The organism is Rhizobium sp. 42MFCr.1 (assembly GCF_000377185.1).
GTDB classification, from domain to species: domain Bacteria; phylum Pseudomonadota; class Alphaproteobacteria; order Rhizobiales; family Rhizobiaceae; genus Rhizobium; species Rhizobium altiplani.
Map to the genome: position 1 here is coordinate 57,672 of NZ_KB897834.1, position 56,463 is coordinate 114,134.

General features: G+C 58.7%; 52 protein-coding genes and 7 pseudogenes (2 of these 59 running past the window's edge). 34 read left to right on the forward strand and 25 right to left on the reverse strand.

The genetic code is table 11. The annotated features are described in order from the left end of the window. The 4 genes from C934_RS0117370 to C934_RS0117385 form a co-directional block, all read left to right on the forward strand. Positions 1–542: the 3' portion of a LacI family DNA-binding transcriptional regulator gene (locus C934_RS0117370; protein ID WP_018857927.1), read on the forward strand. The gene continues 496 nt to the left of window position 1, outside the view; only the last 542 of its 1,038 coding nucleotides appear in the window; its start codon lies beyond the left edge, outside the window; it ends in the stop codon at positions 540–542. Positions 543–571: 29 nt separating this feature from the next. Continuing rightward, positions 572–2,509: a DUF5054 domain-containing protein gene (locus C934_RS0117375; RefSeq protein ID WP_018857928.1), complete on the forward strand. Its 1,938-nt coding sequence runs from the start codon at positions 572–574 to the stop codon at positions 2,507–2,509. A 539-nt stretch (positions 2,510–3,048) separates the two neighbouring features. Further along, positions 3,049–3,303, forward strand: coding sequence for a type II toxin-antitoxin system Phd/YefM family antitoxin (locus tag C934_RS0117380; RefSeq protein ID WP_026371868.1), 255 nt, complete (start codon positions 3,049–3,051; stop codon positions 3,301–3,303). Continuing rightward, complete coding sequence (locus tag C934_RS0117385; protein ID WP_018857931.1) at positions 3,300–3,722, forward strand: type II toxin-antitoxin system VapC family toxin; 423 nt, start codon at positions 3,300–3,302, stop codon at positions 3,720–3,722. Before C934_RS0117380 ends, C934_RS0117385 begins: the two co-directional genes overlap by 4 nt. Positions 3,723–3,767: 45 nt before the next feature. Here the strand turns inward: C934_RS0117385 and C934_RS0117390 are convergent, their stop codons facing one another. Both C934_RS0117390 and C934_RS0117395 read right to left on the reverse strand, forming a co-directional pair. Further along, positions 3,768–3,923, reverse strand: a complete 156-nt coding sequence (locus C934_RS0117390) for a hypothetical protein (RefSeq protein WP_245267963.1) — start codon at positions 3,921–3,923, stop codon at positions 3,768–3,770. A gap of 427 nt (positions 3,924–4,350) precedes the next feature. Further along, positions 4,351–5,037 carry a FadR/GntR family transcriptional regulator gene (locus C934_RS0117395; protein ID WP_018857933.1) on the reverse strand — a complete coding sequence of 229 codons (687 nt, stop codon included), beginning with the start codon at positions 5,035–5,037 and terminating at the stop codon, positions 4,351–4,353. A 163-nt stretch (positions 5,038–5,200) separates the two neighbouring features. Here C934_RS0117395 and C934_RS0117400 point away from each other — a divergent pair, with 163 nt between their 5' ends. From C934_RS0117400 to C934_RS0117425, 7 genes are all read left to right on the forward strand, one after another. Continuing rightward, positions 5,201–5,995: a transporter substrate-binding domain-containing protein gene (locus C934_RS0117400; RefSeq protein WP_018116614.1), complete on the forward strand. Its 795-nt coding sequence runs from the start codon at positions 5,201–5,203 to the stop codon at positions 5,993–5,995. Between the two features lie 70 nt (positions 5,996–6,065). Then, the gene (locus C934_RS0117405) at positions 6,066–6,740 is read left to right on the forward strand and encodes an amino acid ABC transporter permease (RefSeq protein ID WP_018116615.1); all 675 of its coding nucleotides are present in this window, start codon (positions 6,066–6,068) and stop codon (positions 6,738–6,740) included. After that, positions 6,737–7,474: an amino acid ABC transporter ATP-binding protein gene (locus C934_RS0117410; RefSeq protein ID WP_018857934.1), complete on the forward strand. Its 738-nt coding sequence runs from the start codon at positions 6,737–6,739 to the stop codon at positions 7,472–7,474. The genes C934_RS0117405 and C934_RS0117410 overlap by 4 nt, the downstream gene beginning before the upstream one ends. Before the next feature lie 28 nt (positions 7,475–7,502). Beyond that, positions 7,503–8,774: a cysteine desulfurase-like protein gene (locus tag C934_RS0117415; protein WP_018857935.1), complete on the forward strand. Its 1,272-nt coding sequence runs from the start codon at positions 7,503–7,505 to the stop codon at positions 8,772–8,774. Then, a complete protein-coding gene (gene hydA / locus C934_RS0117420) occupies positions 8,774–10,186 on the forward strand; it encodes a dihydropyrimidinase (protein WP_018857936.1) in 1,413 nt (470 codons plus the stop codon). Before C934_RS0117415 ends, hydA begins: the two co-directional genes overlap by 1 nt. Positions 10,187–10,516: 330 nt before the next feature. After that, complete coding sequence (locus tag C934_RS33750; protein ID WP_083929867.1) at positions 10,517–10,942, forward strand: BA14K family protein; 426 nt, start codon at positions 10,517–10,519, stop codon at positions 10,940–10,942. Between the two features lie 331 nt (positions 10,943–11,273). Continuing rightward, positions 11,274–12,380, forward strand: a complete 1,107-nt coding sequence (locus tag C934_RS0117425) for a Fic family protein (RefSeq protein ID WP_018857937.1) — start codon at positions 11,274–11,276, stop codon at positions 12,378–12,380. Positions 12,381–13,208: 828 nt separating this feature from the next. Here the strand turns inward: C934_RS0117425 and C934_RS33755 are convergent. Next, positions 13,209–13,583, reverse strand: coding sequence for a DUF983 domain-containing protein (locus C934_RS33755; RefSeq protein WP_083929868.1), 375 nt, complete (start codon positions 13,581–13,583; stop codon positions 13,209–13,211). Positions 13,584–13,636: 53 nt separating this feature from the next. Then, positions 13,637–14,053, reverse strand: coding sequence for a DUF983 domain-containing protein (locus tag C934_RS0117435; RefSeq protein ID WP_018857939.1), 417 nt, complete (start codon positions 14,051–14,053; stop codon positions 13,637–13,639). Positions 14,054–14,365: 312 nt separating this feature from the next. On the opposite strand from C934_RS0117435, the gene C934_RS0117440 reads away from it, so the two are divergent. Then, positions 14,366–15,742 carry an aminotransferase-like domain-containing protein gene (locus tag C934_RS0117440; RefSeq protein WP_026371870.1) on the forward strand — a complete coding sequence of 459 codons (1,377 nt, stop codon included), beginning with the start codon at positions 14,366–14,368 and terminating at the stop codon, positions 15,740–15,742. A 24-nt stretch (positions 15,743–15,766) separates the two neighbouring features. On the opposite strand, the pseudogene C934_RS32055 reads toward C934_RS0117440, so the two are convergent. Then, positions 15,767–16,207 (reverse strand): annotated as a pseudogene (locus tag C934_RS32055) (type II toxin-antitoxin system HicB family antitoxin); the annotation flags it as partial. Between the two features lie 44 nt (positions 16,208–16,251). Here C934_RS32055 and C934_RS35670 point away from each other — a divergent pair. The 10 genes and pseudogenes from C934_RS35670 to C934_RS0117485 form a co-directional block, all read left to right on the forward strand. After that, positions 16,252–16,338, forward strand: a pseudogene (locus tag C934_RS35670) (transcriptional regulator); the annotation flags it as partial. Then, positions 16,331–16,456, forward strand: a pseudogene (locus C934_RS36320) (nucleotidyl transferase AbiEii/AbiGii toxin family protein); the annotation flags it as partial. The pseudogenes C934_RS35670 and C934_RS36320, both read left to right, overlap by 8 nt. A gap of 185 nt (positions 16,457–16,641) precedes the next feature. Then, positions 16,642–16,836: pseudogene (locus C934_RS0117450) on the forward strand (LysR substrate-binding domain-containing protein); the annotation flags it as partial. Between the two features lie 29 nt (positions 16,837–16,865). Continuing rightward, a complete protein-coding gene (locus C934_RS0117455; RefSeq protein ID WP_026371871.1) occupies positions 16,866–17,366 on the forward strand; it encodes a GNAT family N-acetyltransferase in 501 nt (166 codons plus the stop codon). Between the two features lie 122 nt (positions 17,367–17,488). After that, complete coding sequence (locus C934_RS0117460; RefSeq protein ID WP_026371872.1) at positions 17,489–18,490, forward strand: LacI family DNA-binding transcriptional regulator; 1,002 nt, start codon at positions 17,489–17,491, stop codon at positions 18,488–18,490. A 148-nt stretch (positions 18,491–18,638) separates the two neighbouring features. Then, the gene (locus C934_RS0117465; RefSeq protein ID WP_018857946.1) at positions 18,639–19,673 is read left to right on the forward strand and encodes a sterol desaturase family protein; all 1,035 of its coding nucleotides are present in this window, start codon (positions 18,639–18,641) and stop codon (positions 19,671–19,673) included. After that, positions 19,670–19,981, forward strand: a complete 312-nt coding sequence (locus C934_RS0117470; RefSeq protein ID WP_018857947.1) for a MocE family 2Fe-2S type ferredoxin — start codon at positions 19,670–19,672, stop codon at positions 19,979–19,981. Before C934_RS0117465 ends, C934_RS0117470 begins: the two co-directional genes overlap by 4 nt. A 74-nt stretch (positions 19,982–20,055) precedes the next feature. After that, entirely contained in the window at positions 20,056–21,000 is a 945-nt protein-coding gene (locus C934_RS0117475) for a substrate-binding domain-containing protein (RefSeq protein ID WP_018857948.1), read from the forward strand. 51 nt (positions 21,001–21,051) lie between these two features. Continuing rightward, entirely contained in the window at positions 21,052–22,257 is a 1,206-nt protein-coding gene (locus tag C934_RS0117480) for an NAD(P)/FAD-dependent oxidoreductase (protein ID WP_018857949.1), read from the forward strand. Next, positions 22,257–23,090: a sugar phosphate isomerase/epimerase family protein gene (locus C934_RS0117485; protein ID WP_018857950.1), complete on the forward strand. Its 834-nt coding sequence runs from the start codon at positions 22,257–22,259 to the stop codon at positions 23,088–23,090. The genes C934_RS0117480 and C934_RS0117485 overlap by 1 nt, the downstream gene beginning before the upstream one ends. A 321-nt stretch (positions 23,091–23,411) precedes the next feature. Here the strand turns inward: C934_RS0117485 and C934_RS0117490 are convergent, their stop codons facing one another. From C934_RS0117490 to C934_RS0117505, 4 genes are all read right to left on the reverse strand, one after another. After that, positions 23,412–23,633: a hypothetical protein gene (locus tag C934_RS0117490; RefSeq protein ID WP_018857951.1), complete on the reverse strand. Its 222-nt coding sequence runs from the start codon at positions 23,631–23,633 to the stop codon at positions 23,412–23,414. A gap of 294 nt (positions 23,634–23,927) precedes the next feature. Further along, positions 23,928–24,446, reverse strand: a complete 519-nt coding sequence (locus C934_RS0117495) for an RES family NAD+ phosphorylase (protein WP_026371874.1) — start codon at positions 24,444–24,446, stop codon at positions 23,928–23,930. Continuing rightward, positions 24,443–24,832: an antitoxin Xre/MbcA/ParS toxin-binding domain-containing protein gene (locus C934_RS0117500; protein WP_025662317.1), complete on the reverse strand. Its 390-nt coding sequence runs from the start codon at positions 24,830–24,832 to the stop codon at positions 24,443–24,445. The genes C934_RS0117495 and C934_RS0117500 overlap by 4 nt, the downstream gene beginning before the upstream one ends. A 251-nt stretch (positions 24,833–25,083) precedes the next feature. Further along, a complete protein-coding gene (locus tag C934_RS0117505; RefSeq protein WP_026371875.1) occupies positions 25,084–28,110 on the reverse strand; it encodes an alpha-mannosidase in 3,027 nt (1,008 codons plus the stop codon). A gap of 212 nt (positions 28,111–28,322) precedes the next feature. Between C934_RS0117505 and C934_RS0117510 the strand changes: the two genes are divergently transcribed. Then, positions 28,323–29,459: an ROK family transcriptional regulator gene (locus C934_RS0117510; protein WP_026371876.1), complete on the forward strand. Its 1,137-nt coding sequence runs from the start codon at positions 28,323–28,325 to the stop codon at positions 29,457–29,459. A 15-nt stretch (positions 29,460–29,474) separates the two neighbouring features. Here the strand turns inward: C934_RS0117510 and C934_RS0117515 are convergent, their stop codons facing one another. After that, positions 29,475–30,521 carry a Gfo/Idh/MocA family protein gene (locus C934_RS0117515; protein ID WP_018857956.1) on the reverse strand — a complete coding sequence of 349 codons (1,047 nt, stop codon included), beginning with the start codon at positions 30,519–30,521 and terminating at the stop codon, positions 29,475–29,477. Between the two features lie 269 nt (positions 30,522–30,790). On the opposite strand from C934_RS0117515, the gene C934_RS0117520 reads away from it, so the two are divergent. The 7 genes from C934_RS0117520 to C934_RS0117550 all read left to right on the forward strand — a co-directional run bounded on the left by C934_RS0117520 (position 30,791) and on the right by C934_RS0117550 (position 37,591). Further along, positions 30,791–32,089 carry an extracellular solute-binding protein gene (locus C934_RS0117520; RefSeq protein ID WP_018857957.1) on the forward strand — a complete coding sequence of 433 codons (1,299 nt, stop codon included), beginning with the start codon at positions 30,791–30,793 and terminating at the stop codon, positions 32,087–32,089. A 68-nt stretch (positions 32,090–32,157) separates the two neighbouring features. Next, positions 32,158–33,087 carry a carbohydrate ABC transporter permease gene (locus C934_RS0117525; protein WP_018116374.1) on the forward strand — a complete coding sequence of 310 codons (930 nt, stop codon included), beginning with the start codon at positions 32,158–32,160 and terminating at the stop codon, positions 33,085–33,087. Beyond that, the gene (locus tag C934_RS0117530; RefSeq protein ID WP_018116375.1) at positions 33,084–33,926 is read left to right on the forward strand and encodes a carbohydrate ABC transporter permease; all 843 of its coding nucleotides are present in this window, start codon (positions 33,084–33,086) and stop codon (positions 33,924–33,926) included. The genes C934_RS0117525 and C934_RS0117530 overlap by 4 nt, the downstream gene beginning before the upstream one ends. Before the next feature lie 41 nt (positions 33,927–33,967). Then, complete coding sequence (locus C934_RS0117535; RefSeq protein ID WP_018857958.1) at positions 33,968–35,206, forward strand: ROK family transcriptional regulator; 1,239 nt, start codon at positions 33,968–33,970, stop codon at positions 35,204–35,206. A gap of 31 nt (positions 35,207–35,237) precedes the next feature. After that, positions 35,238–36,092, forward strand: coding sequence for a sugar phosphate isomerase/epimerase family protein (locus tag C934_RS0117540; protein WP_018857959.1), 855 nt, complete (start codon positions 35,238–35,240; stop codon positions 36,090–36,092). Positions 36,093–36,114: 22 nt separating this feature from the next. Continuing rightward, positions 36,115–37,185 carry an ABC transporter ATP-binding protein gene (locus C934_RS0117545; protein ID WP_018857960.1) on the forward strand — a complete coding sequence of 357 codons (1,071 nt, stop codon included), beginning with the start codon at positions 36,115–36,117 and terminating at the stop codon, positions 37,183–37,185. A gap of 217 nt (positions 37,186–37,402) precedes the next feature. Beyond that, on the forward strand, positions 37,403–37,591 hold the full coding sequence (locus C934_RS0117550) for a hypothetical protein (RefSeq protein ID WP_018116379.1): 189 nt from the start codon (positions 37,403–37,405) through the stop codon (positions 37,589–37,591). A 942-nt stretch (positions 37,592–38,533) separates the two neighbouring features. Here the strand turns inward: C934_RS0117550 and C934_RS0117560 are convergent. Further along, positions 38,534–38,788, reverse strand: coding sequence for a helix-turn-helix domain-containing protein (locus tag C934_RS0117560; RefSeq protein ID WP_335327570.1), 255 nt, complete (start codon positions 38,786–38,788; stop codon positions 38,534–38,536). 114 nt (positions 38,789–38,902) lie between these two features. On the opposite strand from C934_RS0117560, the gene C934_RS0117565 reads away from it, so the two are divergent. Next, positions 38,903–39,790: a LysR family transcriptional regulator gene (locus C934_RS0117565; RefSeq protein WP_018857963.1), complete on the forward strand. Its 888-nt coding sequence runs from the start codon at positions 38,903–38,905 to the stop codon at positions 39,788–39,790. A gap of 504 nt (positions 39,791–40,294) precedes the next feature. Here the strand turns inward: C934_RS0117565 and C934_RS32070 are convergent. Together C934_RS32070 and C934_RS36175 are read right to left on the reverse strand one after the other, a co-directional pair. Further along, positions 40,295–41,967, reverse strand: a pseudogene (locus tag C934_RS32070) (IS66 family transposase). Between the two features lie 190 nt (positions 41,968–42,157). Beyond that, positions 42,158–42,880, reverse strand: a pseudogene (locus C934_RS36175) (IS66 family transposase); the annotation flags it as partial. On the opposite strand from C934_RS36175, the pseudogene C934_RS32075 reads away from it, so the two are divergent. Then, positions 42,875–43,344, forward strand: a pseudogene (locus C934_RS32075) (IS6 family transposase); the annotation flags it as partial. The pseudogenes C934_RS36175 and C934_RS32075 sit on opposite strands and share 6 nt — an antisense overlap. Positions 43,345–43,404: 60 nt before the next feature. Here the strand turns inward: C934_RS32075 and C934_RS0117585 are convergent. The 10 genes from C934_RS0117585 to C934_RS0117625 form a co-directional block, all read right to left on the reverse strand. Beyond that, positions 43,405–44,268, reverse strand: coding sequence for an AraC family transcriptional regulator (locus tag C934_RS0117585; protein WP_018857965.1), 864 nt, complete (start codon positions 44,266–44,268; stop codon positions 43,405–43,407). Positions 44,269–44,568: 300 nt separating this feature from the next. Beyond that, positions 44,569–46,026 (reverse strand): YncE family protein, encoded by a 1,458-nt coding sequence (locus tag C934_RS0117590; protein ID WP_018857966.1) that lies wholly within the window; start codon positions 46,024–46,026, stop codon positions 44,569–44,571. A 16-nt stretch (positions 46,027–46,042) separates the two neighbouring features. Continuing rightward, positions 46,043–46,534 carry a DUF305 domain-containing protein gene (locus C934_RS0117595; RefSeq protein WP_018857967.1) on the reverse strand — a complete coding sequence of 164 codons (492 nt, stop codon included), beginning with the start codon at positions 46,532–46,534 and terminating at the stop codon, positions 46,043–46,045. A gap of 124 nt (positions 46,535–46,658) precedes the next feature. After that, positions 46,659–47,942 carry an epoxide hydrolase family protein gene (locus C934_RS0117600; protein WP_156828762.1) on the reverse strand — a complete coding sequence of 428 codons (1,284 nt, stop codon included), beginning with the start codon at positions 47,940–47,942 and terminating at the stop codon, positions 46,659–46,661. A 145-nt stretch (positions 47,943–48,087) separates the two neighbouring features. After that, the gene (locus C934_RS0117605; RefSeq protein WP_018857969.1) at positions 48,088–48,531 is read right to left on the reverse strand and encodes a nuclear transport factor 2 family protein; all 444 of its coding nucleotides are present in this window, start codon (positions 48,529–48,531) and stop codon (positions 48,088–48,090) included. Between the two features lie 29 nt (positions 48,532–48,560). Next, on the reverse strand, positions 48,561–49,829 hold the full coding sequence (locus C934_RS0117610) for an epoxide hydrolase family protein (protein WP_026371878.1): 1,269 nt from the start codon (positions 49,827–49,829) through the stop codon (positions 48,561–48,563). A gap of 24 nt (positions 49,830–49,853) precedes the next feature. After that, positions 49,854–50,018 carry an alpha/beta hydrolase gene (locus C934_RS35200; protein ID WP_018857971.1) on the reverse strand — a complete coding sequence of 55 codons (165 nt, stop codon included), beginning with the start codon at positions 50,016–50,018 and terminating at the stop codon, positions 49,854–49,856. Continuing rightward, positions 49,976–50,851 (reverse strand): alpha/beta fold hydrolase, encoded by an 876-nt coding sequence (locus C934_RS32080; protein ID WP_198011815.1) that lies wholly within the window; start codon positions 50,849–50,851, stop codon positions 49,976–49,978. The genes C934_RS35200 and C934_RS32080 overlap by 43 nt, the downstream gene beginning before the upstream one ends. Position 50,852: 1 nt before the next feature. Then, positions 50,853–52,037, reverse strand: coding sequence for an MFS transporter (locus tag C934_RS32085; protein ID WP_018857972.1), 1,185 nt, complete (start codon positions 52,035–52,037; stop codon positions 50,853–50,855). A 183-nt stretch (positions 52,038–52,220) separates the two neighbouring features. Beyond that, positions 52,221–53,219, reverse strand: a complete 999-nt coding sequence (locus C934_RS0117625) for an alpha/beta fold hydrolase (RefSeq protein ID WP_018857973.1) — start codon at positions 53,217–53,219, stop codon at positions 52,221–52,223. A gap of 195 nt (positions 53,220–53,414) precedes the next feature. Between C934_RS0117625 and C934_RS0117630 the strand changes: the two genes are divergently transcribed. Both C934_RS0117630 and C934_RS0117635 read left to right on the forward strand, forming a co-directional pair. Then, positions 53,415–54,287 carry a helix-turn-helix domain-containing protein gene (locus tag C934_RS0117630; protein ID WP_018857974.1) on the forward strand — a complete coding sequence of 291 codons (873 nt, stop codon included), beginning with the start codon at positions 53,415–53,417 and terminating at the stop codon, positions 54,285–54,287. Beyond that, entirely contained in the window at positions 54,284–55,165 is an 882-nt protein-coding gene (locus C934_RS0117635) for a helix-turn-helix domain-containing protein (RefSeq protein WP_018857975.1), read from the forward strand. The genes C934_RS0117630 and C934_RS0117635 overlap by 4 nt, the downstream gene beginning before the upstream one ends. A 25-nt stretch (positions 55,166–55,190) precedes the next feature. Here the strand turns inward: C934_RS0117635 and C934_RS0117640 are convergent, their stop codons facing one another. Together C934_RS0117640 and C934_RS0117645 are read right to left on the reverse strand one after the other, a co-directional pair. After that, positions 55,191–55,547 carry a putative quinol monooxygenase gene (locus C934_RS0117640; RefSeq protein WP_018857976.1) on the reverse strand — a complete coding sequence of 119 codons (357 nt, stop codon included), beginning with the start codon at positions 55,545–55,547 and terminating at the stop codon, positions 55,191–55,193. Between the two features lie 165 nt (positions 55,548–55,712). Continuing rightward, positions 55,713–56,463, reverse strand: partial view of a zinc-binding dehydrogenase gene (locus C934_RS0117645; RefSeq protein WP_018857977.1) — the 3' portion only. It continues 251 nt past the right edge of the window; the window shows 751 of its 1,002 coding nt (coding positions 252–1,002); the start codon falls outside the window, past its right edge; it ends in the stop codon at positions 55,713–55,715.

Consider the following 56,463-nt stretch of genomic DNA (forward strand, 5'->3'; position numbering starts at 1 on the left):
CCAGCCTTTACGACCGGCTGCTGGTGCGCCAGCGGGACGGTATCGAGCAAGCCGTTGCGCTGCTGCAGGGGTACGGTGTGCGTCGCGTTGCCTATCTGGGCGGCAAGCGCCAGTCGCTCGCCAACCGAGAGCGCGAGCTGATGATCACCAGGATCCTCGTCGAGCGCGGTATGCAGCCGCCGACAGTCATCGATGGCGATTATACCTACGATACCGCTTATCGGGCCACGCTCGACCTTTTCCGGGTCGAGGACGGTGCGGACGCGATCTTTGCCGCCAACGACGTCGGCGCATTCGGGGCGATTGATGCCCTGCGCCATGATCTTGGACTTTCGGTGCCGGGAGACGTCAGCGTCATCGGATTCGACGACATTCCGCAGTCGCACTGGAAAGCTTACAATCTCACCACCGTCCGGATCGATCTCGAGGACCGCGTCCGCGCCCTCGTTCGCCTCATTCTCCGGCGTCTGAGGAATCCCGACGACGGTCCATTGACCGAAACGCTCGGCACCAGGCTCGTCGTGCGTGGCACAGTGGGTTGATAGAAATTGATCGGCTGATTGAAATGGAAATGACAGAAAAGCGCGTGCATCTGGTCTTCAAGACGCATCTCGACATCGGCTTCACCGATCACGCGGAAAAGGTCCGCAAACAGTATCACGACCGGTTCATTCCTCAGGCAATCGAGACGGGCGCGCACTTCTTCGCCGAGAACCCGGATGAGCCGCGCTTCGTCTGGACGACCGGCGCCTGGCTGATCTGGGATCATTTGAATTCCCGCTCGCCGACAGAGGTCAAGCGTCTGGAACAGGCGATTGAGCACGGTCTCATCCGCTGGCACGGCCTGCCCTACACGACGCATACGGAACTGATGTCGCCGGCGCTTTTCCGTGCCGGCCTCTCCTATTCGCAGGAACTCGACCGCCGTTTCGGCAAGAGGACGATCGCCGCCAAGATGACCGATGTGCCGGGTCATACGCGCGGGATGGTGCCGATGCTCGCCGAAGCCGGCATTCGTTTCTTGCATCTGGGCGTCAACACAGCCTCTCCACCACCGAACGTGCCGGATGTCTTCCGCTGGCGAGCCCCGGGAGGCGAGGAGATCGTCGTCATGTACCAACGTTCCTATGGCGAGACCTATTTTCCGGAAGGCATGAGCGATGCACTGAGTTTTGCCCATACCAGCGACAACATCGGCCCGCAGAGCGTGGCTCAGACTGTGGACGTCTATCGCGAGATGCGCCACAAGGCGCCAACTGCTGTCATACGCGCCGCGACACTCGAAGATTACGGCGCAATCCTCTGGGATGCCCGCGAACGGTTCCCGGTGCTCGATATCGAACTCGGCGACAGCTGGATCCACGGAAGCGCCACGGATCCCCAAAAGACCGCCCGGTTCCTCGCATTGCAACGCCAGTATGACCGTTTCGCTGACGACGGGCTGACACCGAGCCGGCTCGCATTCGGGCGCGGCCTGGCAATGGTCGCCGAACACACGTGTGGCGTTGACATCAAGACCTATCTCCGGGACGACAAGGCCTGGTCGCGGAAGGACTTCGAAGTTGCGCGGGCATCCGACTACCGGTTTGCCTATTCGGAAGCTTCCTGGGCCGAGCAACGGGCCTATATCGACAAGGCTGTCTCGATGCTGGGGTCTGACGACCGCGAGATTGCCGAAGCGGCCATTTCCAGGCTCGCCGCACCCGCCCTGCCAGCGATTTCGGCTCGGGCCGCAACGATCAGTGCCGGCCGATGGGAAGCTCAGATCGACCCGGTAACCGGAGATCTCACGGCCCTTGTCACGCCCGCCGGACGTAGGATTGAAGGCCAAACTGACGCAGAGGGACGACGTTCTCTGATCGCATACCGCTACGAGAGCTACGACGCCGCCGACATGGCGCGGCATATGGACACCTATCTCACGCATCGGCAAGAATGGGCGATCCTCGACCACGACAAGCCGGGTCTTGCCGCTTCTGGAGCCGGTCTCTCCAAGGCCTTCGTGCCGGTGCTGACGGCTGCAGAGGGATCCTCCGCCGTCCTCTCCATGCCCAAACAGGCAAACGGGCAGTATGGCGCGCCGCCGATCTTGTCGCTGCATCTGGAGGAGGGGGAGGGGTTGGTTCTAACGTTCGTGTTGCGCGGCAAGCCCGCGAACCGAATGCCGGAGGCAAGTTTCCTGTCTTTCACGCCGGCCGGCGCATCAGACTGGAGTTTCAACAAGATGGGCCTCTGGCACTCATCGGAGCGCATTGCCGAAAGTGGCGGGGCACAGCTTCAGGCGGTCGCTGCCGCGCGCGAGGCCTCCACTTTGACGATCGAGCCGCTGGATACGCCGCTAGTGGCGCCGCAGAGCTGGGACTTCATGACCTTCTGCAGGACGCGCCCGAGCTTTGCCGAAGGCATCCGCTTCAATCTGCACAACAATAAGTGGGGAACCAATTTCCCCATGTGGTGCGAGGGCGATATCGTCGCCCGCTTCCGGATCACGGAATCCACCGGATACTGAAGTCTACAAAGTGAGAAACTGGTCCGGGGCCGGTCGGAAAAGGGCCGCATGCCATTGAAACAGCCGCTCCGTCGTCAGTGGTTCCGAGCAATCGATTGTAGCATCGAGCGTGATATGGACGATGCCCTCATGGGTCATGTCTCAAGATAGGGTACAAATGCGGAGAATGGTACGCATAATCTCCGCATTTATGCGGAGATTGCTGTTGGTAGTCTCCGCATCTTACTACTGCACGTCATTTCGACCGACAGCGTCCGGCCTCACTCTGACAACGAATGTCTATGGCCCGGTGCGAGCAAAACGAACTCCAGCACCTTTGAGCGTCCGTCGGTCAGCGGAAACACTAGGCTTGGTAAATCTAGAACTTGGAAATCCGTGAGTCCCGTTACAGGTCATTGTCTAGCCTGGACAATTTGTTGTCAGAGGAAAACAAAACAAAGGGGTCATCGGTTCCAACCCGTTTAAGGCGGCTAACTTGGATATTGCTCCACATTCAACCGTATCCTATATGTAGGTATGTTCCTACATGGAGGAATTCTATGAGCATCACAAGTTTGTCTAGCCGAGAGTTGAACCACGACGTGAGTAGGGCAAAGAAGGCTGCAAAAAAAGGACCTGTAGTTATTACAGATCGCGGGAAGCCGTCACATGTGTTGATGACGTACAGCGATTTCGTGCGCCTGACCGGCAAGCGCCGCAATCTCGTCGATGCTCTTTCAATGCCTGGTTTGTCGACGATCGAATTGGATCCGCCGAGAGCCGAAATTGCACCTCGCGAGGTCGATCTGTCTTGAAGTACCTGCTGGATACAAACGTCGTCTCCGAGTTGCGAAAAGTTGGAGACGGTAAAGCAGACGCCAATGTGACAAAGTGGGTCGGGGCGCAAGATTCAAATGACTTGTTCATTTCCGCGATTACGATCCTGGAAATTGAGCGCGGGATATTAACCATCCAACGTCGCGACGCCGCCCAGGGCTCTCGCTTGCGAGGATGGATGGATAGTCGTGTTCGCCCTGAATTCGCCGAGCGAGTTCTGCCAATCGATGACGCGATAGCGACGCGTTGTGCCCACTTACATATTCCAGACCGCCGCAACGAGGCTGATGCTTTGATCGCCGCTACCGCGCTGGTTCACGGTTTAACTGTAGTCACGCGTAATGTTCAGGATTTCGATGATACGGGCGTGATCGTCGTTGACCCGTGGCAAGACTGAACTCGGCGCGGGCACCCGCTAGGGATGTCCTTTTAATTCCTTAGATCACCCCAGAGTTTTTTGTGATCGCCAGAGGCTGGATAGCCCCTCAGGCGCGATCCGGCCGATAGAACGCCAAGCACCTTTGAATTCGTCGAGTTCGGTGATCAGCGACAGGATTTCGGGCGTGATCCGCACGGTCGCCGTGTTTAGAAATTCCATATTCCCATCCAATTCTTGGGACACTGTCATGCACTATTTATCCATCCGTTTCCATCCAATTTCCACGAGATAGTTTGTCAGGTCTGTCAGTTGATCGCGAGCTAGATGACTGCCCAGACTTCACTCGAGCGGATTCAGATTTTTGCAGCGAGCGGACGACAGCTATCAGAAATTCGAGACAGTTCTCCTATGTCATTGGCAAGGCACTGGCGGCCGAGGACGAGGACTGGGATTTCTAAGCCTCTGACGTCTCTAAGAGTTCGGATGAGATCGACGCGAAACAACAGTGGGTCGTAGGTTCGACCCTGCTCTAGACCAGGCGAGTCGTGCCCGCGATATATGGCCGGCGTTGTTGACGCGGCTCGCGTTGCTTGTGGGGGGCACCTCTGCTCGATCGAAACCGTCATGATGACCGCGCCACTGAAGTTCACGGGTTCAGCCCCGCGCAGCGCGCCGTGTTGAGTACATGCGTTTCCATTTCAAGGCGGGCGCGTGCCGCATCATTGTCGCTTAGAGCCGCAATGATGCGGCGATGCTCGGCGATCGAGGCCTGCATGCGCGCGGGCTCTGTGATCGGAATCGGTTGGCGCTGCGTTTCCGTCAGCTGCTCGCGCACGACTTGGTAAAGCGCCCGCAGCATGGCATTGCTGCAGGCAGACGCAATGATGCCGTGGAATTCGAGATCGGCTTCGACATTGGCCAGCAGATCCTGTTTGGCCCAGCAATCCTCCATCTGCTTCGTTGCCGCTTCCATCGCCTGCAGCTGATTGCCGGTGAGGCGTCCGGCGGCGAGTGCGGCGATATTGCCCTCAAGCATGATGCGCGTCTGGAAGACGTCGAAGACCGAATAGGTGTCGGAGTAGCGCCAGGGTGCCATATTGCTTCCCGGGGCGCCAGGGTCGGCAACAAAGGTGCCTCGGCCGGCTTCGGTTTTGATCAAGCCCAGAGTTTCGAGAGTCAGCAGCGCTTCGCGTAGCGAGGCCCGGCTGATGCCGAGCTTCAGGGAAAAATCACGCTGCGACGGAATCTTCTGACCGGCGGCGAGTTCGCCGCTCTGGATCATGTCCTGTATCAGTCGGGCCGCCGATTGCGGCACCAAAGTCCTGTTAAGCATTCTTGCGCTTCTCCGACGTCTGATCGGCGCGTCTGGTTCGCCCCGTACATTTAAATCCATCACGCGCTTGCAAATGACAAGATACCATGATTGATTTGGCCTGACTGGTCAGACCGGTTAGACCATTAGCAAAAATACGCGCCATAAAACAAGGGGAACCTAGATGCGTCATTTTTCCTTTCTGAAGACTGCGGTGATTTCGGGCGTTCTCGCCTTCGCCAGCCATGCATCCCTTGCCGCCGATCTTTCCGTCGGCGCCAATATCGGCAATGTGCCATGGGAATTCCAGGATGAAACCGGCAAGACCGTCGGCTTTGAAGTCGATCTCATCACCGAAATTGCCAAGCGCCTCAACAAGTCCGTCGAATTCGTCAACATCCCGTTCAACGGCCTCTTTTCTGCCGTCCAGTCGGGCCGAATCAACATGGCCGTCTCGTCGATCACCATCACCGAGAAGCGCCTGGAATCGGTTAGCTTTGCCCAGCCCTACTATGACAGCGACCAGTCGCTTACTGTCATGGCTACCGCCGGCATCAAGGATCTCTCGGGCATGAGCGGCAAGGTGGTTGGCGTCGACACGGGTTCGACTGGCGACGTGTGGGCAACCACCAACACCGCCAAATACAGCCTCGGCGAAATCCGCCGCTTCGAAGGCCTGCAACCGGCCATGCTCGATCTCGCTGCCGGCCGCATCGACGGCTATATCAGCGATATTCCGGCGCTGCAGTATTACGTAAAGGACAAGCCGACAATCAAGGTCGTCGAGCGTATCCCGACCGGCGAAAAATACTCGATCATGTTCAACAAGGGCGACCCGTTGGCCAAGCAGGTCAACGACGTGATTACGACACTGAAGGGCGAGGGCTTCATCGCCAAGCTGCACGAAACCTGGTTCGGCGCGAAGGCCGAGGATACGACCTCTACAATCAAGGTCGCCGACATGCCTGCTGCTAAGTAAGGCCGGATGGTTCAGGCCACGGATGGCGGCTTGTCCGCCATCCGCCCCACAACGACCGACCGGTGCCTAAATGGATATCTTTACGACCTTTTTTAATCTGGCGGTGCTGGAGCGCTCTTTTCCGCTGCTCCTCTCCGGCCTCTGGATCACCCTCGAACTTGGCGTCGTCAGCATCGTTGGCGGCCTGGCGGGTGGGTTGATCCTCGCGCTCCTGCGCCTCTATGGCGCGACGTTTCTCCAAGCGCTTGCCAAGATCTATATCGACATCTTCCGCTCAATTCCGCTGCTTGTGCTGCTCATCGTGATCTACTATGCCTTGCCTTTCGTCGGCATCCGGCTCTCGCCGTTCCTTTCGGCCGCCGCTGCCTTGACGATCGTTTCGACGGCTTACACGGCGGAGATCTTTCGCGCCGGCATCGAAGCCATTCCGCGCGGCCAGTTCGAGGCCTCGGAAGCGCTCGGACTTTCCTATCGTCACATGATGGTGGAAATCATTCTGCCGCAGGCGATCAAGATCGTCATTCCGCCGCTGACGAACAACTGCATCAACGTGATGAAGGATACGGCGCTGGCGTCCGTTGTCGCCATGCCAGATTTGCTGAAGCAGGCAACGCAGGCGCAGGCATTGATGGCAAATCCCTCGCCGCTCATTGGCGCAGCCATCATCTACGTCGCGTTCCTGTGGCCGCTGGTCAGCATCGTTGCCCGTCTCGAAAAACGCTTCAGTGCCGGGAGGCGTCGATGAAAACCATTGTCAGTATCCACAACCTCAACAAGTCTTATGGCAATTTCCAGGTTCTTCACGGCATCGATCTGGCAATCGGCGAAGGCGAGGTCGTGTGCGTCATCGGCCCCTCGGGCTCCGGTAAATCGACGCTGATCCGCTGCATCAACCACCTGGAGAGCTTCGCAAATGACAGCCACGTCGAGGTCGATGGCATCAAGGTGGAGCGCGGGCGCAATCTGGCGCAAGTGCGCGCAGAAGTCGGAATGGTGTTCCAGTCCTTCAACCTCTTCCCGCATCTGACGGTCATGAAGAACATCATGATCGCGCCGATGCGGGTACGCGGCACACCGCCTGATGAGGCCGCCCGCAAGGCGCGCGAACTACTTGCCCGCGTCGGTATCACCGAGCAGGCGGAGAAGTATCCGGAACAGCTGTCCGGCGGCCAGCAGCAGCGAGTGGCGATCGCCCGCGCGTTGGCGATGGAGCCGCGCGTACTGCTCTTCGACGAGCCCACCTCGGCGCTCGACCCGGAGATGGTGGGCGAAGTGCTCGACGTCATGCGCACGCTCGCCGGCACCGGCGTCACCATGATCGTGGTTACGCATGAGATGGGCTTTGCCCGTCAGGTCGCCGACCGTGTCATTTTCATGGATGGCGGCCGGATAGTGGAAGCCGGCACACCCGCCGAGATATTCGACAATCCGCGGGAGGAGCGCACGAAGAGCTTCCTGCGCGCCGTTCTCAATCACTGACAATAAAGACAAGGTTCCGGAGGACCACATGGAGACGCAACGCCCACTCGACATCGACTTTGTCAGGAGCCAGTTCCCGGGGCTTCAGCATGGATGGACGTTTTTCGACAATGCCGGAGGCTCGCAGATCCTGAAGCGCGCGGTCGAGCGCATCAATACGTTCCTCTATGACAAGAACGTCCAGATCGGCGGCAGCTACGACGTGTCGCAGCAGGCGGCGAAGGCGCTGATGGAAAGCCGCGTCGCCGCCACACATCTGGTGAACGCGGCGCGACCGGAAGAAATCATCTTCGGGAGCTCGACCACGGTGCTGCTGCAGAATCTGGCGCGCGCCATGCGCAGCCAGCTTTCGGCCGGCGACGAGATCATAGTTACCATTTCGGACCACGAGTCCAATATCGGGCCTTGGGACGGGCTGCGCGACATGGGCGTCGTCGTCAAGTTCTGGCCGCTCGACACCAAGACCTATGAGCTCGACCTTGCCGATCTCGAACCACTGATGAGCGAGAAGACAAGGCTCGTCTGCGTCACCCATGTCTCCAATATTCTCGGCGCCATCAATCCGATCGCCGATATCGCGGCCATGGTGCATGCGCGCGGCGCGCGTATCTGTGTCGATGCCGTCGCCTATGCGCCGCATCGCGCCGTCGATGTCCGAGCGATGGATGTCGATTATTACGTCTTCAGCTTCTACAAGACCTACGGCCCGCACTACGCGATGATGTACGGCAAATATGATTATCTTCTGGAGCTCGATCCGCTTTATCACTTCTTCTATGGGCGCGACAAGGTTCCGGGAAAGCTGGAGCCGGGCAATCCGAACTACGAGCTCGCCTATTCGGTCACGGGGATCGTCGATTATCTCTGCGAACTCGGCGCAAAATCCGGCGCCTCGGGCTCGCCGCGTCAACTGATCCTTGCGGCCTTCGAGGCGATCACCATTCAGGAAAACGCGCTGACGGATCGGCTGCTAACCTATCTGCGCAGCCGCAACGATTGCCGCATCATCGGCGAGACGGCAAACCGCAATGGCCGGCGTATCCCGACGATCAGCTTCGTCTTCGAGGGGCGCAATTCGGAAGATATCTGCAAGGCCATGGACGCCTATAAGATCGCAATCCGTTTTGGCGATTTCCACGCGCGGCGGCTTGGCGACCATGTTGGCCTGCCGCAGTACAATGGCGCCGTGCGCGTTTCCATGGTGCATTACAACACGGTCGATGAGGTCGATGGACTGATTGCGGCGCTTGATGAAATCTTGGGGCGCGACAATGCGGGCCTGAACAAGGGGGCTGCCTGATGCATTTCGATACCATCATCAAGAACGGCACAGTCTTCACCGCGAGCGATACGTTTCGTAGCGATGTCGGGATTCGCGATGGAAAGATCGCTGCGCTGGCCGCTGGTCTTGATGATGCCGATGAGATCATCGATGCCACCGGCCTCTATGTCATGCCCGGCGGCATCGACAGCCATGTCCATATCGCCCAACCCTCGGGCGACGGGATCGTCATGGCCGACGATTTCGCGAGCGGTACCCTTTCGGCCGCCTTTGGCGGGAACACGACGATCCTGCCTTTCTGCCTGCAGGAAAAGGGCACGACGCTGCGTGAATCGCTGAAGGATTACCATGCCAAGGCCGATGGCCAGTGCCATATCGACGTATCGTTTCATCTGATCCTCAGCGATCCCACGGCCTATGTGCTCGGGCAGGAGCTTCCGGCGCTTGTCGAGGATGGCTATACCTCGCTCAAGGTCTTCATGACCTATGAGAACCTTCGCCTGCGCGACGACCAGATCCTCGATACATTGGACAGCGCCCGCCGTTCCGGCGCGCTCGTCATGGTCCATTGCGAGAATGAAGACGCAATCCGCTATCTGATCGGCAAACATGAGCGGAATGGCGATCTGGCGCCGAAATTCCACGCGCTGAGCAGGCCTGCCGCGGCCGAGCGCGAGGCGACGCATCGGGCGCTTTCGCTTGCCGAAATCGTCGATACGTCGATTGTCATCGTCCATGTCTCGAACCGCCAGGCGATGGAAGAAATCGAGCGGGCCCGCAAGCGCGGCGGCAAGGTCGCGGGCGAAACCTGCCCGCAATATCTGCTGTTGACGGCAGACGATCTCGATGCCGCCGAGCTTGAGGGCGCGAAATTCGTTTGCTCGCCGCCGCCGCGGGACAAGGAAAGCCAGATTGCCTGCTGGGAAGGCCTGCAGAATGGCACGTTCGAACTTTTCTCGTCCGATCATTGCCCCTTCCGTTACGAGGATGAGGGAGGCAAGCTCAACGAGAAGGGCAAGCGGAATTTCCGTTGGATTCCAAACGGCATTCCCGGCGTCGAGACGCGGTTGCCCATTCTGTTTTCGGAAGGGGTGAGCAAAGGCCGGATCGATATCAACCGCTTTGTGGCGCTGTCATCCACCAATCATGCCAAGCAATATGGCCTCTATCCGCAGAAGGGCACGATCGCGATCGGCTCGGATGCCGATATTGCCCTCTGGGATCCGTCGAAGAAGGTGACCATCACTAACGACATCCTGCATCACGGCGCCGATTACACACCCTATGAAGGTCTTGAGGTCCAGGGCTGGCCCGTGCGCGTCATCCTGCGTGGCGCGACGATCGTTGATGGAGAGGCGTTCACCGGCGCTGCGGGTCAGGGTGCCTATCTTCGCCGGGCGAAAGTTGGCGTCGTATCGCAAAATAGATAAATGCGAAAACGCTCTTTGGTTCTGCGCAGCTTGGCGAAGTATAGTGGTTGAAAGCTGGAGAAAGGGTGCTACCGCAGAACTATAGCCATTTCCCGTTCTCGGCGTTTTCGCATTTTGGTGGGGGGAAGCCGATACAGGTCTTTGCCTTGGCACGAAAGCGGCCATCGAAGGCGCAACTGTTGTAGAGAAGTCTGCCAAGGGGCATTTCATCATCGGCTGGTCGCGTGCAAGGTGGCCAAGGATCGCTTCGGGAGCACCTATTTGCTTGTAGCTACACGGAACGATTGTCGTCATACTACGCTCAACGTCGGTTGAGGAGCAGGGCAAACCATGGACAAGTTAGGCCCGGTAGCGTTTGGACTGATCATAAGCGTTCTCGGCATCACACCAGCTCAAGCGTTTCCGGCAATTAGTCCACCCGGGATCCAATTGCCGCAGCAAACAGAAACCGTGCAATGGCGTCACGGAGGCGGCGGCCCATACGGCGATTACGGTGTAATCGTCGGCGGCGCATTAACACGGCCTCACTACGGTCCCTACCGGGCTACATATTACGGCTCGTTCTACGGGTATCAGCGCCGGCCAGATAGCTCTTATTGGCCGTACCGCGGGTATGAACCGTCAGTCGCCTATGAGGGCGGCGGTCATGTGAGTTGGTGCTATGCGCGCTATCGTACGTACAGGGCATTCGACAATACGTTCCAGCCTTACTACGGCCCCCGTCGCGAATGTGTCGGACCATATCGATGGCGCTAATCGCCTATCTCCTACCGCCAGGTGCCCTAGTCTACGTTTCGAACGCCCTTCTGACGGATTCGAGCGTTATTGCGGCGATGCCGTTCGCCTCTCTGCGCCCTGTTCGATCCGGAATTCATTGCAGATCGCATTGAGGACTAAGCGTCATTTGCGTAGGTACATTGCTGCGCCCGCCGTCTCGGTGGGGGCCCGAAGCCGCTTTTCTCTAGTAGCCGCAAAACCTCGCGTGCCCTACCCAAACAGCGACGATCGGCAGGCTGAGCGATAGCCAAGCTTGCCATAGCTCATCAATACAGATAATCATGAGTTATAGAAGGGTGGTCTATAGCTCATGCAATGGAACTGGCAGAACGCAGATTGGCCGCGTTTCAGGTACGACACTGCAAGCTTGATCCCGTTGGAGCAGAAATTTCTGCAATCCGCCGGCGAGGTCATCGGTGCTGTTCGGCATTTCAATGAGGATGACAGTAGTCAGCTTCGTATTGAACTGCTGAGTGACGAGGCGATCAAAACCTCAGAGATCGAGGGAGAGTTTCTCGACCGGGCAAGCGTCCAATCATCACTCCGCCGACAGTTCGGGCTCAATACAGATGACCGACAGGTTCGCCCCCAAGAGCGGGGGATCGCCGAGATGATGGCGGATGTCTATCGAAACTGGCATCAGCCGCTGCATCATGAGGAGCTGTTCCATTGGCACTCAATGCTGATTGCAGGAAATCGATACATTGAAACGGTGGGCGCTTACCGCCAGCATGCCGACGCCATGCAGATCGTCTCAGGCAGACTGGACAAACCGACAGTACATTTTGAGGCTCCCCCATCTCGCCAAGTTGCCGCTGAGATGGAAGGCTTCACCGCATGGTTCAATCAATTCGGACCAAGCGGTCAAACACCACTTCAGGCTTTAACGCGCGCCTCGGTCGGCCATCTTTACTTTGAAAGCATACATCCATTTGAAGATGGCAACGGCCGCATTGGGCGCGCGCTCGCCGAGAAGTCGCTGGCTCAAAACATAGGGCAGCCCAGCCTGATCTCACTTGCCTTCACAATCGAGAAAAACCGAAAGGCCTATTATTCCGAACTTGAGCGCCACCAGCGCACACTCGATATCACTGGTTGGGTCCTCTTTTTCTCAGAAACGATCCTCGCCGCCCAACAGGCGACGCTTGAGCGCATAGATTTCTTCATTCAGAAAGCAAAATTTTACGATCGGTTTAGAGACCGCCTGAACGAGCGGCAAGAAAAGGTAATCGCGCGAATTTTCAAAGAGGGCATAGCGGGTTTTAAGGGAGGCCTAAGCGCGGAGAACTACATTTCGATTACAGCCACATCCCGCGCCACAGCCACACGCGATCTTCAGCAACTCGTAGAGATCGGTGCCCTTACGCGCACGGGCGAACGTCGGCATACCCGTTACGCGCTGCTGCTGCAGAACTAAATTCGCCGTGTGTGAGCTTCATCGAAGTCGGTATCCTGCCGAACGACGGTTCTATTCCGCTTAAGACCGCTAGGCTGAGGAAAATCAGCGTGATATTTCCTCAGCGACAATCTTGGCTCGCAGCTCAACGAGGGTTGCGTTTCTACACCGATGGTCATGAGATGGCCTGTCACACAAGTTGATGCCTCCTTCGACCGCATAGCGGTCAAGCGATCGCAGTTCTTCTTCGCTGAATTCAAGCTTCTCCAGCACCTTTGCATTTTCTACGACCTGATCGATCGAACTTGCCCAATGAGTGTCGACGTGACTCGCTCATCACGCAGTACCAAAGGCAGCGACAGTTGGGCCAAGGCTGACCGGCCTGCCGGCGATCGCGTTCAACGCAATCGGAAAATGTGGCACTCCGGGAACGTCTCTAAGCTTGGCACATTTGGTACCATTATGGGAAGCTCAAGTCCAAACCGAGCATCCTGCTAAAGGTGAAGGCGACTAGCCCTACGCCTATTAGTGCTAGCATGAAGACTGCAGCCATCTTGCCGCCGGTGCGTAGCATAGCTTGCGTTTCCCCCTTCTCCCCCTGATCGTAGTGCCACTTGATGGCGAAGAACATGGCGATGCCTAACGCCAGTAGCTTAAAAGTAACGAAGACTATAGGTACCCAATCCATAATGAAGGCTCTCATGTGCATCATGACGACCAATTGTGTAGCCGTATGCGCAAGCACCCCGGCTACCGGCTTGACACGTCAACGCGTTTTCAATTCGGTCTGCGATTGCTGGTGTCGATATCAACCGCGCTCGGTGTGCGATTGCGTGGCTCCCGTCGAACCTAGTCGGGGTCGATCATTCCCTCTGTTGCGTTGAAGCGGAACCGGCTGCTGATAAGCCGGCCTTTCAACGCCCGAAGGGGCAGAAGACAAGCGAGAAGCACGGGCGGAAAAGCGGCGAAGAGGTGGACCCAGACAGAAGGCGAATAAGCAACCTGGATCCGCCACGCCAGCGCAACACCTGTTACCCATATGAAGCAAATTACAAAGAACGCCAGTCTATCCGCCGGCGCGGCCAAAGAACGATCGGGGCCACAAACTTCGCATTTAGGCTTCACAGTTAGAAAGCCAACATAACGCTGGCTTTGCCCGCACTGGGGACACAGCCCTCGCAATTCAGTTTTGATTGACGACGGCGGAGGCCATTGGTTGGTCATTTTCGTGCGTTCCAAGAATTGATCGGATGTGTCTGTGCCCACAGGAGCCGACGTCAGTCGTGCTCGATTTGCGGCTCGGGTGCAGTAGGCCTCACGTAGTCGCGGTCGATTTTTCCTTCCTCTGCCTTGAAGAAGAACTGACTGTTGATCAGCCAGCCCTTCAATGGCCGGAGCGGCAAAAGACATGCCAGCAGTACCAGCGGGAGAGAGGTGAATAGGTGCACCCATATTGAGGGGGAATAGGCAACCTCAATCCAACATGCCACCGCGACGGCCGGCACGCATGTGAAGCAGATCACGAAAAACGCCGGCCCGTCTGCGGGATCGGCGAAGGAGTAGTCGAGGCCGCAAACTTCGCATTTGGGCTTCACAGTCAAAAAGCCGTCAAAAAGATGCCCTTGCCCGCACTGGGGACACAATCCGCGCAGTCCCGTTTGAATGGGTGGCAGTGGAGGCCATTCCATCGTCATCGCGTTACACTTCCAGAATTGATTGAATTAATGTATGCATACAATAATCCAATCAACTCCTACAGTTTACAATTTGTCGCAGCTGTCAGCGCGTACCTGAACGTGATTGACCGGTTCAGTTTTAGGCCTGAACACCGCCGCAACCTCGACGCATCTGGGAGCTGCCACGCGATCACTACTCCAGCAAAACATCATTTCTGTTATTATGGCTCCGAATTTCTGGGCCATTCATCCCGGCCCAAGCTCCTTGACAATCAGGAGAAATATATGGAGTTTATATGGATACAATGTGGTTCCATTGAATGGAAATCGATGACTGCGGCATCTTGGACACCTCACCTTGGCACCCGCGAGGGACCCATTTATCTATCGATTGCGGATGCCTTGGCCGAGGACATCGCAAGTGGTCGATTGGCCGAAGGGGTGCAACTTCCAACGCAGCGCAAACTCGCTGACGACCTCGGCATCGACTTCACCACAGTTAGCCGAGCCTACTCGGAGGCCCGCAGCCGTGGCCTGATTGAAGGCAAGGTGGGTCAAGGGACATACGTGCGATCAAAGCGTGGCGCGCGACCTTCACAGCAGCCCTCTGGCGTCGTCGACATGAGCATGAACCTGCCGCCGCGGTTTTTCGATCCCGTCCTGGAACAGAGAATGTGGGATGGGGCGAAAGAGCTTCAGGAACAGGGCTTGGACCTCCTGCTAAGGTATCAGGAACCCGGCGGCATCATGGAGGATCGTATCGTCGGCGCGTCTTGGCTTTCAAGGCGGCTTCCGGGGATATCGCCTGATCGTGTGGTAGTCGCCTCAGGCGCGCAGGGAGCGCTTCACGCCATTCTCAGCGTCCTGACAGAGCCCGGCGATGTCGTCTGCGCGGAAGAACTCACGTACCCCGGATTCCGCTCGATCGCATCCCATCTCAGGCTCAAATTGGCACCGGTTGCAATGGACGATCACGGGCTTATTCCGGACGCTTTTGCGCAGGTATGCAGGGAGGCAAAGCCGAAAGCGCTCTATTGTATGCCAACGCTTCACAATCCGACTACACGGACACTGCCCGTTCATCGAAGGCACGATCTCGTAAATGTTGCGCGGACATATGGCGTGCCGATTATCGAGGACGACGCGTATAGCGCCCTTGTCCCGGCCCCGCAACTGCCACTCGCAGCACTGCTGCCCGAGGCGGTCTATCATGTGGCGAGCTTATCCAAATGCCTGTCTCCCGCCCTTCGAGTCGCATATGTCGCCGTGCCGGAAGGTCGTACGCAGAGGGTGGCCAACGCGATCCGGGCGTCGGCGTCAATTGTTTCTCCGCTCACGAGTGCTCTCGCGTCTCAATGGATAGAGACGGGAGTAGCGGATGTTGTCAGAAGCGACATAGTCAAGGAAACAGTGAAGCGCCTGGATGCCGTCAAGGCGCTCCTTCCGTTCGATGTCGAATCCTCTCCGGGCGGCTTCCACGTGTGGCTTAAGGTTCCTGAACCTTGGACGCGAGGCGAACTGGTTTCCAGATTGCGTTCGATAGGGATCGGTATCGTCACCAGCGACGCCTTTGCAATTGCGTCCGCGCCCGAAGCCATACGACTTGCGCTTGGCGCTCCGGTGAACCTGGAGGAACTTACACGTGCCCTCCGGATTTTGGCAGACCTTCTAGCCCAGCAGCCCGCGTTCTCGACGATGGTGGTCTGACCGAAGAATCGCAAGGCCTCGACCATCCTCACCGTCGTCCGCTAAGGCCCCTAGCCGTTTCTCTGCGTAGTTATCGTCGTAGTCGTCGTTTGCGTGGCCGATCTCATGCTTGGCAGCTCGGACCAAGAAGCCTGATCGGCTCAACCCATGGGCTTCGGCGAACGCATCGATTGCCTTTAGGACATCTTCTGGCGGAGTGATATTTACGCGAACCGCTCTTTTGGCTTCCGTCTTGACGCCAACTAGAATTGCAACGCCGTCTTGGTTCTGCGCGTCTGCCATCGCCGCCTCCAGTGTGGAGGGTTAGGGAATTGCTTCGCCGTCTTCGGCTAGACCTTCGATGTGTAGGGCTAAGGCTTCTTCGGCCATAGCTCGCGCATCGTCGAGGTCAGTTCCAGCAGTGATCAGGCCAGGAAAATCGGGAAAGGACACGCCGTAATCACTGTCAGCGTCCAAGCGCAACATAATATGCCTCCCTATCCTCAATGAGTGAAGGATGAGGTTCTCGTCCTGGCGAAATCGCTGACCAAGCCGAGCGTGGTGGCGTTGGCACTGTAATCCGTCCGTACATCGAGGCACTGACCGCAAATAGCTAAGGAAATCAGAAACCTCAGCGTTTCGGTCCGCGCCCGCCTACTGCAACTCGGCAAGGCAAGCGGGCAGCGTTTTGATCTGGTTCTGACGCGTTTCGCCCTTGAACGGTTATTGTTTCGGTCGCTACCGCCGGCTGTGGAGCGATTGCAAGTCGATTGCGTCGACGAAGTGAATAACGGGGTCTTCGGTTCGTATCCGCTCAAGACCTTTAAGAATGTTGTGACAGACCTAAAGGTCGTTAGGATGAGCGCGTGGGGTCGCACCAATACGTCATCAACACGATAGTGGACTAGTGTCGGGGACGGAGCGTGGATGGCGTCGGCCTGGGCTTCGTCATGGAGGATAGTGTCGCCGACCATCTTGCGGGCGGCAGGCTGGTCCGGGTGCTCGACGACTGGTGCCCGACATTTCCGGGCTATCATCTATACTACCCGAGCAGGTGGCAAACTTCCGCCGCGTTTTCGGTGCTGGTCGAGGCGCTTCGCTACCGCGGTGAATGAGCCTGCAAAGCATGGAACTGGAAAGCAAAATGGAACCGGAAACCAGCGACGAGTGTGAGACGACCGTGAGGTCAGCAACAAAGGCAGACATCGATCTCCTTGGCATGTACGGAGCGGAGCTTGTCTCGATCCACCACGGCTGGGATGCGCGACGCTTTATCGCCGGAGGCCCTAGAACTCCGACGGCATATTCGAGCCACCTGAGAGGTCAACTCGACAAGCCGGACGTCCTGGTTCTCGTTGCGGAGATCCATGGAAAGGTTGTCGGATACGCTTATGCGGGTCTTGAGGGATCCGATTATATGGCACTGCGTGGGCCGGCTGGCGCTATCTATGACATCTTCGTCGAGGAGAGCCACCGTCGACGAGGAGCCGGTCGAGCTCTGCTGACGGCAGTGGTCGGCGAATTGGGAGGGCGAGGGGCGACACAGATCGTCTTGTCGACGGCGCATCGCAACGACGACGGCCAACGTCTCTTCGCCTCCATGGGTTTCGAGCCAACGATGGTGGAAATGACCCTCCAGCTTTGAACTGCGGCCTCGATTGGCAACCGCTTTTGGATCGCCTGATGGGCGCCACCAAGTTGGCGAACCTCGACAAGATTGCAAACCGGCGGTTCCCATTGGATAATTCCGCGACACGCGGGGGGAACATGAGCAAGGCGAATTACACGGACATTGCCCGCGAGGCAGGCGTGGGGACGGCCACCGTCGAGCGAGTGATGAATGGGCGAGGGGGCGTCAGGCCGGAACTGGTCGAGAAGGTCATTATTGCCGCGCGCAGTCTGGATTATCCGCGCGTGCTTCCCGATACCCATCGTGGCCTGCTGCGGGTTGACGTTTTGATGGTTCGTCCGGAAACCACGTTTTATCGGCGGCTCTCCAAGGCATTTGAGCAGATCGCCCATAGCATTGATCCGCTGGTCGTCGTCCACAGGCGCTTCGTCGAGGAAATGAACCCGCAGGAAATCGCTCGCGCGGTCACAGCGGCGGACTACCCGCGAGCTGGGCTTATTCTCGCCGTTCCCAACAGCCCGCTGGTCAAGGCGGCGGTGGAAGCTGTGGCAGCGCAGGGTATCCCCATCGTCCATGTGGTTACGCGCGCGTCTGAGGATCAGGTCGAATTTGTCGGAATAGACAACTATGCCGCCGGCCGCACGGCGGCGCATTTCATCTGCCGGATGGTTCGGTCGCAGGGACCGGTTGTCGCCCTTTGCCACCCTATCTACCAGGTGCATCGCGATCGGATCCGCGGCTTTTCCGAGTACTTCCGTGATCACCCCGGTTCGATCAACTTCGAGTGGCTCGGCTTTACCCGCGACGAGGAGCGGTTCGGTGCGGAGACCTTGATCATGGCGATGCAAAAATATCCAAACCTCGTCGGGCTCTATAATGCCGGTGGCGCGAATTCCGCCTTGATCGACGTTCTCCGCCGCAGCGACCGGGGCAGAGACATTCTTTTCGTCGGTCACGAACTGACCGACTACACCCGCACGGCGCTGCGGGACGGTATCATGGACGTGGTGCTGGATCAGGCGCCCGAAGCACAGGCGCAGCGCGCCCTCGACATCGTGCTGCACCGCGTCGGTCTTACGAAAATCGAGCCTGACCGTAACCCCATTCGCTTCATCACGATCACCGCCGAAAGCCTTTGATCTATTTTGATCAATGAAGTCTTCGCAGGTTTCAGTGTCTCCTGCTAGTTTCAAAAGCGGGAGGAGAGCCGGCGTTTCAAGGGAAACGACACGGATTCAGGCGCTTGGCCACTCCTTTCCGTAAAAGGATTTGCCGAAGGAGAGCGCCATGGACGACCTGAAATACGGGACGAGGAACAAGCGAGGCGACTGGGCGCCGAACAAGCCGGTCGAGACTGCGCCGCTGTTCGTCTTTCCCCCAAAGCTGTTGGCAATCGCAAAGTGGCTGCCGCACTATTTCTTCCCCTGGAACGTCATCTTCGCGGCTTCTGCCGTCGCCTATTGGGCTTTGATCATTCCGTCGGTCGAGACGCTGCAGACGTTGAGTGTTGGGTGGGCACTTTGGCTCTATGCGGTCAACGCAGCCTGCGTGTTCCTGTTCTACGGAGCCTTCGAGCTTCAGCTCTATGTGTTGAAGCGGCAGGAAAACCGCTTCAAGTACAATGGCAAATTCCCGGCTAATCAGAAGAACAACGTCTTCTGGTTTGATCGCCAGAACCTCGACAACATGTTGCGTACATTCCTGTCGGGCGTGACGATCTGGACGGGCATCGAGGTCGTGATGCTCTGGGCTCATGCCAATGGCTATGCGCCGTGGCTGAGCTTTTCGGAAAATCCGTGGACACTGGCGCTTGTCGCTCTCGTTGTTCCTATCGTCCATGAGTTCCACTTCTTCTGCATCCACAGGCTCATCCACACGCCGTTCCTCTACAAGTGGGTGCACTCGGTACACCACAATTCGGTGAATCCGTCGCCCTGGTCGTCGCTGTCGATGCATCCGGTGGAACATCTCCTTTATCTCGGGACCGCGTTTTATCACCTCATTCTGCCGTCAAACCCGATCCTGATGCTCTATCAGCTTCACTATGCGGGCTTCGGCGCAATCCCCGGTCATGTGGGCTTTGACAAGGTGGAAGTGGGTGAAGACAAGCTCGTCGACAGCCACGCCTATGCACATTACCTGCACCACAAGTATTTCGAGGTGAACTACGGCGATGCGCTGATCCCGCTCGATAAGTGGTTCGGGACCTGGCATGACGGCTCTGCCGACGGCGAGGCCCGCATGCAGGAACGCTATCGCAAGCGCAAGGAAAGGCTCTCCGCCCGCAAGGCTTCCTCCGAACTGCAGGGAGCCGCCAAATGAGCTGGGTATCCGCATGCAAATTCGAAGACATCGAACAGGAAGGCGCGATCCGCTTTGATCATGAAGGCCGCACCTATGCGATCTACCGCGGACCGGATGACAGCATCTACTGCACGGCCGGTCTCTGCACCCATGAGAAGATCCATCTTGCGGACGGGCTCGTCATGGACTTCGAGGTGGAATGTCCCAAACATTCCGGCGCTTTCGACTATCGGACGGGGGAGGCCATGCGGCTTCCGGCCTGCGAGAACCTCAAGACCTATCCGGCGGAGGTGGTTGATGGAGAGGTTCGTGTGGCCCTCGGTTAGGCCACGCTTCAGCCAATAGCCCATCGGGCTTCCGGAGTGCAATCGGGGTGATCCGGCACCTTACGGAGGATGACATGAAATCAGTGTGCTTGGCGGCTGCTCTGGCCGCCACGATGGGAAGTGCTGCCTTCGCTGAAACGATCGGCGTCTCGATGCAAAGCTTCGACAACAACTTCCAGACGCTTCTGCGTGAAGGCATCACTGCCCGGGCATCGCAGGTCGATGGTGTCAGCGTGCAGGTGGAAGATGCCCAGACGGACATTTCCAAGCAGCTGAACCAGGTCAACAACTTCATAGCCGCCGGTGTCGATGCCATCGTCATGACGCTGACAGACACGTCTGCTGCCCCCGGCATCAGCGAAGCCGCGGAGAAAGCCGGCATTCCTCTGGTCTATCTCAACCTTGAACCCGACAATTCGGGCAAGTTGCCGGAAAAGCAGGCCTATGTCGGTTCGAAGGAAACGGATTCCGGCAGGCTTGGCGCAGAAGCGGCATGTTCGCTTCTGAAGGAGAAGGGAAAGGCCAGCGATGCGCAGGTCTACATTCTGATGGGCGATCTGGCTCACCAGGCCTCGCGCGATCGCACCAACTCCTTCAAGGAAGCGTTGGCGGCCGGAGATTGCAAGGGTGTCACGATTGCGGACGAGCAGTCCGCCGCCTGGAACCGCACGACCGCAATGGACCTGACGACGAACTGGATCACCGCGGGTAAACCGATCGATGTCGTCTTTGCAAATAACGATGAAATGGCCATCGGCGCCGTTCAAGCGTTGAAGGCAGCGGGCGTTTCTATGAACGATGTGATTGTCATCGGTATCGACGCGACCCAGGATGCCCTTGCCGCAATGGCTGCCGGTGACCTTGATGCGACCGTCTTCCAGAACGCAAAGAGCCAGTCCGCAAGTGCAGTGGATTCTGCAGTCGCACTTGCGCGCGGCAAAGCCATCGACAAGCAGGTCTGGGTGCCCTTCGAACTCGTCACGCCGAAGAACATGGCCGACTACACAAACAAGAACTGATCCTTCCGACCGGCGCATGAAAGCGCCGGCCACTTTTCAAGGGGAGAACGCATGAGCGGGATCGTCATTATCGGCGCCGGAGAAGCCGGCACGCGCGCAGCCTTTGCCTTGCGGGAGGCTGAATACGGCGGAGCCATTGCTATGGTCGGCACCGAGCCGAACATGCCTTATGAGCGACCGCCTCTCTCCAAACCACTGGACGGGGCAGTGCAGATGAAAGCGATCTGCTCCGCTGAGGCACTGGACGCTGCCGGCATCGAGTATTTTCCCGGCAGATCGGTGTCTTGGATTGATCCGCACGAGCGGCGCGTCGTTTTGAGCGACGGACAGGCGCTGGCTTATGACAAATTGCTTCTTGCGACGGGCGCGCGCCCCAGGCAGTTGTGCTGCCCTGGCGCGGAACGGGCACTTGATTTCCGGACTTTCGCGGACGCGTCCACGATCTTCTCACGCGTGGAGAGCGCCAGAACCGTCGCCATCATCGGTGGCGGACTGATCGGCATGGAGCTTGCAGCAGTGCTGCGCGGCAAGGGGGTTGCTGTCAACATTGTCGAGGCTGCATCAAGGCCGCTCGGTCGCGCTGTGCCGGCACGATTTGCGCAAAGCCTGCACGCCCGCCACGTGGAGGAGGGCGCAGGCTTTTATCTCGGACAGGGCGTTGCTGAAGTCAGATCCGATAGCGTCGTGCTGGCTGATGGCAAGCAGGTTCCCGCCGATATTGTTGTTGCAGCAATTGGCGTCGTGCCGAACATTGAACTTGCACAAGCAGCAGGGCTTGCGACGGATAACGGCATTCTGACGGACAGCTTTCTGCGCACGAGCGATCGACATATCTTTGCTGCAGGCGACTGTGCCGCAGTAGCCCAGGCAGGGGGTGGCCATGTCCGGTTCGAAAGCTGGCGCAACGCGCGCAACCAGGCCGAGACTGCCGCCCGCAATATGTGCGGTGCGAACGAGACCTTTGCTGCGATGCCCTGGTTCTGGTCGGATCAGTATGATCTCGGCCTGCAGGTCGCTGGCGTGCCGCAGCCGCGGCATCAGATCGTCCTCCGCTCGCTTGACGCGGGTGTGCTTGAATTCTATCTCGAAGACGGCCGCCTCGTTGCTGCCGCAGGACTTGGCACCGGAAACAGCCTTGCCAAGGAAATCAAGCTGGCGGAGCTACTGATCATGGCGGGTGTCAATCCAGATGCTGCTGATTTGGAAGACCCGGCGGTCAATCTGAAGGCCCTTCTCAAAACTGCGCGGGCTGCGTGATGCAGGAGTTGTTGTTCTTTCAGTCGCTCTGGGCCATGGAGCGCCGCCATACCGACGGCCACGAGCGCAGCCTCGAAGAGAACATCGAGATGATTGCGGAAGCGGGCTTCGACGGCATCAGCGCCCACTATACGAAGCGATCGGATGTTGTCGGCCTCAATGAGGCGATCCGGGGCAGGGGGCTGAAGATCGAAGGCGTGTGCTTTCCGCGTTCCGTGGAGGACTTGCGCCTGTCGCTGGAGCTCGCGGCAGAATTTCCGGTCACTCATATCAATTTGCAGCCCGACGTGCGCCTGAGAAGAGTGGACGATTGCCTACCGCTCCTCGACGGCTGGATGCGGCTTGCGCAGGACGCCGGGATTCCCGTTTTCATCGAAACCCATCGCGATCGGATGACGACGGACTTGTACTTCACGCTCGACCTTCTCGATCGGCGACCGGATCTGCCACTCCTTGCCGACCTCTCGCACTTCCTCGTCGCTCGCGAGTTCGCCTTTCCGGTTACGAAGGAAGACGATGCATCCATCCGGCGCATACTTGCCAATGCTCACGCCTTCCACGGCCGTGTCGCCTCGCGTGAACAGGTGCAGATCGAGATCTCCTTCTCGCACCATCGTCCGTGGGTCGATCTCTTCCTGGGTTGGTGGGAGTACGGTTTTCGCGCGTGGCGTGCGCGCGCTTCGGAAGACGCCAAACTGGTCTTTACCTGTGAGCTGGGACCGAAGCCTTACGCGATAACCGGAAGGGATGGTAACGACACGACCGACCGCTGGGCCGAGTCCCTCCTGCTCCGCAAGATGGTGAATGGTCTTTGGAACGCCACCGCACAGTAGAGCCGTCGCCAAAGGCAGCTAACTTTACCGCCGCGCCGCTGGCCATCACGTGATCTTCGGTGCGTTTAAAGGTGCTGCTCGCTCATGAGTTGACGGCCTGCTATCCGGAATGCCGAGGCCGCGGCAAATGTCGCGGCCTGGCTGTCGACAGAGGCGGACAAGGGCCAACCGGGGTCTGTCGGGCCTTGGTGCCGATAAACCCTGCTCACAGAAGAGCTAGAGTACATAGCATAATACCACTTTGACGGGAAAGTTTGGCGCATCCGTTCGAAGAGGATGGCTCAGCCTTTAGGTGGGCAAAGGACGGGCCTGCAGCTCAGCCTATTCGTCGTCGTTTGGCACCAGAACGTCGAAGACTTCAAGGAGAGCCTCTGCAATGGCGGCTCCGAGTGCGTTTCCGGTCGCAGCGATTGCCGGTTCATCCATATCGCGTGCTGCAATCGCCAAGTTTCCACCTTGCTCGGCGACGATTGCTCGTGCCCGCTCGATTGCCCATTGCGCGAAGTCATTCCGGCTTTCGATCGTAACTGTTTCGGTTTCCATGAGCTTTCTTTAGAGATCCTTCAGATTTATCTGGGAAAGTGCCGCTGCGCGTTGAGTTGTGCGTACGCGCTCGTTAGTCGAAGTATCGGTGAGACGCCCGCCTTGCAAGGCCAATGAGCCAATCCGCGTCGCTCCCGCTTCGCATTACTCGCACCAAGACCGATTTGTAATTGCAATGGTGATAAGTGTGGCAATGGCAGCCAGGCGCTTACAAGTCCGGTGACGTCTGACCCCTTGGCATGTTGCGACGAGGCTTTGGTGCAGGACAGGGACAGGTAAGCATCAGGGTCGCCATCAGAGCCAAGACAGTTGGTCTCTTGGCAGCCGCCCGCTTGGGTCGAAAACCTCTACCCGATGGGGCAAGTTCGGTCCCCAGTCCCAGAGCACGAGATTGCGGTCTGTCGGATCCGTGCCGGGCGCAAAACTCGGAACAACTACGCCGGCAATACCCCTGGCCGTAAGCCGGTCGTAGATTGACCAAGAGGACGGCCGGTTGCCGTTCGCAAGCGCTGTCGCCCAGGCGCAGCTCATGTCCTCCAGCGTCACCGAGAATTCCCTCCGGCCCTCATCGGCGGAGAGATCGGCTATATCCTCGCAGTCGATTTCATAAGAGCACAATACACAGGGGTCGATACGGTGAGCGAAACCCTGGTTGGCCTCTTTTATGGCCGTTAAGATGCTCAATCCGAGATAGAGCGCCGGTACGCCTCGGGGATTGAAGCGAGCGCCACGGATCGCCGCACCGTCACCGGACGTCGGTTTGAAAGACCAGCGGGGATCATGGGCTCGGTAGCAGGTTGAGGTAAACCTCACGCAAAGCCACCAACCGCCATGTGATCGAGATAGTCCCTGACCGCCCCGGCCTTGCCGTCCTTGACGAGCGCTTCTGCTGTTCTTCCGCCAAACGCCGGAAGCGGCTGAGCACGGTACCATGCCATGGCTTGTTCTTTGCCACCTGCCCAGTCGCTGACCCGGCTGATGATTTCAAGCATTTCTCGTAGGCGCCCCTGGGCTTTTGCTGCTCCGCTTCGCTCTGCTCTGTAGAGCGTCTCGCGTGATAATCCGGCTGTTTCGGCAAGCTGGCCTCTGGACATCCCAAACCCGTCCGCAACCTGCGCAATGCCGATCTTGCCGGACCTGTCCATGTAGGACAGAATTAAGGGTTCATTTTGAGCGGGTTGCTTGAGAGCCTGTCCCATCATCTTACTGCCATATTCGATGTCACATTTTCCGTACAAAATATATGACATACCTCGGCTCCATTCAAGGAGGCAAAATACACAACGTCGCGGCTACGGGCACGAATTGGATACCGCATGGGCAGAGCCTCCATTGAAGAGATCACCGTGATTGGAACCGACATCGGTCGATATTCTGCGACCGCTGCAATCAGGCGGGGCCCATATAAACAAAGCCAGACATGACATCGCCGACCCTGACCCGGCTGCTGCTAGCGTGGCTGCAACCGCCAGGTCCGGATTTCAAAGGGCATGATATCTGCAGGTCCAACACGTTCAATCGGCTCTTCAAGGATGTTCAACGCTCCTGAAGCCTGCCATCCCGACGGCAATGTCAGTGACAGGCGCCCGCGGCGGCCTGCGGGTTCATAAATCCGCAGGATCAGACCCTTTCCCTCCTCGGTCGGCTTCAATCCCGAGAGGGCGACCGGAATGCCCTCCACGCCGAGAGGCGATAATGTGCCCGCCGAGAGACCGCTTGCCTCGATGGTAACGAGTGGCTGATTGAGATCGATCGCCTCTTGCAAAACGCCTCCTTCATGCCATGCGCCCTCATGCGGCATCAGTGCATAGGTGAAGCTCTGTTCGCCTTCGTCGGCAAGTGGATCGGGATAGATCGGTGAGCGCACCAGGCTCATGCCGATGACATTGCCGCGCGCGCTGTGTCCGTATTTGGCGTTGTTGAGCAAAGCGACGCCAAAGCCCGGTTCGCTCAGATCGACAAAACGATGCGCGGCAGCCTCGAACATCGCCTGTTCCCAAGACGTGTTCGTATGCGTTTGCCTCTCGACGACGCCGTAAGCGCATTCGAAGTTGGCGGTGCGCGAGCGCACAGCGACCGGGTTCAGCGTTCTCAAAAGCGTACGCCGGTCATGCCAGTCGATCGTCATCTCGACGTCAAGCCGGCGCGCATTGGCTGTCAGCACATAGAGCTGAGTGACCGTTGAGTTTCGGTACCGGTAGGCGACACGGATCGCGGCACGGTGCGGTCCCTGTTCGACAAGCGTAATGCTCTCAGGCTTGTCGAGGCGGACAGCCTTTTCGGCATAGTCGGCGTCAACGTCCCAGGCATCCCAATTGCGGGGCTTGTCGGCCGGATAGACCCATAGCTGATTTGCCGTGCCATCTATCGCTTCCCTTCCCGATGCCTTGTGGACGAGGCTTGAAACGGCTCCATCCTTGCCGATGACGACCGACAGATACTCGTTTTCGAGACTGTGCGCGGTGGCTTTCAAACTGCCTGCGGGCCCGAGTGTCTTGCGATCAAAAACTGCGACGGAAAGAGGCGCGACTTGATCGGCGCATGACAGAACCGTTCCGTCGGAGAGCTTTGCAGCAAGTGGCCGCGGTGCAAGTGACGGGTTAACCGCAATCAACGCGTCCGACACTCCACCTGACGGAAGATTGGCCGCCAGCGACTTGAGAGCCTTGGCCTGCTCCACCCTGGCATTGTGTATAACCCCGTCGAGCTCCTGTTCGGCATCGATATAGACCTCGCGTATGCTCGAGCCTGGCAGGATGTCATGAAACTCGTTCTTCAGGACGACGCGCCAATCCGCTTCGAGGCTTTGGGGTCTGTCGGCGCCCAGTAGATGAGCGAGTGAGGCGAGCGTCTCTGCTGTTATGAGCGCCCGTTCTGCTTGGCGGTGCTTGCACTTGACGCCGCTTTGCGATGTCAGCGTGGCGCGGTGGAGCTCGAGGTAGATTTCCCCATCCCAGACCGGAAGGTCCTTACTTGCCGCAACGCGGTGCGCCATTTCGTAATAGCCCTTCACCGTGCCCCAGCGTGCCGTGGGGATTGCAGGGAAGTCACGCAGTTGCACTTCGCGTTCGACCATCTCCGGGGTTACACCGCCACCGCCATCGCCGTAGCCGACCGCCAGCAGAGACGTGTCGTGCTGCGTCTTGCCGCGGAAATTCTTCCACGTCGGCACGAAGCAATCCGGCTGCACAAAACCATTATAGCCCTGCATGGGGTTGTCGAAGGTATGGGTCAGTACCTTGCTTCCATCCAGCCCCTTCCACCAGAAAAGATCAGACGGAATATGATTGGTCTCGCTCCAGTTCACCTTGATCGTGAAGAAGCTGTCGATACCTCCGAGCCGCAAGATCTGTGGCAATGCCCCCGAAAAGCCGAAGCAATCCGGCAGCCAGCAGACAGTGTGGCGCAAGCCGAATTGCTTCTCGAAATAGCGCTGCCCGTAAAGCACCTGCCGTGCAAGGCTTTCGCCGGTTGGCATGTTGGTGTCGGGTTCGACCCACATGCCGCCAACAGTTTCCCACTTGCCCTCGGCGACCTTCTTCTTGATGCGCTCGAGAAGCTCGGGATCATCTTCCTCCATCTGCGCGTAATAGTGAGCAGTCGATTGATTGAACCGGAAGTCGTCCGACCGCTCCATCAGCGAAAGCGCGGTATTGAAAGTGCGTCGCATCTTCCGACGCGTCTCGCCGTAGGGCCAAAGCCAGGCGAGGTCTATATGAGCATGGCCGGTCAGTAGCAATTCGCCGTTCGGCGGAAAACGTGTCTGAAGCTCCTTCAGTCGGACAATCAGCGCTTCGAAAGCCGTAGTTGCCAAAGCGCTCTGAGCCTCACTCAAACCGGCCGGATTTACCTGAAGCTCCGGCAGTTCCCAGATCTTCTGCTGCATGACCGCATCGGATGTGCGCGAAATGTAGGATGATGTGTCCGAAGGCCAGTCGAGGCTGCCAAGCGCCTGTTCGGCCGCATCAATCATGTGCGGCACCACCTCGTGGGTTTCGAGTGCGTCTGCCGCCTCGCCGATTTGCCGCAATAGAAGGTGAAGCTTGTGGACCGGTTCATCCAGCCAGATCAGCCGCGCCTTATTGAGCCGCGGTGCCCGGTTCGGCTCTCCAAAGGGAAAGCGCGCGACGCTCTCCGTGGTAATCGAAAACTCCCTGCCTTTGATCGGGAACTCCTGATGATAGGGATCGAGCCCGAATGTCTCGGTCTGGCCGCCAGAATAATGCAACGTGATCAAGCTCTCACCACCGAGATCGAGCTGCAGGCGAATGTCATCAATTGGCCAGTCGCGCGGCGCGCTCACCGATGTCGCGAAATGAACCGTCCCCTTGCGGTGTGGCCAATCCTGATGATGGGCAATCGGCTCGCCCTCAAAGGTCCAGCCGTCGATCAGGACGCTTTGCCTGTCGCGCCAGTGGGCGAGCTCGGCTGTGCGGACCTTCAGACGATCAAGGCGTTGGGCAATCGTGAGAGACATGGCGGGTCCTATCGGAAAAGAAGCAACGGTGGGCGGGGAGAACACGTGGTCGCGCGATTGGGCCGCTGGCATCCGCGTCCCGTCTCCTCCAACCGAGGCGCGTTGCAGCGCTTAGATTAAGTAACTTTGTTTTCGCGTCAAGCGTACAAGAAATAAGTTGCGAGAGTTTTCCTTGTGATACACAAGCATTCAGGTGCTTGGGGAAGACAGTTATGCGGTATCTTCGTTCTGGGCCGCGACGACGCCAACCAGATGAATCGGCCGTTTCGCGGGGAAAAACAATTGGTTTGCGGTCGGGAGAAATCGCAGACAGAAATATCCGCGTCATCCTTGAGGCAATCCGCCGGCACGGTCCATTGACCCGCATGGAGCTCGGCCAGCACTCCGGGCTCACAGGCCCGGGTATCACCAATATTCTGCGCCGCCTCGGCGACGAGGGTCTGGTGACATCGCACCGGCGAAGCGGCGCAGGTAGCGGTGCAACCGCCACCGAATTTGCGTTACGCCCGGACGGCGCATTTTCAATCGGCGTGAGGGTCCGCCAAAGCAGAGGCGAAGCTGTCCTTATCGATCTCAGCGGCCAGGTCCGTGACCGCCAATATTTTCCGCTCGTGCCGACAGCAAGAGTCCCGTCGATCCTTTCAGCCACGCAGACCATGATGGGTCGGCATGCCGGCCTGCCGATCATCGGCATGGGGATAGGGTCAAATGATTGGACTTCGCAAGAAAGCGATGAGCTTGACGCGGCATCGATCGTTGTTCGCAGCCATGTGGAAAATGAGTGCACGGCAAGCCTCCTTGCCGAGCGCACCATTGGCGCGCCTGCCCCCGAAGGTGGACTGTCGATGATCATCATCGACGAAGATGTGCAGGCCGGGTTCCTCGTTCGCGGCGTTCCTTATTCAGGCATGCATGGACGCGCAGGCAGCATCGGCGAGATGCTGACCGGCCCCGACAATGTCCAGCTGAACACAGTGGTCGGCTTCGGCGCCCTGCGCGCCCTCGTCAGTGATGACGAGTTCAAGTGCCTTATCGCGGGCGAGGAGGCGTCTTCCCCTCAGTTGACCCAGTGGATCCGCGACGCCGCAAGCCACCTGCTCGACCCGATCATTGCGATTGCAGGCTTCATCGCGCCGAGCACCATCATGATCGGCGGCGACCTTCCGCGAGGCGCCATCGAGGCGCTGATTCACCAGCTCTCCGTCGAACGCCGTGACACATCCAAAAGGCCCTTCCTGACGCCATGGATTTCGCCGATGAAACCCGCAAGCTTCAGTGGCGGCGGCGTTGCGTTGGGGGCGGCACTGCTACCTTTCCTCAACACCTTGCTGCCGCCCGTTTCCGCCTGACACCGGCGTGCCGGCTCAGGCCAATGCCTCGTCTGCGTGGCTGATGTCGGAGGCAAGCGCCTTATCGAGCACCTTTTGGATATTTGCCGCGCGGCGGAACGAAGGTTCCTGTGTCTTGCCTGCCCGGACGGCCTGCACGAACCGCTGGTAGTTGGTCTCCACCGGCTCGAAGGGAACGTCACGCCATGTCGCGGTGTGAACGTCTTCCTTGAGGCAAGCGCGCAGCGTTGATTTTCCGGTGTCATAGATCATCTCGATCGACCCCGTCTCGCCATAGACCCTGAGACGCAGCTGATCCATCTGGCCGGCGGCAGTTCGTGTCGCCTGGATGGTGCCGATCGCCCCTGTCGTGAAGTCGACATTCATCGTGAAGCTGTCATTCGCATCGAGATCATATTCGCCGATCTTGTCGCCCGGCGCCTTGCTGAAGGTTTTCAGCCGCGCGAAGACATGGGCGACATCCAGTCCCGAGCCGTAGGAGGCAAAATCGACAATATGGATGCCGATATCGCCGAGCGCGCCGTTCGACCCATGCTTCTTGCTGAGACGCCAAAGCCATTTGCTCTCGGTTTTCCAGTCGCCCCAATGGCGCCCGACAAGCCAGCTCTGCAGATGTGATGCCTCGACATGCCTGACCTCGCCGATCTCACCGGCCAGCACCATCTGGCGGCCCTTCTGCAGGGCGGGCGAATTGCGATAGGTGAAGTTGACCATGCCGACCTTGCCCGCTTTTTCGATGGCATCCGTCATCTCCATCGCCTTGATGGCATCGGTCGCCAGCGGTTTTTCGCAAAAGACATGTTTGCCCGCTGCAATGGCCTGAAGCGTTGTCGGGTGGTGGATACGGTCGGGCGTGACGTTGGCGACGGCATCAAACTCGCCCCAGGCAAGGGCTTCCTCCAATGAGCTGAAATGGTTGGGGATGCTGTGCTCCGAACAAAAGACCGAGAGCCGTTCTGGCACGACGTCCACCCCGCCCACGACGCTAACGCCGTCGATCGCCTTGAAATTTAGAGCATGCTGGTTTGCCATCCCACCGGTGCCGAGAATGAGTAAGCGCATCTTTTCCTCCATGGAAGTCACATTTGGCCATAGCCGAGGCAAAGCCTCACCACGCCATTGCGGGTGCCCGAAATGGCTCAATTCTTGTGTGATCGGGAAGTGCGGTCGCGAGCCGCTAACTTGTGTTGAATGTCGCCGGCATCTCAATCCTCCCAAGCTGCGGCTTGACATCAAATCAAAGTAACTTAATCTAATTAATGCAGCATGGAAATGAGGAGAGGTCAACCGACCACCAGGCTGTATCCGTTTAAATGGGGAGGAGACCCATCATGAAGAGAGCGTTCATCAGCGCACTAGCGCTGAGCACAATGTTATTTTCAGTGCCTGCCGCATTTGCCCAGGAGCTCGCGACAAAGGACCGGATCGGCGCTGCCGACGCACCGAAAACTCTCGTCGTACGGCTCACGAACGATAGTCCCAACAACGCCGATCCGGCTATTGCCGAAGGGTATCAGAAACTCTTCGTCGACTTCATCAAGAAGCATCCCGACTGGAAGCTGCAGATGCAGTTCATGTCGGCTGACATCGGTACCGAACAGGCCAAGATGCTCGAGCAGGCCAAGGCCGGAAATGCTCCGGATTGCGCTGCGGTCGACTCCTTCGTGCTCTCCCAGTTTATGGTCAACCACGTCCTCGCCGACTTCACGCCCTATTTCTCGAAGGACGAGATCAACGACCTTTTCCCCTTCATCCGCAACGGCATTACTGACAAGGACCAGACGATCCGTGCATGGTGGTGGGATACGGACCTTCGCGTGCTCTACCGCAACAAGTCGATCGTTGCGGATGCGCCCCAGACCTGGGATGACCTGAAGAAGGCCGGGCTCTCTTCTGTAAAACAGGGCATGGAAGGAATCCTCTTCAATGCCGGTCGCTACGAGGGGTCCACATTCGACTGGCTGGCAAACTACTGGGCCCTCGGCGGCAAGCTCGTCGACGATTCCGGTAAGCCGATCTTCGGTGAGGGTGAAAACAAGGAGAAATTCCTGAAGGCCCTGACCTATTACAAGGACCTCGTTGATTCCGGTGCAGCGCCGAAGCGCGTGACAACCATCGGCAACTATGACGACCTCAACGCCGCGGCGGCGGCCGGAACCACCGCTCTCTTCATCGGTGGCAACTGGCAATATGCCCAGTTGAAGGTCACGCTCGACGAAGACGAGTTCAAGAACTGGACCTTCTCGCCGATTCCCGGCCCAACCGCCGATCAGCGCTCCACAGGAACGGGCGGATGGACAATCGCCTCGTTCAGCAAGGACAAGGACAAGGTGGAGATGTGCGCCAACCTTGCTCGCGAAGTCTACATGGGACCAGCCAATGCGCTGCAGCAGCAGTTGCCGACGCGCAAGTCGCTCTTCGACAAGTATGATGTCTTCGCCACCGAAGCCAACAAGACCTTTGCCGGCGCTCTTGTCGATGGTCAGGCCCGTCCAGGCGCCCCGATCTATCCGGAAATCTCCAACCAGATCCAGATCATGATGGGCGATGTGCTGTCTGGTACCAAGAAGCCGGAAGAGGCTCTGGATGGCGCGTTCAACGCGACGATGGAGGCTTACAAGCGTCTCTAGCGAATGAGATCGCGGCGGCGCCCATGACGGGCGTCGCCGTTCGTGTCAAACCCGGACAGAGAAGCCCAATGAGCCCAATTGCCATCGAGGCTGCCAGCGCGCCTCACAGCAGACCGTTCATGCGCCGTTTTGCCGGGGCACCCTTGCCCTGGATCATGCCCGTGATCGTCGTCATCGGCATCTTCTATCTCTACCCGGTGATCGACGTTTTCCGCCTGTCGTTCACCAATGCAACACTGATCGGCGACAATCCCGTCTATACGCTGAGCACGATATCAAACACGCTGAGATCGCCGCAGCTGCCCGACATCCTGTGGGCAACCGTAATTTTTGTCGGTGGCAGCGTCATCGGTCAGCAGATACTGGGTCTTGCCGTGGCCGTCGTCGTCGTTCGCGGCGAGAAGCGTGGCCTGTTCGGCACGACCATCCTGCGCACGACAGCGCTCGTTGCCTGGGTCGTTCCGGGGATTGCCGGCGGCATCATCTGGCAGATGCTGTTTTCCGAGGCTCCATACGGGGCGCTAAACAGCATCCTGCGGCTCATGCACCTGCCCGTCGTCGCCTGGCTTTCCGATCCGGCAATCGCCCCGTGGTCGGCGCTGATTGCCAACATCTGGCGCGGCACTGCCTTCTCGATGGTGGTCATGTACGCCGCGCTCAAATCGATCGACCCCTCGCTCTACGAAGCGGCTGATGTCGACGGCGCAACAGGCTCGCAGCAGTTCTTCTTCATCACCATCCCCCAGCTGCGCGCAGCCATGCTCGTCAATATGATCCTGATCACGATCATGACGCTCAATACCTTCGATGCGATCATCACGCTGACGGGCGGTGGCCCCGGGCGCGCGACCGAGGTCATCTCGCTTTACGTGTTCAATATCGTCTTCCGCAATTACGATCTCTCCGGCGGAAGTGTGCTCTCAGTTCTGATGCTGATCATCAGCCTCGGACTTGCCTTCGTTTACGCATCGTTCCTGCCCAAGGAGGAACAGCAATGAGCAGGCGCACCGGCACGCGCTCCGGCGATTTCCTGAGCTACCTCTTCATGTTGGCGATGTTCATCTTCTTCGCCGGCCCCCTCAGCTATCTCCTGTCGATGGCCTTGCGTGACAAACGCGAAATCTATCGCGGCGTGGCACGCTATATCCCGCACAACCCCACCATCGACAATTTCGCAACAGTGCTCAATAACAGCTACTTCCCGCTTTATCTCTGGAACGGGCTGAAGCTTGCCGCGCTGAGCGGTCTCGGCGTCCTGATCGTCGCCTTGCCGGCCGCTTACGCCTTCTCGCGGTTCCAGTTCCGCGGCAAGGGGCTGTCGATGATGGGTCTTTTGCTCTTCCAGATGATCTCGCCGCTGGTCATCATGGTGCCGCTCTATCGCTACATGAACCGTCTCGGTCTGCTCGACACACATTTTGCGGTGACGATGGTCTACATTGCTCTTGGCGTGCCACTCGCGACCTGGCTGTTGAAAAGCACGGTCGACGGGATCCCCCGCAGTCTTGACGAAGCGGCCATGATCGACGGATGCAACCGCTTTTCGGTTTTCTGGCGGATCGTCCTGCCGCTGTCAGCGCCTGGTATCGCTTCCGTCTTCATCATCACCGTGATTGCAGGCTGGTCGCAGTTTCTCGTGCCCTTTCTTCTGCTCACACAAAACAATCTGATGCCGATCGGCGTTGGAATCTTTAACTTCCGTGGCATGCAAACCGACTCGTCCATCCAGCTGCTTGCGGCCGCCTGCCTGATCTCCGTCGTGCCCGCGATCGTGGCGTTCCTGTCGCTCCAGCGGCTGATCCTCGGTGCCATGACCAGCGGCGCGGTAAAGGGGTAGGGACGGTTTGCGTTTCCGTGGCTGATCAAGGATTCCGATTCATGAACCAGATAACCGGCACCCGATTGTCCCCCGACCTGACGGGGGCCAATGTTGAGGATGCGGGCGAGCACAACAGAGCCGTTGTGCTGCGCTGTATCCACCGGCAGGCACCGATTTCACGAGCCGAGATCGCCAGGCAGACCGGTTTTACCAAGCCGGCGATCGCCCGGATCGTTGATCGCTTGCTTGACGAGGGACTGATCATTGAGGCTCGCCGCCGGCATGGGCTGAGGGGCCAGCCGGCAATAGAGCTCGAGATCAATCCCGACGCCTTCTTCGCGATCGGCATCAACATCGACCGCGATCACCTGACGATCCTCGCTGTTGATGCCGTCGGCAACGTGCGCGCACGCGTCCACCACGAGAAACGCTACGTGCGCCCGGCCGAATTCATGCAGCTGACGGCCGATGCGATATCGCATTTCCAGCGAAGCCGCCTGATCGACGACGCACATCTGGCCGGAATTGGCCTTGCGATGCCAGATTGGCTCGGCGAAATCTCGTTTCTCGGCATGCCTGACGACTACTCCGACTGGATGGAGTTCGACGTACGCGCGGCACTTGAAAATCTGACACAGCATCCGGTCTTCATCGAAAATGAGACGAATGCCGCAGCCCTTGCCGAGCTTGACTACGGCCTTGGAGCGGAAAGCCGCAGTTTCTTTTATATCGCCATCAATGCCTGCCTGGGCGGAGGCCTCGTGCTCGATGGCAGCGGCCATCGCGGCGCCATGGCTCTGAGCGGCGAAATCGGTTGGCTGCCGATTGCCAATGACCGGGACAAGACCGCACAGAAGGTCGATCTGCTTGGCGAAAAGGTGACGCTCTTCTTCCTCTACAAATTCCTGGCGGAGCACGGCATCCGTGCGAGCGTACCCCAGGACCTTCTTGCACTCGACGCGCATGGCAGGGCGCTTGTTTCGAGGTGGCTTAAGGAAATGAGTGCGCATCTTGCCATTGCGGTCAAGCATATCGGCATGATCGTCGACCCCGACGCCATCATTATAGGGGGCCGACTTCCGATCCGCATGATCGACGAGTTGCTACGCTATGTTCACGATCATCTGACGGCAGGAGACATCACTTTGCCTTCGCTGCATCGCGCCTCGCTCGGCGAGGACGCCTCAGCGCTTGGTGCGGCAGCGATGCCAATGGGGGCGGCCCTGATGCTGGCATCGGCCGACGCCGTTCAACGCACCCGTTCGCCCCTCAAATTCATGGATCGCCTGAACAACTGAAGCAGCCGGCAATGCCACTGGGAGGATTTTGATGAGGATTGGGTTTTATACGTCGACATTCAACGATCGGCCGCTTGAGGAAGTAGTGGAGTTCGCTGCCTCTGCCGGTTTCGACGCAATCGAAATTGATGTCGGCGGCCATATCAAGACGCCGGAGAGGGTGCGGGCCGCCGTAAAACTCGCTCGCGACCACAATCTCTTCGTCTCCTCTATCACCTACTTCGGCAATCAACTCGACAGCGATCGCGGCAAGCGTAGCGAACTTCGCGCCAGAACGGAGGATTTTGCTGAGGCGATCGGCGAAGCGGGCGTGCCGATCTTTGTGATCTTTCCCGGACGCGACGACAATGCTGATGACGAAGCCAACTATGATGGTTTTGCCGAGTTCGCCAATCGGCTGATCAGCAAGACGGCAGCAAGCGGTCTCATCTTCGCAATCGAGAACTGGCCGGGCCCCAAGGACAACTTCATTGGAACCACGCCGAAGGGCTGGGAAGAGCTCTTCAAGCGGATACCCGACCGGCGCTTTGGTCTCGAATTTGATCCTTCGCACCTTATCCGCATTGGCATTGACCCCTACGCCGCGATGGACGCAGTCAGGGATCGCATCGCCATCCTCCACGCCAAGGATACCGCAATCGATGCGGCCACGCAGCAGGTCGTCGGCTATCACGGCAAGGGTTGGTGGCAGTACAAGCTGCCAGGCAAGGGCCTCCTCGACTGGCCGCGGTTTCTGCGCCAGGCCCGCACCAACGGCTTTACCGGCACCCTTTCGATCGAGCACGAGGATGCCGCCTACGGGTGGCCGGGCAAGGATCTCGAAGCACGAAAAGAGGGCGAACGCCTTGGCCTCGCCTATCTCAGAAACGTTTTGAACAAGCTTTGAGAGCGACCCCGGGAGGACGCAAATGGCCCATGTCAGAGTGAATAACGCGCGCAAGGATTATGGCGCCTTCAAAGCCATCAAGGGCGTTTCCGTCGATATCCGCGATGGTGAGTTCGTCGTGCTCGTCGGGCCCTCGGGCTGCGGCAAATCCACCCTGCTCAGAATGATCGCCGGTCTGGAAGATATCAGCTCGGGCGAGATCCAGATCGGCAAGCATATTGTCAATGAGCTGGCGCCAAAAGATCGCGACATTGCCATGGTGTTTCAGAATTACGCCCTCTATCCGCATATGACGGTCGCGAGGAACATGGGCTTCTCATTGCGGCTGAAGCGCATGCCGAAGACGGAAATCGATCAGCGTGTCGGCAACGCTGCCAAGATCCTGGGCCTTGAGGCCCTTCTCGAGCGCTATCCGAAGCAATTGTCCGGCGGCCAGCGGCAGCGAGTTGCGATGGGCCGCGCGATCGTTCGCGATCCTGCCGTCTTCCTTTTCGACGAACCTCTATCGAACCTTGACGCCAAGCTCCGTGTCCAGATGCGATCCGAGATCAAGGAGCTGCATCAGAGGCTGCAGACCACGACTATTTATGTCACGCACGATCAGATCGAGGCGATGACGATGGCGGACAAGATCGTCGTGATGAAGGACGGGTTGATTGAACAGTCGGGGTCGCCGCTTGAGCTCTACGATCGCCCGAACAACCTCTTCGTCGCCGGTTTCATCGGTTCCCCAGCAATGAACTTCATCAAGGGAAGCATGACGAACGAGGGCTTCCGGACAGAGGACGGGCTCGTCCTGCCAAGCGAGCGACGCCCGTCCGGCGCCGTTACCTACGGCATTCGCCCGGAGCACATCAGGCTCGACCCCAATGGCATCGAAGTGAAAACTGTTGTCGTTGAACCGACGGGCTCGGAGACGTTGGTGATAGCCCGCCTTGGTACCCAGACGATCAGTTGCGTCTTTCGTGAAAGGATCAGGGCAGCCCCCGACGAGGTACTGCGGATTGCTCCGGTCCACGATGCAGTCCACCTGTTTGACGAGGGTGAACGGCGCATCACCGCAGGCGAACCGATGTTGACCACGTGTACGTGAAAGAGGGTTGCCGCGGCGAACCTTTGTGCGAGATTGCCTGATGGCAATTTCGTCACCGCCTGTAGGTCAACCGGCTTGGTTCCGGCGCTTCGTGTGAGAAGCTTGGTACGTGTGTACCAAGACCGTAGTGGTTTTTCGCACCAGTTCACGGGACCGTTGGGATAGTTGCACGTCCGACCGAGGTCTAGAATTGCCCCGGCTTCCGGGGGGCGGTGTTGTGACCGAGACAATTGCGCAAGAATTGATCTTCACCTTGCGTGTTGCGCAAGAGATTGCGTCGCGCGAAAGCCCCGACTATGACCTCGTTCTGCTTTTCATCCAGAAAGCCCTTGAGGTGGCCACGGAAGTGGCGTCGCGTCACGGCATCATGGTCGATTTCGATGATGTCTCGGAACGCGAGCATTGAGCGCGCGGTCGCGGCCGTTCGTCCTTAGCAAAGACCGAACGTCGTCGACCCAGGGGGCGGTGGTCATGTCCTGGGTTGGCTCACGGTTAATTCCGGCGTTGTCGTCCTTCTCCAAATCTGCCTTTTCTTCGACAATTTGAGGCCGGGGATCTTATTTTATTGCAAGCTAATGTGCGCTTCGATAGCCTCTCCACGTGGGGAGGACTCAAATGCAAAACATCGATTCGACTGTCGCCGAGCCAATCATGACAACGAGGGTATGGAGTATCGCGGATTTTTGCTTGCAGCACCGTTTGGACGGCAAGGAAGAAGCAAGGCTCACGGCTTTGTTTGGCCAATTCGCGACGACCAGTGAGCTGGTTCACAACGTGACGCGCAGATCGCGGTCAAGGTGACAAATTCGGCCGACAACCGCTCAGCTTAAATTTCATTCGACCTTGCTGACCGCGAAGCGATCCCAGGAGCGGTCCACGCCGCCGTGCGGCATACGGACCGCCGTGCGCGTAAACACTTATCGCTGGGGATGCGCCAAGCCAACCGTGGCTCTTCGACATAGTATTGGAGAAGCGGCTCGGCTCCGGCGTTTCGCGTGAGAGCCATAGTACGCTCGTACCAAGACCGTAGTGGTTCTTCGCAATATTTCACGGGGCCGTCGGGATTGTTGCGCGTCTAGCATTGAGAGCGCGCGGTCGAAGCAAATTCGCCATGAGCTCCAACCGCACACCCGTTGCTCCGGAGGGGCTGGGGTCCTGGCTCCAAAAGCAACGTGCTGGAAGTTAAGCGTTCATGGTTAATTTAGTATTTACGCAATTACTAATGTGCGGAAAAAGGCCCCGCTGTCGCGGTTGCAGAGCAGTCGCGCGTATGGCCAAGAAACTAACGCAATCGGGAAATTCTTTGAAATCGGAGGGCGAGAGCCGTTTTCTTTCAGGCGACGTCCATTTACGGCAATGAACTGCAATCAATTTCCGCTCGATGCATTAGTTCATACGGGTCCACGCCGATCGCCTTGCTGACAAGCAAAAACTCTGCGGTATCCAATCGTCTTTCTTCAGTCTCGATCTTGGAAATCACGGTCTGCCGCTGGCCGATACGTCTTCCGAGCTCCACCTGAGTAATGTTGGCCCTTCTCCTCGCTTCAACAAGAAGTTCAATCAATCGTCGGTAAAGTATGCGGTCGAATGAGGACAATGCCAAATGCCAGTTGAAATTTCACCGGCACTTCCGATAAAACCGATTTTCGAATACCCCAAAATAGGGTATCGTCAGTTTCGTAATCGCGACGAGAAATGTTCGGGGGAAGCAGCTTTCATGGAATTGCGTCAGCTATCCTATTTCAAAGCAGTGGCCGAGGAGCTCCACTTCGGCCGGGCGGCAGCCCGGATGTGCATTGCCCAGCCGGCCTTAAGCAATCATGTGATGTCGCTGGAAAGGGAGCTTGGCTGTCCGCTGTTCATCCGCTCGACCAGAAGGGTGGAGCTGACCAGGGCAGGGGAGACCTTCTATGATCGCTGTGTGCGGATCTTAAGCGACATCGACCTGACCACCGAACTGACCCGGGCAGCCGGCGGCAGTCGCATCCGCCAGATCAGGATCGGCAGCATCTACCCGGCCACCATGGGCATGCTGCCGACCTTCCTTGCCAAGATCGCCCGCAAGTATCCCGATGTCCGCATCCACATCGCCTCTGGCAATACCGGCGAGATCATCCGTGGCCTGGAGACCGGCCAGCTCAATTTAGGCTTCATCCGGCCGGTGGAAAACATCGGCTCCTTGCGCTTCGTCTCGCTTGCGCATGAGCGCTACTACCTGGCGGTCGGCCATGCCAATCCGCTGGCTGCCAGGGAGGAGATCAGCATCGATGATCTGCGCACTCAGAAGATCATCGCCTTTAACCGGCAGAACCTGTCGTTCACCGAACGATACTTCAATGAGAAGTTCGCCGAATACGACCTCACCGCCAACATTGCCTTCAGCTGCGATGACACCTATGCGCTGGTGTCGCTGGTCTCTGCCGGGCTTGGCATCGGCTTTGCGCCGGAGTGGACGCTTGATCTTCCCAATCGCGGCTTCGAACTGAAGAAGGTAAGCGGGATCGACTTTAGGATCGGGCTTGGCATTGCCTGGAACAGAGAAGACCCAACCGCTGGGCGCGATGACATCGTCGATATTGCTCGGTCGCTGGCAAGGCGCGGCTGACAACACAGACTAACAGATCTAGGCAGGGTCGGTTGCCCGCCGCTCTTTGTTGCGCTCGCCGAGACGCGATGATGTGGGGGATTGCCATCTGAACCTGTTGATTCGCGCCGCAGGCATGAGTTTCATCTGCAGCCACGGATACTCGTAACCTCTGTCTCCTCCCTTGGGGGCGTATGTCGTTATTCCATGTAAAACGCCAGGATTTATGGGGAATCCGCTCATTCAGGCGACTGAGAAGAGAGATTCGCGAGCTTTGTCGATCTACCATCGATAACCGGTCATTATCGATGGTTAGAATCACGACTTAAGACCGTCGCAGGTAGCGGAAATTATAGGCGATATTACTTCTTATTAATGACGCGTTTACCATAATGTCAATGTCTTAGTTCTTCCGAAATTGGCGGATCGCTAGGTAAGCGGGGGGTACGTGGAGCATATTTGGTGGCACCGCCGGTTCGTTGGGCAACGTCGCTGAATGCAGCCGAGCCGGGCGGCTCCGGTGTTTTAGGCCCGAGCGAGAATGATCGCCGGCAGCGGCGGGACTGGGTTACCTATGGTGCCAATGCCGAGCCGGTCACCGAGGAAGTGGTAGAAGGAAAGCCCCAACTTCTGGCACGTCTTCATCAAACCAAGCATGACATCGCGCGCAACACGACCATCCTCGCTCATCGTGCCGCCGGAGATCTTCCGCTTCGTGACAAACGTTCGTAGGTCATTCTCCGATGCGTTGGTGTGCAACGGAATATCGGGATGTTCGAGGACCTTCAGCAGCTCATTCTTTCGTCGATGCAGCCGTTCGAGCAACTTGTCGAGAGCCTCATAACCGGTGCGCAGGGTAAAGATCCTGTCGAACCGTCGTCGAAACGCGGGAGCGGACTGAGGGGAAGGATTCTGCTTGTAGGCTTTCAGCGCCTTGTAAAGCGCCAGACGAGATCGCGGACCATGGTGAGCAGCCGTTCCTCCTTCGCGGTCGCCGGCATCAGCTTCTGCAGCAGGCGCTCGCCATGCACCCAGCACAGGGCGTGATTGCCGACTCGGAACTGGCCGGCGTCGTCGGACACGATCACCATGTTGCCGACCAGGCCATGATGGCGGATGGCGCCCCAGAGGCCGGCCTCGGCAAGCGTGCCAATCTCCTGGCTGTCAAAGATGTCGATACCCTTGTCGGCCAGATGCGCCAGGAATGGCACCTGGTTGCAGAAGCGCTGCGGTTCAAGTGCGCGAAGTCCGGCAGTAATGGCCGCATCCGCACGGCGTTCTTTCAGGTAATCGAACGCGGCATCGTTCAGCACATAATCCTGGTAGCCGCCGCGCAATAGCGACAGGAAATTCAGGCGGGACTTCGATTTTGTGGTGCGAAAGACAGTAAAATTCGGGCCGCCGATGTGTGTGGCGTAACATGGATTATGGGAATGTCGGGCGCCAGTGTCGTCGACGGTGACATAAGACGACGACACTAGACCGGCATGCAACACCGCCGCGTCCTCGGCAACAAAGCCATCCAGCTGTCGGGTCAGAAGCCGTACGATCTGGCGTTTTGAGATGTCGAGACCAATGTCATTGAGCAATGTCGTCAGACGCGCGGTCGTTACCTGTCCTTGTGCATGCAACATCAGGCACAGCCGCCTGAGATTGGGGCCATAGCCACCGATGATCCCCGCCGGCAAGGCTGCCAGTACCGTCTTTCCATCCGGTGTCATCCAACATTCGCGACGGTAGTGCACGAGCTCCGCCTTGAGCACCAGGTCGCGAACATAGATGCTTTTGTACCCCTTGAAGCGTGAGCCGGCCGGGGCGTTGATGCGCAGGATCTCCTGCCGGCTCACCCGTTTCATATCGAACTTCGGACCGCGCGGCTTCTTCTTTGTCTGGGCTTTGTTATCGGATTTGGCATCCGTCGCCTTGTCCATACCGGAGGAACGAAACGGCGGGCGCGGCGGCAGGTTCTTCAACCGGGCGATCTCGTCGCGCAGCAGCTGATTGTCGAGTTTCAAGCGGGTGTTATCGAGCCGGAGGGCGGCGTTTTCCTCCCGCAGCTGGATGTTGTGGGCCTCGAGCTTCTCGAGTCGGGCTTCCGCCTGCAGCGACCGTTCCAGCAAACCCGTCACCAGACTGCGCAACGCATTCAGTGAAAGCGTGTCGGCATGCTCGGGTGAGGGGAGCCGCTTCTTTGCCATGCCCGGAGCGAATCATGATTTGCCCCGTCTTAGGAATCCCTGCGCCGACCAGCCGGATTCAACGCGCCGGCTTATGCACACTTTTTATGAGCGGGCACTAAAATTCTGCCACCGATTTTGCCCCGCTAACAAGCGGGGGAAGCGGGGCTGATCCGGTGGCACTGCCGGCACAATGAGCAATGGAAAAGCGTCAGCCGCGCGCTGCGACCATGGAAGGGAGGGGCGGAATAGGATGATCGTCGTCACCCATGCCCAACCGATCGCCAAGATAGTGCCAGAACGACAGACCAAGCTTTTGGCAGGTCTTCATCAGGCCGAGCATGCTGTCGCGCGCCTGTCGGCCATTGCGACTGACCTTCCCACCCGAGATCTTCCGCTTGATGACAAACCCGCGAAGATCCCTTTCCGATGCGTTCGTATTCAGCGGCGTTTCAGGCCGCTCGAGAACTCGCAGCAGCTCGGCCTTGCGGCGCTTCAGCCGAGACAGCAGTTGATCGAGGTCGCGATATCCGGTGCGGATGGAGAATATCCGATCGAACCGGACCTGAAGACCGTGGGCTGCACGCCGGCTTGGACTTCGCTGATAGTCTTTCAGCAGCTTGTAAAAGAGCCAGATGAGTTCACGCAGCGTCTCGACATGTTTGACCTGGCGCGGCGTCGACGGCATCAGCTTGTGCAGCAGGCGTTCTGCATGGACCCAGCAGAGCGCATGGTTGCCGACGCGAAACTGCCCAGCATCGTCGGATACGATCACTGCATTGCCAACCAGGCCATGATGGCGGATGGCGCCCCAAATGCCGGCCTCGGCAAACGGGCGGATAATGTTCCTGTCAAAGATGTCGATACCATTTTCCGCCAGATAGGCGAGAAACGGAACCTGGTTGGCAAACCGACGCGGCTCGCCTGTGTGGATGAGGTGGCTGTGTTGATCGGCGGGAAAAGACACTGGCTCTGGCGCGCCGTCGACCAGGACGGTTACGTGCTCGACGAGATCGTCCAGTCGCGACGAAACACCAAGGCGGCGAAACGCCTGCTGATCCGGCTGATGAAGAAGCAGGGCCGGGTGCCGAAGCGCATCGTCACCGACAAGCTGCGTTCCTACGGCGCGGCACGGCGTCAGATCATGCCGGCGGTCGAGCATCGATCACACAAGGGGCTGAACAATCGCGCCGAAAATTCACATTTGCCACTGCGACAACGGGAACGGCTGATGCAACGGTTTCGCTCGCCAGGCGCCCTGCAACGCTTCACCAGCGTCTTTTCGGCGGTCCGAAATCTCTTCTGCCGCCTCGTTCAAAACGCTCAGCTATTGCCATCCATTTGCATCGCCTCAGGGCGATCGCGCATTGGAAGGCCGTGACCGGCACAACTGCCTGAGCCACGCGTCATGTCGAAAGCGCGGATCAAGAATTTAACCTGACATCACCCGCCCGAGAGCTACCTCTGAGAGCGGCGCCATGCACCTGGTGTTTCTCCCGCCCGGCGCTTGAATGCCCGGTTGAGATGCATCGCATCGACGAATCCCGTGGCCTCCGCGACCGCTTCCAGCGGGATGTCCGTATCAAGAAGCAGTTCCTTCGCAAATTTGATTCTTTGCTCGAGCTGCCACTGGTAGGGCGAAAGCCCGGTCGACGCCTTGAAGGCTCGACAAAAGTGCCACTGTGACTGGTTGAGAATTCCAGCTAGCTCGCTTAGTTCTATCTGACGGGGTAATTGTTCGCGCATATACTCGGTGACTCGCTTCACCTGCCATTGAGCGAGCTTGCCCGCCTCGCGCACTTCTGCATCCCCCGCAGATAAGATCGCGAAAATCGCGGCAGTTAGGCTTTCGCCAAGCAGGTTTGAGGTCTTTTCTGTCCGTATTTCGAGCAACATACGGACGAGTGTCAGAATTCGACTGTCCATGAATCTAATGCGTGGACGCTCGAATGCCCGAGCGGTGAACTCGTCGCCGAACGTTCTGATGAGTGTCGGAATGTCGAAACGCAATACCGCATAGTGGCAGTATTCAAGCTCCCCGTAGCCCCACAAGCGCATACCCTTCGGGATCAGGGCCATATGGTTCGGGCGGTGGTCAATCGGGCAAGGCTGGTCTCTCTTTAACCGGGGTTCGGTAAAGCCGCCGACTTCGTCAAGATTAATGGTGAGCCCGGTTTCATCTTCCCGGACAAGCTCGTGAAGGACTTGTCCTCTCAGCCGCTCACGTCGCTCATCGATGGTCACGCCATTCCAAGATCCTGTCCAGCTATCTAGCTTGACGATCTTCGTGAGAAAGTCGGCCTCGTCGTAGATAGCGGTCATCCCGAATCCGAGACCAATGTCGAAGCCCGCAGCACTGTTCTACTACTACGCCACGCCATCGACGTCATGTTGACCTACTTCCTGAGCACGCGGATGGGTTGCCTCGAGCTGCCGAGACCGTCGCTTCAGCCGTGGCTTCTACCAAGCTGACCATCCATCGTTGACTTAAGGTATTCGATGGCCCCGGTTCAAGTGTCCAATCGCTGAGTGTGGACGTTTTGCCATTACGATTGGCTGGGAAGTCGTCTCTGTGAGATCCCGGGTAGATTGCCCGCAGTAGGCTGCGGGCAATCTTTCACATCAATCGGCCTGCACCTGCAGGACTTTGCCGGGCTTGCCGTCGACCGATGAGGCAACGACAATATACCTACGCTCATCCTTATGCTTGGATCCGACGATCTGCCGGATCGGGCCAACGGCATTGACGATCGCCGAGCCGGCCGGGTTCGTCATGAAGTTCGACAAGCCCTGCAGCGAACCGCTGCCATCCGCCTTGTCTGACAGCGCCAGCACATACATGGTCTTCGGTTCCAGGCCGGTTACGGATGCCTGCAGCACCTGCGTCAGCCCCTGATCGAAGAGCGTAACGCTCGTCGGCGCCGTCTTTTGCTTGTCGCCCTTTGCCGAAAGCGTCAGATGAGCGGCGACGCCTGCCGTGCCGAGCGGCTGCAGGTTCTGCATGCCGTCGCCTTCAGGAACGGCATTCGGTACATAGTTGACGGCCTGTGCCGCCTGGCCGATCGGGATCGTTGCGATGACTTTGTTGGTCAGCGTGTCGATCGCGGCCATCGCATCGGCGTTTTCCAGGCCGACATAAACGCGCGCGCCGTCGCCCGAGGGCCAGATCCCGTGAGGGAGGTTGCCAACAGGGATCGTCGAGACCTGTTCGAAGTTGTCGGTGCGGAAGACCTTCACCTCGTTGAGGCCGCCCACCGTGATATAGGCGAAACTGCCGTTCTTGTTGGTGACGAGGTTGACGTGATTGGTGATCGGGCCGGTATCGATCGTCTGGACCAGATCGAACGGCGGCTGGGCATTGAAGACCTGCGTCTTGCCGATATCCTTCAGGGTGAACCACACCTGTTTTCCATCCGGCGATGCCGCGATATTCGGGCAGAAGGGGCTCGCCTGCTTCACGTGGCCGACGATCTGGTGATCGGCGACGGTGACGACGACGGTCTCCGGATTAAAGGACGAGCAGATATAGCCATACTTGCCGTCAGGAGAGAAGATCTGCATGCCGGGACCTGCCGGCACCTTGATCTGCGTCTTCTCCTCGAAGGTGGCGGCGTCGATGACGGAGATATAGTCCTCGCCACGGACCGTCACCCAGACTTCCTTGCCGTCAGGCGTATAGAATGCCTCGTGCGGCGAGCGGCCGACATAGGTGGTGTGCTTCACTGTGTTCGTTGCGGTGTCGATGAAGGTCACGGAATTTGAGCCGATCGAGACCACGGCGATCGTCTTCTCGTCCGGCGAGAAGCCCATGCCGTGGACCAGCACTTGGCCCTTGTAGAGCGGCGAGAGGTTGCCGGGCTGAGGATCGCCGAGTTTGATGACGCCGAGAAGCTTATTGGTCGCGGGATCGGTCACCGACACGGTGTTGGAGAACTGCTCGGCGGCGTAGACGCGGTCCTTGCTGCTGACGGGGATCTCCGGGTCCGACGCGGCGAAGGGCGCCTGTCCCGCGAAGGCGGAAAAAGGCAACAGCATGCTGCCCGCCAGCAAGCTGGCGGCGAAAGATGTCCGAATATTCATTGGGAGGACCTCTGGCTTACATCTTCATGTTGGGGTCCATGCCCTGCATGGTCTTGCTGGGCGTGGATCCGGTGGGGGTAGTCTCCGGGGTGACCTGGGTTGGGGCCGCCTCGGATGGGGGTAGCGGATCGCCGATCGCAAGCTTCATGGCTGCGATCTCCTGCTGCTGATCCACGATGATCTCCTGCGCGATGCGCTTGAGCTGTTCGTTCTTGCCGTATTTGAGAACCGCGAGCGCCATCTCGATGGCGCCCTGGTGATGGGGCGTCATCATCGCCACAAAGTCGCGATCGACATCGCCTGATGGCTCAACCTCCATGTCCGCCATCATCTTGTTCATGGCCGCGTCGTTCTCCGCGAGGTAGGCCGCCTCAGGACCGGCGTCATCCATCTGCATCGCCGAATGATCGTGCTGCGAGGGATCATGGGCGAAGGCGGCGCAGGCGCCCGCAGTTGCGAGAACGGTGGCCGCAAGGACCATCGACTTTCGGGAGGACCAAAGGTTCATCGGCTTCTTCCTTATTGTTACATCGAGGTAGACACCCCATCTGCAGTTCTATTCCGGAACGGCGCAAACTTTTTTGCGCCGCCCGCTCGACACGGCTCGTTGCAGTGCTCTGACGGCTCAGGCCTCACATGGTCGCAAAGGCCTTGCGGAGTTCTTCGGTGAAGATCTCAGGCTGTTCGAAAGCCGCGAAATGCCCGCCATGCGCGGCCTCGTTCCAATAGGTCAGCTTTGAGTACATACGGTTCCCCCAGATCTTTAGAGGTCGGTAGAGCTCGGCAGGGAATACACTGACCGCAACGGGGATATCGAGCTTTTGAGGGCTGAAATCGGTATCGAAACTTTCGGCGTAGAGCCGTGCCGAAGACGCTGCGGTGTCCGTCAGCCAGTAGAGTATGATGTCATCCAACATCTGGTCGTAGCCGAGCTCCTTCTCCGGGTGATGGTCCGCATCGGTCCATTCTCCGAATTTCTCGTAGATCCAGGCGGCTTGACCGGTCGGAGAATCCGCAAGCGCATAGCCGATCGTCTGCGGGCGGGTGGATTGTATTTTAGCGTAGCCGGAGCCATGGGTCCCGAAAGCGACCAGTTGGGCAATCGATGCCTGCTCTTCCGCGTCAGGAGTGCCTTCAATCGGCGGCGGAAACAGCAAGGGCAGGTTGAGGTGGACACCTTTCAGTCCAGCAACATGCTGCTTCGCCATCCATGTGGTGACACCAGCACCCCAGTCTCCACCTTGGGCATAATATTGCGTGTAGCCCAGGCGCTGCATCAACTGCGCCCATGCTCGCGCGATCCTCGGTAGGCCCCAACCGGTCTCCTTCGGTTTGTCGGAAAAGCCGTAGCCTGGCAGCGAGGGGATAACGACGTGGAATGCGTCCTCGGCCTTGCCGCCGTGAGCGATCGGATCGGTGAGCGGACCGATCACGTTGAGGAATTCGATGACGGAACCAGGCCATCCATGCGTCAGGACCAGGGGCCGTGCATTCGCATGTTTTGACTTCACATGGATGAAGTGAATGCCCAAGCCATCTATCTCGGTCCGGAATTGCGGGTAGGCATTCAGGCGCTTTTCCAGCCGACGCATATCGTAGCTGTCGCGCCAGTACTTCAAAAGCGCCTCGACCGAATTCAGAGGGGCGCCTTGCGACCAGTCGGCGACGGTTTCCCTTTCCGGCAGGCGTGCGGCACGAAGCCGGCCGCGAAGGTCTTCAATTGCTGAAGCCGGGATTTTCACCTTGAATGGATCGATGCCATTCGTCGCAGTGGGCACCTCCATGCCGCCGGTCGACTGCATTGCCGCCGCCGCTTCGCCGACCGCCATGAAGGCCGAAACTGCTGCCGCAGCTCCAAGAAACAGCCGGCGGCTAGGGTCGATATCGCGGGGGCTGTCAGGGTTCACATCTTTCATCGTCATTTCCATTCTGGGGTTCAAACACATGCCCTGATCTAGGCGGCGGGCGACCTGCGCAGAAGTGGCGGCGCAGGGAGATACAATCCATCAGCATGGATGATCAGAATGCGCCGCGGCTGTTCGAAATCGGCCGTAGCCGCTGTCACGCTTGCTGGAGGGACGCGCCGAGGTTGCCGAGCACCCCGAGCTGGCCGAAGATGATTGTCGCGGCCGTGTAGCAATGGAAGGACGTCACCTTGCCATCCTTCAGATGGAAGACGTCACAGCATGGTGCGTGCATTTCCTTGCCCGTCGCCGCAATCGTTCCAGCTGCCAGCGCAAGGGGGCCTGTATGGGTGCCGTTGAGGGTCAGTTCCACGATGACCACGTCGTCGGTCACGTAGAAGTTTCCGAGTTCGCGGTGCATGTCGTGGAAGGCGGTAGCGTAGATGTTGACCGTTTTGCCGATGTCGGGGCCGTAATATTTCGCGCCGGCCGACACGTCCCAGAAATAGCCGCCCTCGGCAAAAAGGGCGACGAATGCCGCCACATCCTTCACTTCGGCGGTCCGGTAGAGTTCGCGGATGATTTCTTCGTTGGTAGGCATGTTGTTTCCTTGGCTTTGCTAGAGGTGGATCAGCGGATGGACTTGAAGGCCTTGCGCATTTCCTGCGCGAAGAGGTTGGGTTGCTCGAAGGCGGCGAAGTGACCGCCCTTGTCGACCTCGTTCCAGTAAAAGAGGTTCGGCCAGTGGGCTTCGGCCCATGCCTTCGGCGCCCGGTAAATCTCCTTTGGAAAGATCGTCGCGGCCATCGGCAGTTCGATCCGACCGGCGTCGAAGCCGCCGCCGTTGCGGGCGTTTTCCCAGTAGATGCGAGCGGACGAGGCGGCCGTGTCCGTAAACCAGTAGAGCGAGATATCATCGAGCATCTCGTCGACTGTCAGGGCGTCTTCCGGTTCGCCGCGATTGTCCGTCCAGGCCTGAAACTTCTCGTAGATCCAGGTCGCCTGTCCGACCGGAGAATCCGCAAGCGCGTAGCCGATCGTCTGTGGCCGCGTCGCCTGCTCCTTGAAATAGCCGAACTGGTCGCTGGCAAACCGGGCGACCGCATCCATCGCCGCCTTCTCCTCGGGCGTCGGATTGTCCGGGAATTTCTCCGGGAAGACGAGCGGCCAGTTCACGTGCGCGGCGACAAGCCCTTCGGGTCTGATATGGCCAAGGGCGTGGGTGACGCCGGAACCCCAGTCTCCGCCTTGCGCCACCCACTTGTCATAGCCGAGGCGTTTCATCAGCGTGGCCCACGCATTGGCGGTCCGCACCACGGTCCATCCTTCCGAGGCCGGCTTGTCGGAAAAGCCGAAGCCGGGCTGTGAGGGAATGACGACGTGGAAAGCGTCCTCAGCCGTGCCGCCGTGCTCGGTCGGATTGGTGAGCGGTTCAATCACTTTCAGGAACTCGACGACCGAGCCCGGCCAGCCGTGGGTCAGGATGATCGGCAGGGCGTTCTCGTGCTTCGACTTCACATGAATGAAATGGATGCCAAGCCCGTCGATCTCGGTGCGGAACTGCGGATAGGCGTTGATGCGCTTCTCGAATTTGCGCCAGTCGTACTTCTCCGCCCAATAGGAAATCAGGGCTTTCGTCTTGTGAAGCGGCACCCCCTGGGACCAATCGGAAACCGTTTCCTTCTCCGGCCAGCGCGTGTTCTTCAGCCTGCGCCTCAGGTCGTCGATTGCGGACCGAGGCACGGACACTTTGAAGGGTGTGACGTCTTTCGTCGCTGGCGGAATGCTTAAGGCGGATGTCGTGGCTGATGCCTGCGAAGCAAATGCGGTGGCGGCGGGCAAGGCGAGAGCAAGCTGCAGCATGCGCCGACGCGAAGGGTCAGTCGATTGAGTTGTCATGGCTGTGTCCTGGAAATGAAAATTTTACTTGAGGAAGTTGACGATGTAATTGAGGGTCTCTTCCGGCTGCTCTTCGGCGATGAAGTGGCCGCTATCGGCGATCTTGAAGGCCTTCAGATCGGTCGTCTTTCTCTCAAGGGTCGTTTTCAGCCAAACGTAACCGGGGCCGCCCAGAGCCAGAACCGGCATCTCGAGCTTTGCATAGTTGCCGTCATCGACGATGTCTTGCGGGAAGCCTGATACCAAGCGTTGCCGGCGCGGATTGCGTCCCGGCTCGCATAGGCCGTCGCGTAAACGGCACGGTCACGGGCGTCGATCTTGCTTTCGTCCTTCGTCAGGTAGCGGAAGAACCACTTCTGTTCGATCGCCTCACGGCCCACGAGGATGTCCTCGGGCAGCCCTTTGACCTGGTGGAAGGCGAACCACCATGGGTAAGCATGGTTTTCGTCGATCTTGTCGCCGAAGGTCCCGGCCGTCGGAAGCAACGGCCACTTGGCGAGCTCGGCGTCCGGATGTGGAACATCCAGCATCACTACCTTGCCGGTGGCTTCGGGATAGTTGGCCGCATAGGCAAAAGCGACCATCGAGCCGATATCGTGCCCGATCACATCGGCCTTTCCATATCCAAGCGCCTTGACGAGTTCATGGACATCGCTGGCGAGGATCTTCTTCTCATAGCCATCGGCCGGCTTGTCGGATTGCCCCATGCCGCGAATGTCGAGCGATATAACCGTGTGGCCCCTGGCAAGTTCAGGCATGATCTTGTGCCAGGACCACCACGTCTCCGGCCAGCCCGGCAGCAGAACCACGGGCGAACCCTGACCGCCGATCACGTAGTGAAGTTTGACGCCGTTCACGGTGATATCGGCATTGCGAAAGCCTGGAAGCGAGGCAACGAGCTCGGCATCGCTCGGTGCCGGCGCGGCGGTACTTGCCGTAGCGGATTGAGCGGTAGCCAGATCAGCCATCGCAACGTTTGCGGCAAATGCGGCGATGGCGAGCAGTAGAGGACGAAAGATCACTTCAGATCTCCTTTGTGACGATGTTGGGGAGGGACATCTTCCTGGCGACCAGCAGCGCAGCCAGGAGGTTCAGGCATGCGCCGGCCAGGAAGGCGGCGATAATCCCTTGCGCGTCGGCGACAAGTCCGCCGAAAAATGAGCCGGCAGCGACTGCGATCTGAAAGACGCTGACAGTGATCGCAGAACTGCTTTCGAACCTTGCGGGATCGGAGGCATAGGTCCAGATCTGCACGCAGACGGGAACCGCCCCGAAGGCTGCTCCCCATATGGCAACGGCGGCGGCCTCGGCGAAAGGGTTCCAAGATAGAAGAGCGGTCAGGATGATCGACACCGCCATCGCCGCGGCAACCAACATGAAGCCAGCTGCCGGCTTTTGACCACTCAGGCGCTCTCCGACGAAGGTGCCAACGATACCGAAGACGCCATAGATCGCCAGGAACAGGCCGAGCCTTGCCGGATCGAGCAGCGCGTTGCTGACCAGATGCGGCTCGAGGTAGGTGTAGGCGGCAAAGTGGCCACCGGCAGTCAGGGCGGTCGCGGTAAAGGCGAGTGTGAGGCTGGCGCTGCGAGCCGCTTCTCGCAAACCTCGCCAGGACTGCCCGGCCTCGATCAGGATCTTGGGCAGAAGTGTTGCCTGCGCTGCCGCGACGAGCAGGCACAATGCGGCGACGGCGATGAACGATAGGCGCCAGCCCAAAATGCTCCCGAGCGCCGATCCAAGAGGTACACCGACGACGATTCCGATGGATATTCCGGCCATGATGATCGACGTCGCGCGATTGCCGTCCCGATGCGTGACAAGCTTGCGTCCGACGGCCGCGGCGAAGGTCCAGAAGCCGCCAACGCTGATACCGAGCAAGGTGCGCCCGAGAATCGTGACTTCAAAACGGGCAGCGCTGGCGACGATCAGGTTCGAGATCAGGACAAGAACCGTGAAGCCGATCAACAAAAGCCTGCGATCAACCCTTTTTGCCGAAACGGTGCAGATGGGCGCCGCGATGGCCGCGATGAGGCCAGGCGTGGTGACCAGCAGACCTGCCTGCCCGGGCTGGATGTCGAACTGGTTGGCGATATGCGACAACAGTCCGATCGGAAGGAATTCGCTCGTGACCAGCACGAAGGTGCCCACCGCGATTGAAAGCACCGCGGGCCATGAGGAGGTTGCACGCTCACTTGTCGCCGTCATGCTCGAACCTCGATGTTTAGGGATGCAAGAAGCCTCCCCGCCTTTGACAGGCGGGCCGATTGGGCTGACGCATCCATGTTTCCGATGCGAAGAAGATAGAAGGGCGGGCAGTGGCCGGGAAGCTTGATGGCGTGGAGACATCATCCACCGTGATGGATAATATCCCGCTGTCCGCCCCTGTTGTCAGGCCTTCACGAAGGCGAGCAGGTCTGGGTTGAGGACATCGGCATTCACGGTCAGCATGCCGTGCGAATATCCCTTGTAGACCTTCAGCGTGCCGTTCTTCAGGAGCTTGACGGAGAGTTCGCCGGCGTCGGCGATCGGAACGACCTGGTCGTCATCGCCATGCATCACGAGGGTTGGAACGGTAATGGCCTTGAGGTCGTCCGTCTGATCCGTTTCCGAGAAAGCCTTGATACCTTCGTAGTGCGCCTTGGCGCTGCCCATCATGCCCTGCCGCCACCAGTTCTGGATGATACCTTGCAAGGGCTTAGCGCCATCGCGATTGAAGCCGTAGAACGGTCCGGTGGGGACGTCGAGGAAGAATTGAGCCCGGTTGGCGGCCAGCGCCGAACGGAAGCCGTCGAAGACCTCGATTGGCGTGCCGCCGGGATTGGAAGCAGTCTTGACCATCAGTGGCGGAACGGCGGAGACGAGTACGGCCTTGGCGACGCGACCGTGCGGCTGGCCGTATTTCGCGACATAACGCGCGACTTCGCCGCCGCCGGTGGAGTGTCCGATATGGACTGCGTTCCTGAGGTTCAGGTGCTCGACAACGGCAAAGGCGTCGGCGGCGTAGTGATCCATGTCATGGCCTTCGGCGACCTGGCTCGAGCGGCCATGGCCACGGCGGTCATGGGCGACGACGCGGCAACCATTGGCCAGGAAGAACAGCATCTGTGCGTCCCAATCGTCCGATGACAGCGGCCAGCCATGATGGAAGACGATTGGCTGCGCGTCCTTCGGACCCCAGTCCTTGAAGAAGATGTCGACGCCGTCCTTGGTCTTGATGAGGCTTTCGGTCATGGGATGATTTCCGTTGGTGGGATTGCTCGATGATTTCGTTGCGCCGAGGCTCGGCGCGACCGGCAGCGACAGAGTCGCGGCCAGAGCGGCGCCCGTCAGAAGCGCGTCTCGTCGGGTGAGGGGCAGGGATCGGTTGGTCGAGGTCACGGTCGGCATTTCTGTTCGAGTTTCGTTGAACGGTCGAAAACTATTCCGCTCCGGTCACGCGAGCGATGCGCGTTCTTGCTGAAGCTGCACGTTCTTGCTCCAAATTTCGCTCCTGCCGAATTGGACCGTTTACGGGCTGGCGCGAGTGGATAGGTTGTCCACCAACCGGTTGTGCGCCGGGAACTGGAGGGGAACGGGCAGGGAATGAGTGTCGAAGGCGCGAACTATCTTCACGAAAACGTCGTAAGGATCGACAGCAGGGCGCGGTCCTGGAATGGCGTCACCATTGTCGATGTGCACGAATACACGAAAGGCGAGGTCCTCCATTCCCTGCTGAACGCGGAGGAGACCGGCATCGCCATGGCGCTTGAGGAGGTCGGGGGTGTGACCGAGCCGAGACTGAAGCCGCAGCAGGCTTGCCTCTTGGATCACAAACCCAACCATATGACGCTCGTGCCACGAGGGATGCCTCTCTGGGGCCACGCGACCAAGGAGCTGCACTACAGCCGATACGCGCTGCTTTTGTTCGATCTGGAGACGCTGGAGAACAAGTTCCAGGCCGACTTCAACGCCAAGATGTTTGAGCGGCCGCGAATGAGGTTCACCGACGAGCGGATCCACGCTCTGGTGAAGATGCTTGTCGACATCCAGCACGAGGATCCATCGATGATGCTTCTGGGCGATAGTCTGACATCCGCCGTGTTCGCGCTTCTATCAACCGAGGGCGATGAGCCGCCCGCGACACGGCCCCCGCTTTCGGATCATGCCCTCTCACTGATCGTCAGCTATATTCAGGATCAATTGCCGCAGCAGATCGAATTACGAGAACTTTCGGAGCTGGCCGGGATATCGCAATGGCATTTCTGTCGGGCGTTCAAGGCTTCCACGGGTCTGTCGCCTTACCAGTGGCAGCTCAAAAAGCGGGTGGATGCGGCACAGAAACTTCTGCTTCACACGGACGCCCCTCTCGACGCGATCGCGAAGGCCGTGGGATTTTGTGATCCAATGCAACTCAGTCGTGTTTTCAAGAAGTGCACTGGAGAGGCTCCCGGAACCTGGAGGCGTAACCGGCGATGAACACGCGCGAAGCCGAACTGCACGGCCTGCCATACAATATTCGCAGCATCACCACGCGAACCCAGTCCTGGAATAGCGTCCGTATAGACATCACGAAGGCGCATTACTCGCAAGGCGAAATTCTTCACCCTCTCGGTTACGAGGACATGACCCGCTTGTCGATCAATCTCGACGAGGTCGGTGGCATCACAGAGCCTCGGCTCAGCAAGAATGTACCGTGTCCAGTGGAACACAAGCCCAGAAACATGGCCTTCGCTCCGGCAGGAACGCCGTTGTGGGGATACGCTTCCGAAGTGAAGTTCGTCTACGACGCCACAGTCATCTTCGACCTCGATGCACTTTCTGAAAAGTTCGAGCACCATGTTTCTTACGCGCGGGGTGGTTCACCTAGACTGAAATTTACCGAGCCCAGGATATGGAAGCTGGTGACGATGCTGGCGGAAATCCCTGCCGAGGATGACACCTACCGGCTATACGGCGACAGCCTGACCGCTGCGATATTCGCAATTGCGTTTGAGTCGAGGGAAACGCATGCGCGTTCGGGAACGCTCGCACCCTGGCAGCTTAACCGGGTGACCGAATACATGCTGTCGCGTTTGCCCGAACAGGTAGAGTTGCAGGAACTTGCTGCCTTGGTCGGGCTCTCACAGTGGCATTTCGCGCGCGCTTTCAAGGCTTCGACAGGGGTGTCACCGTACCACTGGCAGCTCGACGAAAGGGTGAAGATGGTGCAACGGTTGCTCCTCAATTCCGACAGCCCGCTTGAGGCCGTTGCCGAGGCCACCGGTTTTAGCGACGCGATGCATCTGATACGAACCTTCAAGAAGCGATCCGGCCAGACTCCGGGAGCCTGGAGGCGTGAAAACGGCCTGAGATGACCTTGCGCCTCCAGGGAGCGGCGCGTCAGGCAGAGACGCGGCCGCGAGGGTCGTCGATATGCAGCTTGCCAACGGCGTAGCGCACGCCCTGCCGGTCGAGAATGCGGACATTCTTCACGACATGAGCGAGCGCCTTAAGGAAGGTCTCGGAGTTTTCGTGCTCCTCATAAGCCTGCTCGTTCTCGTAACCTTCGATCAGGTGGAAGGTGTTAGGGTCGACGAGGTCTTGCGCGAAGGCATAGAACCGGCAACCATTGATCTTTTCAGCGGCGGTCATATCAGGGATGACCGCGTCGATGAACGTCTGGCGATCGTCTGGATGGACGCGGTAGTAGGCGCTTACGACGACGCCCGTGGGCAAAGTCTTGTCATGGTCTGCCATGGTGTTTCCTCATGTTCTGGGTTGATCATGGTTGGGTTGTCGACGATCCGTTGAAAATTTGGATCAAGATTTGATCGGCGCGTAGCGTGCGCCGATGTCTGGATCTGCTTCGCCTGGACGTTTTTGCTCCGGATTTCGGCTCTCTGGCCGTAACCGGGCAGCTTTCTAATAGGAGGAAAGCAGGACCGTACCGGTCTTGCCGGGCATTTCGACAAGCGCTGCGGCGTTGCCGACGTCGGCCAGATCGAAGGTCTTCTCGACCGGGAAAAGCTCCGGTTTGCCACCGGCCAGTTCTATCGCCAGCGTGAGATCGGCCTTGCGAATTTCGACCGGCAGGCTCGCCCAGCGCCCGACGGTCACGCCCGAGATCCGGAGGTCGCGGGTCGAGAAATAGAGGGCTGGCACCGAGATCGGCTGCCCGGACAGATCGCCATAGGATACAAGGCTGCCACCTTGAGCCAGCAGCCCGGCCGCCGCGCTGGCCGTCTCGCCGCCCACCGGGTCGAGCACGACCCCGATCGGGTGACCGTCCGCGGCCGAAATGACCTTGTCCTGCCAGCCGGGCTTGTCGGTGGAGACGACCGGCAGATCCGGGAACACGACGTTGAGTTCGTTGACGCCGGCTTCACGCCTGACGACACCAACCACGTCGAAGCCGCGATCGAGAAGCAGTCCGATCGTCAGTCGGGCAACGGCGGATCCGGCGGCCGTCAGAACGACGACATCCCGCCCCGGTTTGGCGCCGGATGTCTCGACAGCTCGCAGCAAAAGCGCCGTCGTCAGCGGATTGACGTGGAGTTGGGCTGCCGCTTCATCCGATACGTTGGCCGGAATCTCGGTGACATATTCCGCGGAGACGATCGCCTTTTCGCTCCAGGCTCCTCGGCCAGGGAAAAAAGCGACGCGGACGCCAGAC

Excerpts from the sequence above, each read along its gene's own strand:
- C934_RS0117375 (WP_018857928.1), top strand. The coding sequence starts at position 572 with ATGACAGAAAAGCGCGTGCATCTGGTCTTCAAGACGCATCTCGACATC.
- C934_RS0117380 (WP_026371868.1), top strand. The coding sequence starts at position 3,049 with ATGAGCATCACAAGTTTGTCTAGCCGAGAGTTGAACCACGACGTGAGT.
- C934_RS0117390 (WP_245267963.1), bottom strand. The coding sequence starts at position 3,923 with ATGGAATTTCTAAACACGGCGACCGTGCGGATCACGCCCGAAATCCTG.
- C934_RS0117395 (WP_018857933.1), bottom strand. The coding sequence starts at position 5,037 with ATGCTTAACAGGACTTTGGTGCCGCAATCGGCGGCCCGACTGATACAG.
- C934_RS0117400 (WP_018116614.1), top strand. The coding sequence starts at position 5,201 with ATGCGTCATTTTTCCTTTCTGAAGACTGCGGTGATTTCGGGCGTTCTC.
- C934_RS0117405 (WP_018116615.1), top strand. The coding sequence starts at position 6,066 with ATGGATATCTTTACGACCTTTTTTAATCTGGCGGTGCTGGAGCGCTCT.
- C934_RS0117410 (WP_018857934.1), top strand. The coding sequence starts at position 6,737 with ATGAAAACCATTGTCAGTATCCACAACCTCAACAAGTCTTATGGCAAT.
- C934_RS0117415 (WP_018857935.1), top strand. The coding sequence starts at position 7,503 with ATGGAGACGCAACGCCCACTCGACATCGACTTTGTCAGGAGCCAGTTC.
- hydA (WP_018857936.1), top strand. The coding sequence starts at position 8,774 with ATGCATTTCGATACCATCATCAAGAACGGCACAGTCTTCACCGCGAGC.
- C934_RS33750 (WP_083929867.1), top strand. The coding sequence starts at position 10,517 with ATGGACAAGTTAGGCCCGGTAGCGTTTGGACTGATCATAAGCGTTCTC.
- C934_RS0117425 (WP_018857937.1), top strand. The coding sequence starts at position 11,274 with ATGCAATGGAACTGGCAGAACGCAGATTGGCCGCGTTTCAGGTACGAC.
- C934_RS33755 (WP_083929868.1), bottom strand. The coding sequence starts at position 13,583 with ATGACCAACCAATGGCCTCCGCCGTCGTCAATCAAAACTGAATTGCGA.
- C934_RS0117435 (WP_018857939.1), bottom strand. The coding sequence starts at position 14,053 with ATGACGATGGAATGGCCTCCACTGCCACCCATTCAAACGGGACTGCGC.
- C934_RS0117440 (WP_026371870.1), top strand. The coding sequence starts at position 14,366 with ATGACTGCGGCATCTTGGACACCTCACCTTGGCACCCGCGAGGGACCC.
- C934_RS0117455 (WP_026371871.1), top strand. The coding sequence starts at position 16,866 with ATGGAACCGGAAACCAGCGACGAGTGTGAGACGACCGTGAGGTCAGCA.
- C934_RS0117460 (WP_026371872.1), top strand. The coding sequence starts at position 17,489 with ATGAGCAAGGCGAATTACACGGACATTGCCCGCGAGGCAGGCGTGGGG.
- C934_RS0117465 (WP_018857946.1), top strand. The coding sequence starts at position 18,639 with ATGGACGACCTGAAATACGGGACGAGGAACAAGCGAGGCGACTGGGCG.
- C934_RS0117470 (WP_018857947.1), top strand. The coding sequence starts at position 19,670 with ATGAGCTGGGTATCCGCATGCAAATTCGAAGACATCGAACAGGAAGGC.
- C934_RS0117475 (WP_018857948.1), top strand. The coding sequence starts at position 20,056 with ATGAAATCAGTGTGCTTGGCGGCTGCTCTGGCCGCCACGATGGGAAGT.
- C934_RS0117480 (WP_018857949.1), top strand. The coding sequence starts at position 21,052 with ATGAGCGGGATCGTCATTATCGGCGCCGGAGAAGCCGGCACGCGCGCA.
- C934_RS0117485 (WP_018857950.1), top strand. The coding sequence starts at position 22,257 with ATGCAGGAGTTGTTGTTCTTTCAGTCGCTCTGGGCCATGGAGCGCCGC.
- C934_RS0117490 (WP_018857951.1), bottom strand. The coding sequence starts at position 23,633 with ATGGAAACCGAAACAGTTACGATCGAAAGCCGGAATGACTTCGCGCAA.
- C934_RS0117500 (WP_025662317.1), bottom strand. The coding sequence starts at position 24,832 with ATGGGACAGGCTCTCAAGCAACCCGCTCAAAATGAACCCTTAATTCTG.
- C934_RS0117505 (WP_026371875.1), bottom strand. The coding sequence starts at position 28,110 with ATGTCTCTCACGATTGCCCAACGCCTTGATCGTCTGAAGGTCCGCACA.
- C934_RS0117510 (WP_026371876.1), top strand. The coding sequence starts at position 28,323 with ATGCGGTATCTTCGTTCTGGGCCGCGACGACGCCAACCAGATGAATCG.
- C934_RS0117515 (WP_018857956.1), bottom strand. The coding sequence starts at position 30,521 with ATGCGCTTACTCATTCTCGGCACCGGTGGGATGGCAAACCAGCATGCT.
- C934_RS0117520 (WP_018857957.1), top strand. The coding sequence starts at position 30,791 with ATGAAGAGAGCGTTCATCAGCGCACTAGCGCTGAGCACAATGTTATTT.
- C934_RS0117525 (WP_018116374.1), top strand. The coding sequence starts at position 32,158 with ATGAGCCCAATTGCCATCGAGGCTGCCAGCGCGCCTCACAGCAGACCG.
- C934_RS0117530 (WP_018116375.1), top strand. The coding sequence starts at position 33,084 with ATGAGCAGGCGCACCGGCACGCGCTCCGGCGATTTCCTGAGCTACCTC.
- C934_RS0117535 (WP_018857958.1), top strand. The coding sequence starts at position 33,968 with ATGAACCAGATAACCGGCACCCGATTGTCCCCCGACCTGACGGGGGCC.
- C934_RS0117540 (WP_018857959.1), top strand. The coding sequence starts at position 35,238 with ATGAGGATTGGGTTTTATACGTCGACATTCAACGATCGGCCGCTTGAG.
- C934_RS0117545 (WP_018857960.1), top strand. The coding sequence starts at position 36,115 with ATGGCCCATGTCAGAGTGAATAACGCGCGCAAGGATTATGGCGCCTTC.
- C934_RS0117565 (WP_018857963.1), top strand. The coding sequence starts at position 38,903 with ATGGAATTGCGTCAGCTATCCTATTTCAAAGCAGTGGCCGAGGAGCTC.
- C934_RS0117585 (WP_018857965.1), bottom strand. The coding sequence starts at position 44,268 with ATGACCGCTATCTACGACGAGGCCGACTTTCTCACGAAGATCGTCAAG.
- C934_RS0117590 (WP_018857966.1), bottom strand. The coding sequence starts at position 46,026 with ATGAATATTCGGACATCTTTCGCCGCCAGCTTGCTGGCGGGCAGCATG.
- C934_RS0117595 (WP_018857967.1), bottom strand. The coding sequence starts at position 46,534 with ATGAACCTTTGGTCCTCCCGAAAGTCGATGGTCCTTGCGGCCACCGTT.
- C934_RS0117600 (WP_156828762.1), bottom strand. The coding sequence starts at position 47,942 with ATGAAAGATGTGAACCCTGACAGCCCCCGCGATATCGACCCTAGCCGC.
- C934_RS0117605 (WP_018857969.1), bottom strand. The coding sequence starts at position 48,531 with ATGCCTACCAACGAAGAAATCATCCGCGAACTCTACCGGACCGCCGAA.
- C934_RS0117610 (WP_026371878.1), bottom strand. The coding sequence starts at position 49,829 with ATGACAACTCAATCGACTGACCCTTCGCGTCGGCGCATGCTGCAGCTT.
- C934_RS35200 (WP_018857971.1), bottom strand. The coding sequence starts at position 50,018 with ATGCCGGTTCTGGCTCTGGGCGGCCCCGGTTACGTTTGGCTGAAAACG.
- C934_RS32085 (WP_018857972.1), bottom strand. The coding sequence starts at position 52,037 with ATGACGGCGACAAGTGAGCGTGCAACCTCCTCATGGCCCGCGGTGCTT.
- C934_RS0117625 (WP_018857973.1), bottom strand. The coding sequence starts at position 53,219 with ATGCCGACCGTGACCTCGACCAACCGATCCCTGCCCCTCACCCGACGA.
- C934_RS0117630 (WP_018857974.1), top strand. The coding sequence starts at position 53,415 with ATGAGTGTCGAAGGCGCGAACTATCTTCACGAAAACGTCGTAAGGATC.
- C934_RS0117635 (WP_018857975.1), top strand. The coding sequence starts at position 54,284 with ATGAACACGCGCGAAGCCGAACTGCACGGCCTGCCATACAATATTCGC.
- C934_RS0117640 (WP_018857976.1), bottom strand. The coding sequence starts at position 55,547 with ATGGCAGACCATGACAAGACTTTGCCCACGGGCGTCGTCGTAAGCGCC.